The organism is Bifidobacterium samirii, assembly GCF_003952945.1.
Lineage (GTDB): Bacteria > Actinomycetota > Actinomycetes > Actinomycetales > Bifidobacteriaceae > Bifidobacterium > Bifidobacterium samirii.
This window is the reverse complement of record NZ_QXGK01000020.1, coordinates 1-47,849: the sequence shown is the minus strand read 5'-3', so window position 1 is coordinate 47,849 and position 47,849 is coordinate 1. Positions and strand designations below refer to the sequence as shown.

Below are 47,849 nucleotides of genomic sequence, written 5' to 3'. Positions count from 1 at the left end.
GAGGGGTGGCCGTACAGGGGTGGTCGTACAATGGTCCGGGCCCTTTCGGGCGGCGGTCGTGCCGCCGGGGGCCGTATGCAATATGTCAATGGGCGCGCCTCGGGCGCGCATGGCCACGTTGGGAGAACGATGCCGAACGCATATTCCCGCGCCGCGAAGGCGCATCATATCGACGAGAACGAGGGCATCCGCCTGCAGAAGCTGCTGGCGCAGGCCGGTTTCGGTTCGCGTCGCAAGTGCGAGGAGATGATCACGGACGGCCGTGTCGAGATCGACGGCGAGCTGGTGACCGAGCTGGGCACCCGCGTCGATCCGAAGCGCCAGCAGGTGCGTGTGGACGGGTCGCGCGTGCGCGTCGACCCGAATCATGTGACGCTGGCGCTCAACAAGCCGCGTCGCGTGCTCAGCGCGATGGACGATCCGAAGGGCCGTTACACGCTTGCGGACATCGTGGGCGACAAGTATGACCGGATCTTCCACATGGGCCGTCTCGACTACGAGTCGGAGGGCCTGATCCTGATGACGAACGACGGCGAGCTGAGCCAGCACGTCATGCATCCGAAGTACGAGGTGGAGAAGACGTACATCGCGACGGTGCAGGGCAAGATCAGCGGCACGGTGTGCCGTCGTCTGGTGACGACGGGCGTGCAGCTGGACGACGGCTGGATCAAGCTGGACAAGTGCGCGATCATCGACCAGAACCGTGACACGACGCTGGTGAAGGTGGTGCTGCATTCGGGCAAGAACCGCATTGTGCGCCGCATCTTCGGTTCGATCGGCTTCCCGGTGAAGCGTCTGGTGCGCACGCAGATCGGCCCGATCAAGCTGGGCGAGCTGAAGTCGGGCTCGTACCGGGTGCTCTCGCAGGCCGAGGTGCGCTCCCTGTCGAAGGCGGTGGGCCTGTGATCCGGGTTGCCATCGACGGTCCCGCCGGGGTCGGCAAGTCGTCGACCGCCAAGGCGCTGGCGAAGTACTACGGGTTCGCGTATCTGGATACGGGTGCGATGTACCGCGCGTGCGCGTGGTGGTGCCTGAACCGGGGTGTCGACCTGGACGCCGAGCAGGTGGACGAGCGTGTGGTGACCGAGACGGTCGGCGCGTTCTTCACCGACGGCCATTTCGACATCACGGTGGATCCGGACGATCCGCGCGTGCTGTGCGACGGCGAGGACATCAGCGACGCGATCCGTTCGGCCGAGGTGTCGGCGCACGTGTCGAAGGTGTCGAACGTGATCCCGGTGCGTCGTCTGCTGGTCGCCGCGCAGCGTGCGATGATCGCGCGCGAGGCGTCCGCCGACGCGTTCTCGGGCGGTCTGGGCGTCGTCGCGGAGGGCCGCGACATCACGACCGTGGTCGCCCCGGACGCAGAGGTGCGCGTGCTGATGACGGCGCGCGAGGAGGTGCGTCAGGCGCGCCGCAGCGGCCAGTCCGCCGCCGCGGGCGCGGTGGGCGCCGACGACGTGGCCGCGCGCGACCGTGCGGACGCGAAGGTCACGAACTTCATGACCGCCGCGGACGGCGTGACCACGCTCGACAACTCCGACCTGGACTTCGAGGGCACGCTGGACGCGCTGGTCGCCCTGGTCGACGAGGCGATCGAGGAGCAGGAGTACGCGCAGTACCTGGCGAATCTGGAGGACTACGAGCTCGACGAGGCCGACGAGGCGCTCGTGTCGGGCCGCGTGCTCGACGCCTCGACCCGCAACGACGGTCCGAAGGCCGTGGGCGTGCTGGCCGTGGTGGGCCGGCCGAACGTGGGCAAGTCCACGCTCGTCAACCGCATCCTGGGCCGTCGCGCCGCCGTCGTGGAGGACACGCCGGGCGTGACGCGCGACCGCGTCAGCTACGACGCCGAATGGGCCGGCACCGACTTCAAGCTCGTCGACACGGGCGGCTGGGAGGCCGACGTGGAGGGCATCGACTCGGCCATCGCCTCGCAGGCGCAGATCGCCGTGCAGCTGGCCGACGCGGTCGTGTTCGTCGTGGACGCGCAGACCGGCATGACCGACACCGACGAGCGCATCGTGAAGATGCTGCGCGCCGCCGGCAAGCCGGTGACGCTCGCCGTCAACAAGATCGACGATTCGATCAGCGAATACATGGCCGCCGAATTCTGGAAGCTCGGCTTGGGCGAACCGTACGCGATCTCCGCGATGCACGGCCGCGGCGTGGGCGACCTGCTCGACGCCGCCCTCGACTCGCTGCGCCGCGCCGACAAGACGAGCGGCTTCCTCACCCCCACCGACCTGCGCCGCGTCGCCCTCGTGGGCCGACCGAACGTCGGCAAGTCGTCGCTGCTCAACCAGCTCGCGCACGAGGAGCGCGCGGTCGTCAACGACCTCGCCGGCACCACGCGCGACCCGGTCGACCAGATCGTGCGCGTCGACGGCGAGGACTGGCTGTTCATCGACACCGCCGGCATCAAACGCCGCCTGCACAAGCTGTCCGGCGCCGAATACTACTCGTCGCTGCGCACCCAGGCCGCGATCGAACGCTCCGAACTCGCGCTCGTCCTGTTCGACGCATCCCAGCCGATCTCCGACCAGGACCTCAAGGTCATGAGCTCCGCCGTCGACGCCGGCCGCGCCATCGTGCTCGTGTTCAACAAGTGGGACCTGATGGACGAGTTCGACCGCCAGCGCATGGAACGCCTGTGGAAGACCGAGTTCACGCGCGTCACCTGGGCGTCGCGCGTCAACCTGTCCGCCAAGACCGGCTGGCACACGAACCGCCTGTCGCGCGCCATGCACCAGGCCCTCGAATCCTGGGACAAGCGCATCCCCACCGGCAAGCTCAACGCGTTCCTCGGCCAGATCCAGGCCGCCCACCCGCACCCGCTGCGAGGCGGCAAGCAGCCGCGCATCCTGTTCGCCACCCAGGCGTCCACGCGCCCGCCGCGCTTCGTGATCTTCGCCACCGGCTTCCTCGAGCACGGCTACCGCCGCTTCCTCGAACGCTCCCTGCGCGAGGAATTCGGCTTCGAAGGCTCGCCGATCCAGATCTCGGTCAACATCCGCGAAAAGAAGAAGCGCAAGTAACGCGCACAGCATGCGCAATATGCGCAGTGCATATGACGAGGGAGGGGTGCCACGGTTTTCCGAAACCACGGCACCCCGCCCTCGCGCTATCTAGTTGCATCCCACGAACGCCGATACGAATGCCCTGACGACCGATAGCGGATGCTCCGGAAAGGAATCGTCGAATCCGTCATCCTCGGAGAGGTTCATGAGGACGCCGCGCCCGTAGCCGTCATCATACGGGTCCCTCGCCCAGCCGTGGCCGTGTTCATCGACCCACCCATGCTGCCGCGCGAACTCGTATACCTGCGCTTCACGGATCCCCGTCACGCCGACTTCACTCGCGAACGCCTGCACCTGCACCACGAAACCGGCGCAGTCAAGATGCAGCGTCAGACCATATTGAACGCCGTCCTCCTGCGAGACCGTCTTGACGATGCTCCACATGACGCTCCGACCGGAATCAGCGGTGCCGCCGACGACCTCGATCAGCCCCTGATCGCCGGCGAGCGTCCGATGGATCCCGTCGACCACGGCCCGTTCGTCTCCGAACGGCATGGACCGGTCTGGCGGTATCGGCTGCAGGAACACCACACAGGCCGCCTGCCCCGTCTGACCCGCAAACGCCGTCATCTCCGGCGGATCATCCGGCAGCCGATCCAACCTGTCCAGCATCTGCGGGATGAGGATGGACAGACCACGGACGGAAACCCTCTGCATGTTCATACGTGACTCCCATCGTCGTCGTACGGCGTCGTAGCAGTTACCACGAATATACTGTAGGTCACGCCTGACTGGAAATAGGACAAAGGCGCTCGCGGGGAGCGGGCGAACGCTTTTCGGATGGTGGCGACGGGTATTGAGGCCTCGGCAATAGGGTGAAGGGATTGATCGTCGGTTCAGAAGTCGGTATTATCAAAGTTGTCAATAGTTGCTCTCGATATTGCGTTTCGCCTCGATGATTGACCTACTTTATTGTCTTTTCCTGCTGTCCGATGTGGATTTGTGTGGTGGTCTGCAAGAATTTCGACACGCCGGTTTTACAACACCGGACATATATAGTAACTTATCTACTCGGTGCTGATAGCGCCGAGTTCGGACCGTAGCGCAGTTTGGTAGCGCACTTGACTGGGGGTCAAGGGGTCGCGGGTTCAAATCCCGCCGGTCCGACCATTCCACATCATTGGAAAATAGCCGCAATCCCTTACCGCAGTAGGGATTGCGGCTTTTCTGTTTTTCAGGTTTTTACGGTGTTTTTCGGGGTTTTATGACGATGATGTGGGCAAAATGTGGGCAAAATGGCGGAGGTCCGGCCGTGGGAGGAACGCAAAAATGCGCCCGCTCCCCGGTGATGGGAGCGGGCGCATTGATTACTTGGTGGAGCGTCGGGCGTTGAGTGCGCTGGCGCCGATGACGACGCCGACGGCGAGGCCGATCGCGTCTAGCGTGGTCGCGGCCGCGTCGGCCCACGACCAGCCCCACACCGGGCCCAGCGTCTGCACAAGCACGCCCAAGGCGGGCAGCAGCACGAGGCCGCACCATTTGAGCACGTCATACAGCTTGTCCGGGATCAGCCAGTCCGGCACGTCCTGCGTCGTCGTCTCGGCGGCGGGTATGTCGGGTGTCGGGGCGTCGCCGGCGAGACCGCGGGCGATGGCGGACAGTTCCTGTTCATCGGTCATGATGACATCTCTTTTCTCTGAGGTGCCGGCCGCCGGCGATGATGCCGACAGCCGGCCACGGGTTATCGGAGCACCTGCCCCGGGTAGATGACGTACGGGGCCGAGATGCCGTTACGCGCGGCGGCGGCGCTCCATCCGGTCCCGTAGATCGACCACAGGCTCTCGCCCGCGCGCACGACATGACCTGACGTGGCCGGCGCCTGCGACGTCGTGGCGGATCCCGTGTAGACGACCGTCTGACCCGGATAAATCCGGTTGCGGTCGCCCGACGGGACGCTCCACGCACTCAACGGCCACAGGCCCGTGCGGGCGGCGATCGCGCTGAGCGTGTCACCGGCGCGCACGGTCACACGCGTGGCCGCAGTCTGCCCGGTGGTCTGAGACGTCGGCGCGTTGCCGGCGAGGATCTGGTCGACGCGCGCCTGGACCTCGTCGTAGCGGCTGCCGAGCAGCACCCTGCGCTGCGGCATGTTGCCGTAGTCGCCGCGGATCACGGCGCGCGCCAGCGACTCCACGTCACCGGTCGGCGCGCCCTGCTGGGGCGTCTCGGCCGGCGTGCTCGGGGTCGGGTTCGCGTTCGTGCCGTGCTCGGCGCCCGCGTACTTTGCCCATGTGGCCGCGTCGCCGTAGAACCAGTTCACGTCGATGCGGTCGCCCACGCCGGGCACGCGCCCGGAGGACGAGTACTGCCAGGCGGCGGCGAACTTCCACGGACTCACGTCGTACGGGACCGCGCCGGGGTCGCGCAGCCTGTCCTGCGTGTAGCCGGCCGGATAGCCGGCGACCCACAGGCCGTAGTCCGCGTTCGCGACCGCGCGCCAGTCGCCGGCCTTGATGACCGATGCGCTCATGTAGATCAGCGGCTTGACGCCCCACGCGGCCTGCACGCGGTCGAGCCAGCGCTTGGCCCACCACGTCCACGTGTTGTACGAGCCGCCGGGCTCCCAGTCGAGGACCGGGATGACGCCCTTGCCGATGTAGCCGCGCGTCTGGCTGACGAACCAGTCCGCCTCGGCCTCGGGAGTGTTGCCCAGATCGGGGCGCGCGTAGTGGTAGACGCCGCGGCGGATGCCGGCCGACGCGAGCCCCTGCATGGTGCAGTCGGCCACACTGTCGGTGTACCCGTTGCCCTCGCTGACCTTGACGAACGCGAACGCGGCCCCGCCGGCCTTGGCCTGGGCGGCGGCGGACGCGCTGACGCATCCCTGCCATTTGGACACGTCCATGCCCGTGTCCGCCATGGCCACGCCCGACGTGAGCATGACGGTCGCGGCGAGCAGCAGCCCAGTCAGTCGGGTGATGAGCGGCGGATGGCCGCGCGTGCTGGTGGTGATGGTGCTGTGATGGTGCACCTTGTCTCCTCTCTGTGATTATGGAAAAGCCCCGGCCGGGATGGTCGGGGCTTCGGGTAAATCCGTGGACTAGTCGGTCGGGTCGGCGGCGTGGGCGGCGATCATCTCGTCCCTGTAATGCCTGCCGACGCCGTTGCCGCCCAGGGCGGCGTACGCCTCGTACGCGGCGTCCACGCGCGTCTTGACCGGCGTGGGCACCGGACGCCCGCGTTCGACGGTATCCGCGTGCAATCGGGCGATCTTGTCGAAAAGCAAGGCCTTGAGCGCGTCATCGACGAGCCTGGAATGCTCGTCGCGCTTACGGTTCTCCGCGTCGACCCGATCGAGCCGATCCGCCAGACCGCCTAGTCGTGACAGTCGGTCGAGTTGTTTGAGTCCGGCTCCGGCGATGGCGCCGCCGGTGGATGTGATGACGGCGACCAGGATGGTCACCCAGATCGGGGTCAAGTCATGGCTCCTCCCTCGAATCGATGTGATGTGATGGTTGGTCAGGCAATACGGACCAGGGAGACGTCATCGATGCGCGGCCAGTTTCCGCCGAGTCGCACTTGGACGGTCATCGGCGTGGGAATGGTCACGGATAGTGAGCGTCGCTCCCATGTCATAACGGCGGACGCACGCTCCCATGATTGGGATGCGAGCGTGGTTTGGCCGTCGGCGTCGTAGACGGCGAGCATGTGACTGCGGTCAATCGCGCCGGACGCAAAATATGCGGCCAGCTCGTAGGTTCCGGCCTCCGGGATGGCGACCGATTGAGACGCGCAACAGTCGTTTTCGATGAGCCCGGAGAGGAATCGACGTCCGGAATGAGGCAGTAGCGTCTTGTCGGATGTGACGTAGGAGGTGAAGACCCCCAGCGCCCATGCACTGTCATCCTCGAATCCGGGATTGGCGATGAGGTTCCACCGCCCACGCCACACGACCTGCCCGCCCATGATGAGATGCGACACCTGACGCCCCCGCGCGCAGGCTCCGACGAGTCGTCTGCCTTGCAGGATGATGCTCATGGCATCACCCCGCAGGAGGCTAATCCACTTTTTGCAGGATGGGGATGATGTCGTCGTCCAAAACCACTTTGGGCGCGTGGACGAGAGTCACACTCACGGTCTGCTCGTGGTCCACGTCGAAGACGCCGATCTTGGGAGACTCATTGAATGACGTGCCATCCAGACGGCTGACGCGTATCTCCGGATACAGCACGCCATTCCGCCATCCGACGGTGCGAGCCAGCGAATAGCGTCCCGCCTGCAAAGCGATGGGCTTGCTCTTCATACTGCCCCACGCGGTCGGTGTGCCGACGCAGTGGTAGCTGGTCCCGTCGAACGTCCAGCTCACGCCCGACGCGGTGATGGGCGCGAATCGTGGCACGAGATTCGCCCGGTCCCAGACCAGCACCTGTCCGTCGTGGATGACGGTCGCACGCCGCCCATCCATCAGCACGTGCGCGACCTGTTGTCCGTGTGTGATGAGCCGGCTCATGCTGCCAGCTCCCACACAGTCGCCGGAGAAGGCGGGCTAGGAAGCCCCCCCCCCTATTTTGCGGATGCCCTGCGGGCCGAAACACTCGACCCCGCACGCGCGCATCGCCGCATACTCGTCACTGGGAATGACGCCCTGCGCCCAGACGCGCCACACGCCCGGACGCTTGGCTTTATCCCACGCGAACATCGTCGAGAAAGAGACCATCAGGCTGCCTGCGGGATTGTGGATAACGTCGAACTCGCGGGCGGCGACGTAATAGCCGGGCTCGGACAGGTCTATCTCATCCACCGTCTGAGCGGGCGAGGCACTGGTGTTGTTCCACATCATCGACATGACCGGGTGTGCGGCGGTCGGGTCGATCTCCGTCAGGAGTTCGAAAACCGTGAACGCCGTGACCTTGTCCACGCCCTCCCACGCGTCGGCTTTCGACCACTTCGAATTCTGTCTGCACTTCAGCGGATAAGGGGAGTATCCGGCGTCGAACTGGAGGCCGCCCCCATCAAGGAACGTCCTCGTACCGGCGGCCTCCGTCTGAGGTATCGGATAGGTGTCGGGAGAGCTGTTCGATGACAGCAGCGGCCATTGGAGAATCTGCGTGGCGACGTGCCGCCCGCGGTCAAGCAGATCCGCCACGCCATACCCGCGGGTGCTGGGTCGGACGGTCAGCCTGTGAGCTGGCACGACCACGCGACCCTGCGCGCACATGCCCACGGTCCTGCCTTGCAGGCACACGGCGTCCACACGCCTGCCGTCATGCAAAAGCGTCACGATGCCACCTCCTCCAGCACCGCAACGAAATCGTCCGGATGCTCCTTGCTCCACGCGATGCCCTCTTCTAGGGTGTCGGAGATGTGGAGCTGGATGCCGTCCTTACCGGGGTCGCCCTGATCTCCCTTGGCTCCCTGCGGGATGGCGAAGGCGAGGACCGCATCCTGCGCGGTGCCCGTGTTGGACACCGTGGCCGACTCTCCGGGAGCCAGCGTTGTGACGGTGCCGACGTGGACGGTCGCGGCCAGACCGGGCGCGCCCTGCTCTCCCCGCGGGCCGGTCTCGCCCCTGTCGCCTTCCGGGCCTTGGATGCCCTGCGGACCCTGCGGACCTTGGAGACCCGTGGCACCGGACATGTCCGTGATATACGTCCACTCCGTCTGGGATTTGACCCAGAGCGTCGCGTTCTCCGGGTCCTCGATGGAATCAGTCGTGATCATCACAAAAGCGCCGACGGCAATGGCGGGATTGGAATGGTCGGCTTTCATGGCGTCCATCGACGCGTAGACCTTGGCGATGCCGAAGGGCGCGCCCGTCTCTCCGCGCGGTCCCTGCGGGCCTTCCACGCCACGCTCGCCAGACTCTCCCTGCTCTCCCTTGGGTCCGCGGGGAATCACCATGTCGAGCTGTTTGGACGGCCAGTCGCCGTGCAGGCTTGCACCGGCCTCGTCCACGCTGTCGGTGACACGGACCGAGCCGACGGTCAGATCGAAGGATTTCGCCGTCGCCAACGCCTGCTCCGCGCCCGTCGCGGCGCTCTCCGCGCGCTCGACGCTCTCGCCCACGTCACGGATGCCGTCGAGGGCCGCTTGGGCCTGGCGTGTGGTCTGCTCCCACGCGGCCAAAGTGGCGCTGTCCACGTCGAGCGTCGCCGGGTCGATACCCTCCAATGAGGCGTATTCGACCATGCCGACCTCATCAGGCACGGCCACATAGCGGACCAAGCCCTTGGACACCAGCTCGCTCACACGCCACGCCCATTGGGTCGTGGACGGCAATAGCTCCACCGTCGCCTCGCCATCCGTCAGCGGTACCGATACCGGGACCGGCAGACGGATAGCCGACCCGACCGTCACACGCCGCGTCGGCACGCACGCCACCGCACCCGACAGGGGCGCGCCCTGCGGATCCGTCAAATTGAAATGCACGAAAGTCATATGTGTCTCCTTGTCAGATGGGCAGCGGGTCGAGCGTGCCCCAGCTGCCGGTCAGGCTCGTATACGCCCCATTGCTGTTGCCGCGCCCGTACACGGTCCCGTTCTTCTTCACCGAGAAGCACAGCGTGCTCCTCGCGCCGCTGACGATGGTCGCGTCGTCGACCGCGGGCCGATATCCGGCCGGGACTATTTCGTTGTGCTTGGAATCGTTGATCTCGCCGCTGGCCATGAACTTCACCAGACCGGTCGCACACACCATGTTCCCCACCCGGTACAGGCGGATCGACGTCTCCCCGTACGGGGGCTTCCACTGGACACTGCGCACGAACTCGTACTTGTCCGAGGACCGGGCGAGCACCCCGGTGACAATCGACTGGTGGGCATAGGTCTCCACCATGACGCGATCGCCGTTTTCGACTGCGGCGCAGTCGATGGTCATGGGCACGCCGTGGAGCGTCGTCCCGGCCATGTCGAGGTCGGCGGTCAGAATCCCCTCGTCGAGGTGAATCGCGGTTACGGTTGCACGCCGCATGGTCACGGTGTCCCGTTGCCGGAACGTCGCGGCGAGCTGTCCGGCGAGCCGTTGCGCGACCTTGCGCACGATGCGCTCTTCGGTCTGACTGGTCGAGTCCATGGTCTGGTCCTTTCATCGGCTGAAGCTCTTCGCCTCGCATTCGACGGGCAGGCCCGCCGTCAGTGAGATGGTCTGGGTTCGCACGCTGAAATCGCCGTTGACTTGTCCGCTCGGGTAGTCGATGGTGATTACGTCGCCCGGTGATATCGGCGCGTACAGGTGGGTGAAGGTGATGCGGCGGATGACGGCCTGCGCGGTCGCGAGCAGTTCGCTCGCTTTGTCGTCGGCCATGCGTTGCAGTTCGTTGTCGGTCATGTTGGCAGGGACGTCGTTGTAGACGACGGTGTCGCTGATGGTCCGGCCTCGGGAGACGGTGCTGAACATGCTGTCCGGGTCGTCGTCGAGTGCATGGCCCCGGATATCGCGGTCTTGTCCGGTGTAGATCACGATGATCTCGTTCTTGGTGTCGAACCAGTCGCGTTCGTCGGTCATGCTGCGCAGGAACCGCGCGCCTCCGCCTTCGCGGAATGTCCATGCGGGGGCCCGGTCGGCCGGGCGCGTGTAGGGCTGGAGGACGACACTGCCCATGGGGTCGGTTCGCGCCGACTGCCAGCCGATCAGGTCGAGGAGAGTGTTGATCGCGTTGAGTCGGCTGGAGGAGCGCGTGTCATCGTCCATGCCGAACGTCCACTGGTCGCCCATGCGCCATGTGCATTCATCATGAGGGGCGATGCCGAGTCCGCTTTCGCGGATCTGCTCCTCGATGAATGCCATGGGATCGCTTCCCGCCGCGAGGGTGACGGGGGTGGGGAACCCGCTGTCCTGCAGTTCGCGCAGACGCCCGTATAGGTCGAGCGGCTGGGAGTCGGCGCCGCCGTCGATCTCGCGTTTGGCGGCATTGGGCAGGAACGTGCCCAGGGCGATGGATTCCGTGTCGCCGTTCTCATAGTCAAGGTCGGCCCAAATGCGCACCAGGTCGGTGCCGAGGTCGAGGTCGCCGGCGATGGTCAGGCTGGCGGTCTCGCCGATGCTCGTGTCCTGGTTGCGGGTGATGGATCCTCCGCGTTCGATTCCTTGGACGACGCCGGTCTCAAGTCCGGTGAGCCGGTCGACCCGCATGACGCGGATCCGTGTCGTGTACTCCATGGTGTGATGCGACTGGTCCATCAGGACGGTTCCTTCCAGTTGATTTCGGTCAGATCGATGGTCAGGTCGACGAGCGGGCCTTCGGCGGATAGTTTCTGGCTGATGGATGTCTTCGCCCGGATGCGGCTGCCGTCGAGGTTGCGGAACCATGCGTACGCGTACCGGCGGGACAGTCGTCGGATGGTGCGGTACAGGTCTCCGTCCTGCCAGTCGTATCGGCTGGTGACACTGACGGTGTTGTCGAGGTCGTGCAGCTGGTAGCTGTATGGCAGGCCGTCGTCGCCGTTGGCGAAATGGTATTCCTCGGTCGCCGTGACGGGCTTCTCGCTGATCTGCAGTCCGCCTCCGACCGGCAGTGGTTCCGCGGCGTCCGGGCCGAAGTTCAGGCAGCATCGGTCGGTGTCGATGGTCACGGTCTCGACGCTGGAGCTCGTGGCTCCGGATGCTGCGAAGGCGATCGCCTCGACGGTGTATGGCAGGCGCAGGGGCGGGAGCCTGTCGATGGTCTGCTGTCCGGGGGCGAGTGCGTCGGCCATGACGAGGATGTCGTCGTCGATGATGCGGCGTACGAGGATATGGTCCGTCTTGGGCGTCGTGCCCGATGCCTCACCGGTGTCGACGCGGTAGACGGCGCTGAGGTCCGTATGGTCGATGGTGATGGTGATGGATGGAGCGGCGGGCGGCGTGTAGGTGACCGTGCGCAGGATGCTGGCGGTGCCGGTCAGGCCGCTGCCGCCGCGCACGCGCACGCTGATGGTCACCCGTTCGCCGTTGGCGGGCAGGTAGTCGCCCGCCGTGACCGTGACACCGCTCTCCGTTGGCGGGACGGTCAGCGTCGCCTGTCCCCGGTCGCCGCTGATGGTGACGGTCTGCTCGCTCACACCGGTCCGGTCGGACACGCTCCATGACACGTCGAAGGGGCTGGCGGTGATGTCATCGCTGGGTGCGGTGATGACGACGGTCGGCGGATAGTGGATTGTGGCCGCGACCGGGGTGCTCCATGCGCCCCAGTCGGCGTGCAGGCCTTTGGTGCGTACGCGCACGGACCATTGTCCGCTGGTCGCGCACCACAGGTCGTAATGGTCGGCCGATGTCACGTCGCCGGTCCGGGTGCCGCCGTCCGGGTCGGTCGCCTCGACCTGCGCGGCGGTCTGGGCGGACCCGTCCGGGTGATTGGCCGTCCATTGGACGCGTACCGTCGCCGGATTGGCGTATACCGCCCCCGCTTGCGGGGTTGTGACGGTCGGTGCGAGCGGTGGTGTGATCGTCGTGACCGCGTTCGACACGGTGGCCGTGGAGGACACGAGCGTCTGTGTCAGATCATCGATCTTGCCGTCGCCGATGATTCGGCGCCGCACGTAGCACCGGTACTGGATGGTGCCGGCAGGTGCCGCCGTGTCGGTGATGATCGCCTTGCCGTTGGAGGGGATGACCGCGTCGGCGACGGTCTTGGTCAGGGACGTCCATGTCTTGCCGCCGTCCGAGGTGCGCCAGCACGTCACCCACGATGGCGTCGAGTTGGACACGTCCGCCGTGATCGCGACCGTGCCCGTACCGGTCTTGACCGCGGTGACGCTCTTCGGCGCGGCGGGCGTGGTGGAGATGATCTGCGTCTCCACGTGCGCGCTGTCCCCGGCGGTGTTGCGCGCGAGGATGCGGAACTGATAGCGACAGTTCGACTTGAGGGCGGCCTTGTAGTTCGTCGTCGTGCCGCCCAATGTGGCGAGCGTGCCCCACGCGCCCCACGAGCCGCCGCCGGTCAGCGTGCGCTTGTCGATGATGACCTGCGCGTACGGTTTGAGCGCCCCGGCGTCGGGATTGTTCCGCCACGTGAGGTTCGCGGCCGTGTCGTCCACGCGCGTTATCGACAGGTCGGACGGCGTGTTCGGCTTCTTGTAGCGGATGCCGACGATGGCGACGTTCACGCCCGCGTTGCTCGAACCGGCGCCGGTGCCGTTCCACGACACCGACGCGGAGCACCACACGTTGCGAGACGACGAGGTCTTCGAGACCGTGAAATCGCGCGAGTAGCGGGTCGCGTACCCGTTCGTCGGGATCGTCTGGCTCGCGCTGTTGCCGCCGGCCGTCTGGCCGTCGCAGTACACGCTGGCCGACGCCCAGCCGACGAGCGTCCACCCGTTCACGGTCTGCTGGCGCGCCTCGACCCTGATGGTCGCGGTCGTGTCCGTCTCGGACACGACCCATGCGGCGCACCAGCAGCGCCACGCGTTGTTCACGATGTTCCCGTATCCGTCGGCCATGCTGTTCTCCTTTATGCGGTTTATGCGGTCTGGAGGGAGTGTTCGAGTTCGTCGCCGAGCAGTTCCAGCAGTCCGGCCACCCGGTCGGACGGCGTGGACGTCGCGCCGTTGTAGGTCAGGTAGACCACGGTCTGCCGTCCGATGGATGCGGCGTCACGGCCGCCGGCAGCGTCCCCGACGGTCATGTCGACCCGGTAGGAGGCCATCGCGCGGCGGACCGTCGTGGCGAGTCCGCCGTCGTCGAACGCGGGCAGCGGGATCTGGTCGGGCATGGCGGCGGCTGCGAGGCGGTCGCCGGCCTTGCCGACGAGGGTCTCGCTACGGCGGATGCCTTCGGCCAGGCCTCTGCCGATCATGATGCCGACCTCGTCGCGCATGACCCGTGACGGAGAGTGGATGCCGAAGAGCTTCTTGATGCCGCCCACGATCGCGTCCTTGAGTCCGCCGATCTGGGCGACGACCCATCCGACCGCGTCGTTGATGCCGTTCCACAGGCCTCGCAGCAGGTTCCCGCCGGCGTCGACGAGCCAGGACGCGGCGTCGGAGAAGAACCCGGTGATGCGCGAGCGGATGCCGGTGACGACTCGGACGACCGCGTCGACGCCGGCGGATGCGGCGTTCTTCAGCCCGGTCCAGATGCTCGTGAAGAACGAGCCGACGGCGTTCCATCCGGCCGTCCATGCGGCCAGGAGCGTCGCCAGGCCGCCGCGGATGATGGCCTGGATCATGTTCCACGCGCCGGTCAGGAGGCTGGTGAGCTGCTGCCAGACGCCGGAGAAGATCTGCTTGACGCCCTCCCAAGCCTGAGACCAGTCGCCGGTGAACACTCCGGTCACGAAGTTGATGACGCCCTGCAATGTGGTCAGGAGGCCTTGGATGATGCCGGCCATCATGGTCACCGCCGGTGTGACGACGCCCAGGATCGCGGTCACGGCCGTGGAGATGACGGGCAGGAGCGCGGTCACCCCGTTGATGATGCCGGTGATGACGGGCAGGAGCGCGCCGATCAGGTTCGCGGCCAGTGCGGCGACCACCGTCATGACCGACGCGACCGACGCGATGATCTGTCCGATGAGAGGCAGGAGTCCGGCTGTTGCGGCGACGATCGTGGCGATGACGCCGGCGCCGGCGGTGAGGACCGTGGCCAGAGGCCCGGCCAGCTGGGCCACCAGGTCCATGACGAGTCCCGCGATCTGGGCGAGGACTGGGGCGACCGTGGCGGCGAGGTCTCCGAGAGCCGGTGCTATCTGCCCCCATGCCTGGGTGAACGCGTCGGCGAGCTGCCGGAACGCGGGCGTGCACGCCTGCACCGCGCCGGCGATGTCCTGTCCGAGGTCCTGGAACGCCGCGGCGAGGGCCGGGAGGTTCGCGCTGATCGGCGCCAGCAGCGTCACGACGGCGTCCGCGAACGCGGAGAGCATCGGCCCGACGGTCGCGGCCAGCTCGCCGAGAGCCGGGCCGGTCGTGGACGCGATGCCGGAGATCGTGTCGCCGAACGACTGGACGAGGTCCTGCAGGGCCGGCAATGCGGACTGCCAGGCGTCCTGGACGGTCTGCCACAGCGGCTGCAGGAGCTCGACGAGGCCGTCCCATGCGGCGCGGCCCGTTTCGGTCTGTGTGAAGAACGCGGCCAGTGCGCCGGCCACGGTCGCGACGCCTGCGGCGACGAGACCCCACGGTCCGAGTCCGAGCGCCGAGGACAGGCCCTTGAGCCCGCCACCGGCCTTGCCTGCGGCCGCGGCGATGCCTCCCAGCTTCCCGGACATGCCGCCGATGGTTCCGACGAGGCCGGAGGCGACGCCGTCGTACGCCTTGGCGGCGTTCGAGAGCCGGATGAGCGTGTTGGCTCCCTCGGCGGCCGGGTCGACTGCCAGCTGCAGCATGGCGGCCAGGTCACGCGACGACTGCGCGGCGGCGACGATCCCCTGGCTCGTCTTGATGGCCGCCAGCCCTCCGGCGAGCCCGCCCAGCGCCGTGGCGGCGGCCTCCGCATAGTGTCCCAGATCGTCGCAGGCGGCGACCAGCACGCCCACGTGCTCCATGGCGTCCTGCACGGCGGGCAGGGCCTGTTCGAGGCCTGTGCGCAGGCCGTCTCCGACGCGTTCGAGGATGGGCGTCGCCTGCGCGGTGAACCCGTCGATCATGGGGATGGCCTGGTTGAACAGGCCTGTCAGTCCCTGGATGACGGGGGTGGCGACGGTCTCGCCGAGTCGGGAGAACGCCGCCTTGACGTTGCCCATGGCGCCGTCGAAGCTCTCGCCGGCGGACTGGGCCGCGCCGCCGAGATGTTCGCGCATCGCCTCCTCGAACTCCTCGAAGCTGACCTTGCCGGCGGACACCATGTCCTGCGCTTCGGCGCTGGTGACCTTGAAGTGGTCGGCGAGGTACTGCAGGACGGGGATGCCGGACTGCATGAGCTGGAGCATCTCGTCGCCCTGCAGCTTGCCCTTGGCGGCGACCTGCTGGAAGATCAGGCCCATGTCGCTGAAGCTGCGCCCGGACACCTGGGCCACGTCGCCGACGGTGGCGAGCACCGTGGCGAGCTGTTTGCCCTGCTTGACGCCGGACGCGACCATGCCGGCCGCGACGCTGGCCGCGTCGCCCAGGCCGAACGCGGTGCCCTTGACCGAGGCGAGCGCGTCGTTCATGATGCCGTCGACGCTCTTGGTGTCGTGCCCGAGGGCCTTGAGCTTGGTCTGGGCCCGTTCGATGTTCAGGGCGCGGTCGAAGCCGCCCTTGGCCGCCAGCCCGGTGAGCGCACCGGTGACGGTGCCGATGGCGCCCACGCCGATCTTGCCGACCTTGGTGAACGTGCCGGACAGTCTGGTCAGGATCGTCTTGGACGATTTGGCGACGCCTTTGCCGGCGCCGTCTCCGATGCTGCCTTCGATGGCCTTGCCCAGACCCTTGGTGGAGGGGCTGATGATGATGTAGCCGACGCCGAGCTCCTGCGCCATGGTCAATCCTCCTTAGGTCCGGTGTCGATGCCGAGCCGTCGTCTGAGCTTGTCCTGCAGGGCCTTGTCGTGGGGGCGCGCCGGGCCGCTGCCGGGACGGTCGAAGGGGCCGGGTCTGAGCCAGGCCGGCGTGGTCCTGGAGCCGGACTGCCCCTGGTTGGCGGCGTGGACGAGCAGTTCGGCGGTGTCGGGGACGTACGAGTATCGGGCGAGCGCGGCCCATGCGTGGCTGGAGTGGTCCTTGAGGATCTCCTTGAGCATGGGCCATGCCGTGTATGCGGGGGTCCGGCCGGGGTCGAGAGGCCCGCCCCACGCCCGATGCCAGTCGTATTGGAGGGCCGGCCGGTGTTCGGCCCACAGGTGCAGGAGGATCAGGATTTTGGGTCGGCGTCCGACTGCCGGCACCATTCGGCGATGATGCGGCCGATGTCCTTGATCTTGTCTCCGCTTTTGCGGTCGAGTTCGCGTTCGAGCCTGGGGTATTCGCGCAGGAGGTAGGCGAGGAAGACGCTCAGTGCGCCGATCCGCTCCTCCTGGTCGAGGTTGTCCCAGCCGCGTGAGACGACGTTGAGGCCCATGGCGAGGACGGTCATGGGGACGCTGCGTGTGTCGTCGAGGCGGGCAGGTCCATGCGCACGTCGCCGTACTGGATGCGCACGGGCCGCGTGTCGCCCTGGTCGGCGATGAGTTCGGGGGTGATGGAGGCGTATTCGCGTTCGTTCACGTCGGGTCCTTTCAGGCGGCCTTGCCGAAGCCGTAGGCCTTCATGAAGTAGGGGTGCTTGGCGGTCTTGTAGGCGCGCAGGGTCATGCCGAAGTTCATGAGGTTGCTGATGTTCCAGGTCATGTCCTCGCGTTCGTTGACCTTGGCCTTGGGCAGGTGCAGGAGGATGAGGTCCTCGGTCTGGGTGAGGCCGGCGACGACGTACTGGTGGTAGGTGTTGCATTCGGCGGAGCTGATGGTCAGGGATCCGTCCTCGGCCTTGCTGGTGTCGAAGTAGGTCTCGACGACGAGGTCCTTGTCCTCGAGTCCGACGAACTGGATGGTCCAGTAGCCTCCGGAGTTCCAGGTGACGGGTGTGTCGCCGTTGTGGGCGGTGAAGTCGTTGCTGTCGCCCGCTTCGGGGTGGATGGTGATGCCGTCCTCGCTCATGTAGCCGAACGGCAGCTTGTCCTTTCCTGGCGTCCAGGATGCGGAGAAGCTGATGTCCTCGGCCACGTCGTACTGGTAGATCGCGGCCTCCTTGATGAGCTTGACGAGGTCGGCGTTGTTGCCGGCGGCGAAGTCGAGGCCGGTGGCGCCGGCGGCGAGGAGCGCCTTTTCGAGTTTGGCGTCTGCCATGGTTTGTCCTTTCGTTATCGGGCGGCTACGGTCAGGAGGACCGCGCCGTATGCGTAGTCGGTGTGGAGTGCCGTGTCGTGCTGGCGGATGGGGCCGGATTGCACGGCGGCGTCCACGATCGGATATGTTCTGCACGCGGCGAGGAGCCGTCGTACGGCGTCCGCGAACAGCGTGCGGGCGGTCCGCCAGTCGCATGAGCCGTCGGGTTGGGACGCGTAGCAGCTCAGGGTGAGGGTCATGCGTTGGGTGACGGGCGTGGGCATGGCGCCCGGGGAGAGCGTCAGGAACACTCGGGGGCCGCCGCCGGGGGGCATGTCCCAGCCGACTGCGGCGTGAGGCAGTCCCGCCGTGAGCAGGTCGGCGATCATGTCGGAGGGGTCGATGCCGATGAGCGACGGGGTCATATCCGCACCTTGCCGAGCATGTCGCTCATCAGTCCGCGGTGCGCGTCCTCCACCGGCATGGGGATCGTGGCGACCACGTTGCCGCGTTCCCCGTCCTCGTTGCGGTACACCTTGATGCTGTCGTGGGCCTCGGCCATGCCCTCGATCTGGTATTGGACCTCGTCGAGGAGCTGCTTGTTGTGCAGCAGCTGGCGTGACACGTTCCTGCGGTTGAGCACGACCTTGACGTTGCGGCTCACAGGTCCTCCTCCCGTTCGACGTGGTATTGGACGCCGACGCATCGTCCGCCGCGGCGCCATTCCTCCGGCGTGTGCGTGACCGTGAGCGTCTCGTCGCGGATGACGGCCTTGTCCCCGATGCGCACCGCGAACGCGGGGGCGCCCCGTAGGTACAGGTCGTATCCGCTCGTGGCCACGGTCCGCCCGGCCTGCGTCGCACGCTCGTACTGTCCTGGCGCGCACAGCACGCGCATGGATCCGAGCGTGGTGGGCTGGCCGGCGGCGCGCAGACCGTGGCTCAGCGTCGTCTCGCAGCGAAGGAACGCGACGGTTTCGGCGGCGTTCATGCATTGCCTCCTGTCATGCGGATGTGGAAGGCGCGGGCCGTGCCGCCGTTGAGGCGTCGTTTCTCCGTGTCGAGCAGGTAGAGGTTGCCCATGGGGTTGGCGAACGTGTACCCCTCGGTGAACGGTCCGGTGGTGGAGTTCATCTGGCTGACTCCCTCGGGCGCGCCTAGCGTGCCGGCGGTCATGGCGCGTTTGACCATGTCGCAGCAGGTGTCGGCGAACAGGCCGGGCGTGCGTGTCTCGGCACGCCGCCAGCCGGGGCAGTCGGCCTGGATGATGCGCGAGGCGCGTTCGAGCAGTACCTGCGCGCGCACCCGCTCCTCTAGGGAGAGTGCGCGCCATCCGCTTTCGAGCTGGTCGACGGTGACGGACGGCGCGTCCATCACGCCTCCCCGACGGGGGTGACGGTCAGTTCACCGGTGTCCATGTCGCGTTCGATGCGCACGCGTACGCCGTCGGCGTCGTCCTGTTCCCAGGATTCCATGCGCAGCATGGCCGTGGAGGGTGCCGCGTCGGACGCGGTGGCGGGTTTGGCCTTCGCCTTGCCGGTCCTGCGGCCGGGCGCGGCCTTGTCCGGGGGCGTGTCTCCGGTGGCGTCGCCGGTGTCGGTCGGGGCGTCGGGCTGGTCGAGGATGTCGGTGTCGATGTCAGCCATTGATCACTCCCGCCAGTCGGGCCGCGGCCTTGCCGCCGAACACGGCCAGGCCGCAGTACAGTTCGACGCGCGTGCGGTAGGACGGCTTGTCCTGCAGCATGCCGAGGTCGTCGACCATGACGCCGCCGTTGGTCAGGCCGGTGACGGCCTGGTCGCCCTCGTCGCCGCCGAAGCGCACGGCGTACACGCTGGTCGTGGTGGTGGCGGTGCCGACGGTCTCGTTGGCGGCCAGAACCATGGTGCCGTCGGTCTTGGTGCCGGCGTCGAGCACGGGCACGCCGTTCCACATGAGCGTGCGCTTGCCGTTGATGTCCTGCTGGAGGGTGGTGTCGTAGCCGATGTGGCGCAGTGCGCTGCGGAACTTGCCCATGATCTGGCTGTTCATGTAGATCGCGCCGTTGGTGGCGTTGATGCCGGGCACGGCGGCCAGCATGCTGTCGAGCGCGTCGAGGAACGTGTGCACGTCGGTACCGCCGTTGCCGAGGACCTTGATGCCGTTGGCGTTGGGGGTGATGACCTGGTTGCCGGTCAGTCGGGTCTTGAGGCCGTCGAAGCTCTTGGCGTCGGTCTTCACGCTGCCGTTGAAGAACGTGTCCTGGAACTTGTAGGAGATGGCCTTGACCTTCATGGCGGTCTGGGTGGCTCGCTGGTCGTTGAGGTCGCTGCGGGTCTGCTGGATGAACCGGTCCACGTCGGCGTCGCCGCCGAGGATGACGAGCTTCTCGCTCTTCTGGTTGACGGTGCCGGTGGATTCGGTGTACGCCTCGTTGACGTTGCGGAACGCGACGCCGGGCAGGGTGGCCTCCTCGTTGTACGCGTACGCGTTGCCTTCGATATCGAGGAACGGGATGCGGTCGAGGACGGGGCTTTCCTGCACGAACATTTCGAGCACGCCCTTCTGGAGGTCGTCGGTGGAGAGTTTGGCCGCTTCGGCCAGGGTGAGTGCCATGGTGGCTTCCTTTCATTAAGGGGTGGTTAGTTGGCGTAGGCGGCGCGCATGCGGTCCATGGGGCTCATGGATTCGTCCGCGCCGACGGGGTCGGTGCGCGGCGGCTTGGGGCCGCGCGGCTTGGACGCCTTGGCCTTGTCGTACATGAGGGCGAGCAGGCTGGTGGCGGCGTCGGTCAGGGTCTTCTCGTCGTCGCCGTTGAGCATGGCGACGGCGTGCGCGTCCAGTCCGGTGGCCTGGGCGACCTTGTCGACGAGGTCGCGGCGGGCCTGCGTGGCCTTGAGTTCGTCGCGTTCCTTCTCGATCGCGGCGAGACGCTCGTTGAGCTTGTCGATCGCATCGCCGTCCTTGTCGTCGTCGCCGGCGGCTTCGTGGGCGTCCCACTTGTCGGCCTTGGCCTTGACCTGCTCCCAGTCGGCGAGCCTGGCCTCCAATTCGGCCAGTCGCTTGGCCGTGGCCTCGCCGCCGTCCGGATCGGTGCCGCCTTTCGGGTCGGTGCCGCCTTTCGGGTCGGTGCCGCCGGCGGGGTCTCCGCCGTCGATGCGCATGACGTGCCTGAGACGCATGGCGAGATGCCTGTTGCGATACATGGGTTACTCCTTTGGGTTGGCTTGGTTTTGGGTATAAAAAAACCACCCGTATGAGGGTGGTTATTGAGAGGATGTCGCTGCTTGCGCTAAAGCGCAGGTAACGACATCTCTTCCGTGTCGGGCGTCATGTAATGCCAGAAGACATCGGTTCCCGGGGTGAGCTGGTGTATGGACCCGTCCTGCTTATCCACTGCGATCTGTGGGAGTCCGACTTCGGATGGATGGGCTTCGGCCGTCTTGAAATCGAGGCCGAAGATCCACGCGAGATCATTCTGCGCGGCGCCGTACACCCCCATGTTCGGGTAGACGCGATCGGCGAGCCTCATGGCCTCATGGACGTCCATGTCACTCCTCCTTGCAGTATTTGCGCACGAGCGCGGTTGGTGCGGCATTGTCGCATCTCATTATACGGGTGGCTCCGGGCCGGATGATATCGAAATATCTGGAAACGTTCATATTGCCGGTTTGCGGGTCGAGGAATTGCACGCCGTGTTTCAGGTTCTCCACCACGAAGACATGCCGAAAACCGTTTTTCCATGTGATTTCGACGATCGCGCGGCTGCCAACGCCCCATTCGTCCATGCGGCGGAGGACGTCGGTTTTCCCCGAACCCTGACCGCAATCGAACCATTCGGACCGAAACGCGGTCTGCCAACGGTTGGTGTCGGTGTCGTTGGCAGGCGTCCCGTCGGGGTTCATGGGACGGGGCATCGCCCTGACCGCAAACCCTCTGCGGCGCATTTCATAGGCGACTACGCAACGCTGGCAGTTGTTCTCGTATTCGGGCCCCTCCCCGAAGTGCGGATTGGTGCCCGACACCGCCTCGCGCAGCGAACTGCTGCCGAGGAACGAACGGAACGGTCGGTCGGGATCGAAGTTCGGCGGACGGCCCGGACTCTTCTTGAGGCTGTCCGGAACAACCGAATCCGTGCACAGGCCCGGTGTGGAACGGTATGCCTTGAGCAGATCGCCGCCGTACTCCTTGTCGGCGAGCGCCTTCATGGTTTCGTAGGTTTGTTTGAGGTTGGTTTCGTCGTATCCGTGGAGTTGTTGTCGGCCCCAGGTGGGGATGACGGTGCAGCGGCAGTTGGGGTGGTAGTAGTTGCCTCCTTTGGTGTGGCCGGCTGTTTCCTCGCTGGTGTATGCGAAGCCTCGTGAGGCGAGCAGCATGCAGAAGGCGCAGGTCTTGGGTCCTTGGGGGATGCGCGCCCATCGTGGGTGGGTGGGGTCTTGGCGCATGTTTCGTTGGATGGTCAGCCGGTTGGAGGTGTGGATCATGTCGGCGATGAGCTGTTGTGCGTCGTCGATGTTGGTGAGGTCGGGCCAGAGGTCGTCGATGGTCATGCCGGCGCGGGATTGTCCGTTTTTGACTTGGGTGTAGGTCAGGCCGTTGAAGTCGGTGTTGGAGAAGCCTCCTTGGACCTGCCATAGGATGCGGTCGGGGTCGATGGTGGGTGTTTCGTGGTAGGGCAGTTCGGTGTCGGTGTATGTGGACCAGAGTTCCCGGATGGTTTCGTAGTAGTCGTCGGCCAGTTGCGAGGCTTGGCTGGTGTAGTCGTTGACGAGTTCCTTGATGTCGAGGTCGTTTCTGGCGATGGCGGTTTCGATGTCGTCGGTGGCGGCGTCGGTCAGGTTGTCGAGGTCGTCGGTGTAGTTCTTGTAGGCTGCGTCAAGCAGTCGTTGGAGTTCCTCCTGTCGGTTCTGTGGTGGTTGCAGGTTCATTGGGGTCGCCTTCCTGCGTGTGCTGTGCGGTGGCTTTCAGCTGGTCGATGGCTTGTTGTGCGCGTTTGCGTCGTGCTTCGGCGCGTAGGGTGCGGCGCTGCTGGTCGGTCAGGTCGAGCATGTCGTAGGTGACCTCGCTGTCGGCGGGCAGGATGTTGCCTTGGACGAGTTTGAGGGCGAGGTCGGCCGCGGCGGCCTTGGACGGGGTGCTGGGGTTGCGCCATTGGGGGTGGAGGGCCTGCACGTCGCCGTCCGTGCCGGCGAAGCGTTGGGCGCGTTCCAGGATGTGCTCCCATGGGCGGGCGAACCAGGTGTGGCATTCCTCGGCGAGCAGACACAGCTCCTTGTTGGCCTTGTCGATGGCTTCGGCGCTGGAGGGGTTGTCGGTGAGCACGCCCATCGCGTCGGGCGGCAGGCTCGTCGCGGACGCGAACATGGTGGCGGTCTGGCGCAGTTGGGCGATGTGGGGTTCGAACGACGCCTGGCTGAACTGGCCGACGGTCGGGTTCTGCTGGGTCTGGGGGTTGGGAGGCAGGGCGAGCACGTGGTCGAGGGTGATCTTCCACTGCGGGACGGGGTCGCCGTTCTCGTCGGTGAACATGTCCTGGCTCACGCCCATGAAGTAGCGTGCGGGCACGCTGTACAGTTCTGCCTGGATCTCGCCGCGCAGGAACGTGCGTACGGCGCTGTCGGTCAGGCTCATGACGGTGCGGCTGATGCGCGAGCGGCCGAAGGGGCGTTTGCTGTCGGGTTTGAACGCGAACAGTTCGCACGGTATGCGCCCGGACCCGTCGTCCCAGCGGTTGGACGCGTGCCAGCCGCGTTCGTCGTGTTCGATGGTGACGGTGTGTTCGTAGTCCATGAGCGTGGCGCCGGTGACGTGACGGTAGTCGTCGCTGGTGTCGAACAGGAGCGCGGCGGACAGGCGGCGTCGGCGTCGGTCCCAGATGCCGGTGGCGGTGTCGGCGGTGTATTCCTGGATGATCGCGTCCGGGTCGCCCGTCGTGGTGTCGCCGGGGTAGACGGCCACGAAGCTGCACGAGTGGACGAACGCGTCGGTGTGGACGCTCTGGGCGAGGCCGGCCAGGTCGTTGAGGTCGACGATCCGGTCGGCGAGGTCGGTGAGCTGGTTGCCGTCGTCGGCGGCGAACCCGTCGAGGCGCACGCGGTTGGCGAGGCCTTCGACGGCCTTCTCGGGCCAGCCGACCACGACGGACACGTCCTTGGCGATGGCGGGCAGCGCGTAGCCGATGTCCTTGAGCCGGTTGCGTCCGTCGTAGTAGGTCGAGCGCAGCCGGTTGCGCGCGCGCTTGCGGCGCAGGCGGTCCAGGAGGAACCGGTAGAGGCGCTGCTCGCCGTCGGTCAGGCCGGTGACGGTGTCGGGGAAGCTGATCATGGCAGTCGTATCATCCTTCGGGATTGTCCGGGGCGTCGGAGGCTGGTCATGGCGCCGTGCAGGGCGAGGGTCACGGCCACGAGCGGGCTGATGTCCACGTCCGAGCCGAGCTTGTTCCATCCCATCGCGCCGCTCGCGCCGATGGGGCGGGTGGAGCATCCGGCCACGGCCTCGTCGAGCGGGGCCTGCGCGATGTGGGCGAGACGCCGGTCGCGCAGCATGTCCTGGAAACGGCCGACGGCCCGTCCCATGTCGGTGGGGCCGGTGAGCGTGACCTGCACGCCCATGCGTCTGAGGTCGGGCACGAGCACGGTGGCCGGGGATTGGGCGTCGATGACGACGGCCGCCATGCGAGGCCAGCGCTGCGCGATCCAGTCCACGGCCCACTGCGTGCCGTGGTGGCGCGTGTCCTTGAACTTGACGAGCTCTATATGCGCGGGCCCCTCGTCCCATGCGCGGCATGCGCCGATGGCGAGCGAGCCGCGGTCGGGCGGCATGTCCACGCCTATCGCGGTCCAGTGTCCGGGGCGTTCGGAGCGCGCGTCGGTCAGGCCGGCCGTCCACTGGTCGGGGTCGATGGCGGAATGGAACGCGACGTCGTCCCAGATGCCGAGGCATTCGCGGCGGAAGTCGTCGGCGGCGAGCTGCTCGTACAGGTTGAGGATGCTTTCGTCGCTGGTGTGCGATGGGTAGGACGGGTTGGCGCGCATCCACTGGTCGCGGTCGAGCGGGTCGCACCCGCGTTGGGCGGAGTATTCGACGTACAGGCTGCGCTTCGACCGGTGGGCCAGCGCGTTGGCGCGGTGGCGGGCGAACACGGCGCCCTGCTGGTCGGGGCCGGGCGGCGTGCCCATGTACCAGGTCTGCGGGTTGTCGGCGCGGTTCTGGGTCGGCAGCACGCTTGCGAGGGCGCTGTCGGTCAGATGCTGGGCCTCGTCCAGGACGAGCAGCCCGACCTTCTTGAACCCTCGGATGGCGCCGTTCTCGCGGGCCTTGAACGCGATGCGGCTGCCGTTGCGGAAGTAGATGGCCTCCTTGCCGGCGGCGGAGTGGATCCCGTGGTCGGGGTCCACGAACGGTTCCATCTCGTCCATGAGCGCGATGTCGCGCAATGTCTGGAACGTGTCCTGCGTGACGCTGAAATGGTGCGTGGTCCAGATCGCGGTGAACCCGGGGTTGCGGATGCACCGGTGGAACGGCACGAACCCCACGTCGAACGTCTTGCCGGTCTGGCGCGGGACGCTCATGTCCACGTTGCGCGCCGCCCACAGGCCGTCGTCGCGCTTGGCCAAAGCGTACCGGTTGATGGCCCGCTGCCACGGGTCGAGCCGGTAGCCGAGCGCCTCCACGAACGCGTTCAGGCTCGGCTCGCTGGTGGCCGCCATGCCCTCGGGCAGGACGAGCTCACTGGCCCCCGGGATCGGACAGGGGCAGGTCGCGGATTCCGAACGCCTGGACAATGGGGTTCTCCTTCGCGCTGTCCCGCTCGTCGAGCGCGCGGATCTCGTTGTTGATGTCCACCAGACGTTTCGAGAGCGACGCGAGGTCGCGTGGGGGAACGCCCTCGTCGATGGCCGCGGCGATCTGGTTGCGCAACGCGACCAGCAGACGCCGCGGATCGTTGGAACTGGCCGCGTTGAACACGGTACGCCGACCGTCACCGGCTGCTTTGGCCATGCCGGTCTCCTTTCGGCCCGTGTGGAAAAACGCCCGGGTAAAAAACGGCCCTGCACCCGAGGAGGCTCAAAACGGGCCGGCCGGGGTATCCTCCCCATACCATCTCACCAGTCGCCGCTGGTCTCGAACGGCAGCGACGTGGCCGGAGGGCGCGGCCGGCCGGCCAAAAGCATGCGCGCATGCTCGTCGGTTTGGTCGCTCTTGAGCCGGTTGCAGCGCCGATGCGTGAGGCGCACGTTGCGCCAGTCGAGCGGATCGCCGCCGCGTGAGACGGGCACGATCTCGTCGACCTCGGCGCTCAACGGGTGCGGCGTGCGCAGTGTCTTGTCCACGGGCTGGCCGCAGATGGCGCACACGTCGTAGGCGGCGAGCACGCGCTGGCGCAGCTGGTCGCGCCGATACCCGTTGGAACGGCGGGGGTTGGCGCGACTGCGCATGTCCACCTCCGAGGAGTCGTTCTTATGCGTTCGGGTTCGCTCCCCGTTGCTTGCGGGCTTCCTGCCTGCGCCGGATCGCCGCAGGCATCTGGTAGACGTAGTCGAGGAACGTGGCGAGGAACCCGAGCACGTCGTCGGCGTCGTCCATCCCGACCGGCTCCACGAAGTCGCCGTGGGCCATATCGTTGCCGAGGTAGCGTATCTCATGCGCTTCGGCCTGTATCTGCGGACTGATCACGCCATCGTCGGCGAGCGCGTCGATTTTGGACGCGAGGTTTCCCTTGGTCACGCCCTTGTCCTTCGCGCAGGCTTCCAGAACGCTGCGGGCCATGAGTATCGCCGCCCTGTAGGAACGGATGCTGAAGCACGCATACGCCTCGGATGCGGCGTCCGATATATGCTGTGGCACGTCCTTGAACTCCCTTCCCAACGGCTCTTCGGGGAGCCAGTGAATCAGCTTCTCCGAGTCCTCGCCGTTCGCGTCGACGAACCAGTTGGCAGATACCGTGCCGATCGTGACACGGTAAGTTGCAAGGGCGGACTCGTCCGCCATTGCGATATTGGGGTATCCGCAATAATCACAGGTGCAGAACGCGACCCATGCGCCGCCCTTGTCCGTTTTGTAGGAGTCCTTGACGCGCGTCATATGCGCGCTCGCGCCACAATGCCAGCAGATTCTTGAAGCCATATCGGCATTGTAGCGGTCGGATCGGGTGGGAGGCATGCTCGCGCCTCCGATGGTGGGTGAGGTGGCTTGGGCGGGATTCGAATCCGCGGTGGAGTGTCGGTGTTTGCTCCACACCGCGCCTCACGGCGGGGTCCTTTAGTCCTCTCGGGCACGCAAGCCTTGGCGGGCGGACATGATTCGGCGCGGGGTGTGGACTCCTGCGCCGCCCGATCGGGGGCCGCCCATGTGAGTGGATATGCGAAGGCCCGGGGGTGTTTCCCGGGCCTTCGCTTACAGTTATCCACTGGCTATTGTCGGTTACAGTCGTCGGTTTGTCAAGCTGGTGGGTGCGATGACGCGCCGGTAGACGTCGCAGTAGGCGATGTTGCCGTGGGTGTCGGTGGGGATGATGCCTCGGTTTTTCCAGATGTTGATGGTGCCGCGTCTGACGGTGATGCCCGCGTCGGTGAACGCGCGTGCGATTTCGGCTGCGGATCCGCGGCGGGTGTCGTCGAAGCACAGGCGTTCGAGTCGTCGCAGGCGTACGGTCTGGACGCGCTGCACGCGCTCGCATGCGGGGCAGGTGACCCATTGGTCGTGGGGGCCTGCGGTGAGCATGGTGGCGCACGTGTCGCACGGGCCGATCTCGCGCCGGTGTTCGGGCGGGTCGATGATGCGGTCGGTCTGGGCGCTGAGGCGGGCGAACGTGTCGAGCGTGAGGCCGGCGTCGGGGTAGGTGGCGAGGCGTGGGTGTCCGGCGATGCACCAGAGCGTGGTGTGCGTGTCCACGTCGGTGGCGACGCGGTTCCATTGTTGGGCGTCGACGCCGTTGAGGCGGCGCAGCAGTTCGCTGCCGGTCGCGTCGATGGTGTCGAGCAGGTCGAGCACGTCCAGTCGTAGTGGTGTGGGTGCGGTCGGGGTGATGGTGCGGGTGGGCTGGTGGCCGCCGGGGTGCAGGGTCGCGTCGAGCGAGTCGCGCAGCGGTTCGAGGTCCTTGGCGAGTTGCAGGAGCGTGCGGAAGAGCAGGCTCTCGCACGCCTGGCAGAGCGTGTAGGGGCGGGCGACGGATGTGTGGCAGTGCTGACACGCGGGCATGCTGGGATTCCTTCCGCAAGATGGGTATGGTCATGTCCTGGTTGTGACACTTCCTTCAATCACGCCGGCCCCGGGTTCCTGCCTTTACCCCCGGGGCCTTTTCATGCCCGACGGCCGGTCAGCCGCGCCATTCGCCGCCCCACACGCCGATCAGCGGATACCCGCCATACCGCGCATGCTCATCGGCGAACCGTCTGCACTCCACACGTACCGGACACGACGCGCACACACGGATCGCACGCCTCGTCCGCCACGACCGCTCGGTCGAGAACCACATATCCGGATCCATGCCCCGGCACGACGCCCGATCCCTCCAGTCAGCCACGGCCCCCTCCTTCCTCGGGGCAGTTGATCCTGGTCTCGACGAACCGGCCGACCGTGGCCCGGTGCACGCCGTACACGCGGGCTATGGCGGCGTTGCTCATGCCCATGTCGAGCATGTCCCGGATCTCGTCGATATGCGGGCCGAGCTTGGTCTTGCTCAGGTCGCTCATCGCCCCGACCGGCCGCCCCAGCGTCACGCCCTCGGCCCTTCGACGCGCCAGCGCCTCCTTCGTGCGCTGGCTGATGAGGTTGCGTTCGATCTCGGCGGACAGGCCGAACGCGAACGCGAGGACCTTGCTCTGGATGTCGTCGCCCAGCCGGTACCCCTCCTTGACCGTCCAGACCCGCACGCCCCGCTCCATGCAACGGTTGAGCACGTCCATGATCATGAACAGGCTTCGCCCCAGCCGCGACAGCTCGGAGCAGACGATCAGGTCGCCCTCCCGCATCGTCCCGAGCAGCCTCCCCAGCTCACGCTTGTCGACGGCCTTGGTGCCGCTGATGGTCTCCTCGAACCACACGCCGACCTCCATATGCTCACGCCCGCAGAACCGGTCGATCTCGAACCGCTGGTTCTCCACGGTCTGCCGGTCGGTGCTCACCCTGACATACCCATAGATCATCGAAACCATTCCTCCCTCCCGCGAGCGCCGTCATCGATGATGATGAGGGCGCTCGCTGGCTGTTTCGTCGTGGTGGTCAGTCGTCGAAGTGGATGTCCTGGACGTCGTGGGCGATTAGTGCGCACACGTTGCCCAGGATGGGGCGGAGTTTCCTGCCGCGCACGGCGGTGCCGTCGTTCAGCAGGACGGCTGCGGTCCAGCGGTCCCACTGGTTGTGTGATGCGCATGCCATGAGCGCCTGTTGGCCGTCGGGCGCGTGGTAGACGACCGTCACGCTCTCGATCGGCCTGTCCGTCTCGCGCCTGCCGTCGTACGGGTCGGACAGCGGCCCATCCGCGTTGCCCTGCGCCCAGCGGATGCCCTCACGCACGCCCCGATGCCACGCAAGCGATTGGAGACGGCGCTCGCGGGTGGTGGCGGTTTCGGTGTTTTCAGCGTTGGATTCAGTGTTTTCAGCGTTCATTGCATGGTCTTTCAGTCGTATTCGAGGTAGGTGGGCGTGCCGTAGGTGAGCATGAGGTCGGCGAGCGCCTGCGGGTAGTGGTCGGGGTCGATCGGCTTGTATGGGGTGGTGGCGATGAGGCCGAGGTCGTCGATCATGTCGCGGATGGTGTCGATGGTGTGGACGCGTCCGGTGGGCGTGGGGTCGGTCGTGGTGGTGTTGGTCATTGCTCCACTCCTCCTGGTTGGCCGCTGATCCAGCGGGTGCCGTTTTTGCCGATGACGATGGTGACGTTGCGGCCCTTGACGTTCTTGCCCATGTGGGCGCGTCCGTCGCTCTTCTGCTTGCACAGCAGGCAGTCGCGCTCCCAGCCGCGCCCGTGCCGGCCGCCCCTGTCCCTGTACCGCCACCGGGTGGTCTTCGGGGTCCACTTGTGCCCGTTGCCGCAGTATTCGCTCATGCCGCGCGTGCTGATGGGCGGTTCCGTGTCCGTGCGGGTCTCGATCGTGCCGCCCGATACGGCGCCGTCCGTCAGGACCGTGTGATGGCATGTGCGGCACAGGCCATCCCTGCACAGGCGGGGGAAGCGTTTGCGGCAGCGTCCGCACGCGTACGTGACGGCATGCGGCCGGCTGTACCGTGCGACGGGCCCGTCGATGTCGTCGCTGATCTCGTCGCTCATCGTTGCGTCTCCTTCTCCGTGTCGTATTCGTACATATGTTCGATGAGGTCCGCGAGCGCCAGTAGCGCCTCGTGTACGTCTCCGATGGCGAGGTCGCGCCATACGCGGTATTCGGGTTCGTTGCCGTCCCGTTCGGCCTCGCCTCGCAGGCGGATGAGGATGCGCGTCTGGGTGAGCGTCCATCTGACCGGTTCGTTTCGGGCGATGGACTCTCGCAGATACCATTGCGCCTTGCGCAGGTCCTCGACCGGGTGGCCCTTGGATCGGTAGCGCCATAGGTATTTGCAGCAGTTGCCCATGCAGAAGGTGCAGTCGCCGGTCAGCTGGATGCACTCCATGCCCGGATGCGAGCGCGTGTAGTGGGCGGGATGCTCCACCATGTCCGGGGTGGTCGGCGATGTCGGTACGGTGCTCATCGCGGGTCTCCTTCGGTGCGGACGGCGCGCAGTTCGTCGAGGATGACGGCGTATTCGTTGCGGTCGCGTCGGATGCAGTCCATGACGCGGTGGACGGCGCCCTCGTGCGGCCGGCCCGTGGCATGCCGGCCGGCCGCGCCGTCGGCGAGGGCCTGCCGGGCGATGCGGAACGAGCTGAGGTCGAGCTTGCGATGCTGGAGGCGCTCGCGGAGCCATTGGCCGTGTTCGCCGGACGGGGCGAGTTGCCGGGTGATGACGTCGAGGTCCCAGTCCACGTTGGTGCCGGCGGGGATGAGCAGGTGGTGTTCGGCGAGCCGGTCGAGCCATTCGGTCAGGTCGTTGGCGACGGGCTGGTAGGCGTTCTCGTCGGGGTCGGTGTACCACACGTCGTCGAGGAGGCCGTTGTCCAGGTGCATGCGCAGCGCGTCGATGTCGCACTCGTAGACGTCGAGACGGTCGGGGCGGACGATGGAATGGAATTCGTCGATGTCGCCGGACGCGTCCAATGGGGTGGCGACCATGCCGATCTCGAGCAGACGGGCCCGGTCGCGGTCGGCGCCGGTGGTTTCGGTGTCGATCCACAGGAGCAGCGGGGTCCGGCTTGGCGGCAGTGGCGGCGGGGGCGTCGTCGTGGCGTCGGCGCCGGCGGTCGTGGTCGTGCCGTCGGTGGTGGTCGTGGTGTCGGTCATGATTGCTTCCTTTCGTGGTCGTGGGTGATGTCGCCGATCCAGGCGTCCATGCCGTCGGGCGGGACGGTGGGGCGGCGGGTGCCGTCATGGGCGAGCAGTTGCCAGCCGTGGCGGCGGTAGTAGACGGGCGTGTGGGTGGGGTCCTGCCATGAGGGGACGAGGTAGCCGAGCCGGTAGGCGGTGTCGCCGGCCTTGCCGTGGACCCAGCCGTGGCAGCCGTCCGAGCCGCTGCCGCACAGGGGCAGCAGGTTGCCCGGTTCGTGCAGGCCGTCGTATCCGTGGCCCTGGCTGCGTTTGAGCCGGTGGTGGATGCTGAACCCGCTCCACCGGTGGTCGATGTTCCGGCCGCAGATGGCGCATTTCCACCCGTCGCGGGCCAGGACAGTGCGGCGCGTGTCCGGGCTGGGCCCGTCCGGGGTCCTCCGGCCGCTCATTGCGCTGCCTCGCCCTGCATGGTCTCGATGCGCCTGGCGCGTCGGGTGAGTTCGTCGACGATGGCCTGGGAGGCCTCGTCGGGGCTGGTGCCGGTCTTGACGCTGGCCCAGAAGTCGCGCTCGTGGTCGGCGGTGAACGCTCCTGCGGGGACCCGTTGTTCGATGTGCTCGCGGATCCAGTCGCGGGTGACGGTGCCCCATTCGTAGCTGCTGGGCCGGTCGGGCTGCCATCGGCGCCATTGCCCGTCATGGAGCCATTCGGGCAGGGACGGCACGTCGCGGCGCAGCACGCTCCCGGCCTCGACGGCTCTGGAGTAGCGGACCACGCTCGCGTACAGGGTCCGCGCGTCGCAGTCGGCCAGCGTCTCGTCCACGGCCCGGTCGGCGTCCGCCCGCCGGCCGCGGCGTCCGGGGTACGCGTCCCGCACGAGGCGGCGGGTGCGCTCGTCGGCGTGCCGGACAGGATCGTCCGGCGCTGGCCCGGCTTCGGCTGCTTCCGGGGGGTAGGGGGGATTATCGGTATAGGTATCGGTTAGGGTATCCGGTTGCTTCGTTTTGCCGTCAGTTTGCCAGAGCGTTTCCGAAGCATGTGCTTCGTTGTTTGCTTCGTTTTCCCCCGAAGCACGTGCTTCGGCTTTGGTGCGTCGTGAACGTCCCGATGCCTTTCCTCCGGCCTTGCCGGCCTCGGATCGTTTCTTGCGCAGTTGCGGGTTGTTGGAGAACTTGCCGAACGGCGGGGCCTCGACGAGCCGGTACCGGTCCTCTCCCAGATCGCACCACATGCCCGCTTCGGTGAGCTCCGCGATGATGGTACGGAGCTTGCGGGGCGTGGGCGGTCTGCCGAAGATGCGGGTGACGAGTTCGACGCGTTTGATCGTGAAGCATCCGTCGAAGTCGTCGCTGAACATGCGCCTGCCGACGTAGGAGCACATGATGGTGTGCACACCGAGCGCCTCCGCGCTGACCTTTTCCATGCTCGGAGAGTCGTAGAGGGCGTCGTCGACCATCCACCAGGTCATGGTCTGTCCTTTCTAGAATTCGGGTTCGTCGCTCGGTGCGGGCGCGGCCGGCGCGAAGCCGACGGCGGCCCACGGGTCGTCCGGTACGGTCGGGGGCGGGCCGGGCCATGCGCCCGGCTGCGCGCCGTAGACGGGCGCGGACGAGAAGCCGCCCGCCGGCGCCGCTCCGGTGCCGTTGCCGGGCCCGTGGTCGATGCGGGTGACCCGGGCGGTCGCGTAGCGCAGGGACGGGCCGATCTCGTCGACCTGCAGTTCCACCACGGTGCGGTTCGTGCCGTCCTGCGCCTGATAGGAGCGCTGCTGGAGCCGGCCCTGCGCGATCACGCGCATGCCCTTGGCGAGCGTCTGGGCGCAGTGGTCGGCCAGGTCACGCCATGCCGAGCAGCGCATGAACAGCGTCTGCCCGGCCTCGAACTGGCCGGTCTGGCGGTTGTAGTTGCGCGGCGTGGACGCGATGGTGAACCCGGTGACGCTCGTGCCCGTGCCGGTGGTGCGTGGTTCGGGGTCGGCGGTGAGGTTGCCGACGACGGTGATGACGGTCTCGCCGCTCACTGCGCGCCTCCCTCGCCGTCGAGCCGGTAGGCGGGCTTACGCTTCCACATGCAGCGTGCGCTGATGGTGCGCCGGTCGCGGTCCACGACGACGTCGCCGAAGCGCGGCAGCAGGAGCGTGCGGTCCCACTGGCGGCACCGGTTGAGCCGGTGGATCGTCTCGTACAGGCTGTCGAGGAGCTCGCCGGCGCCCATCGTGCGCACCTCGGGCGTCAGGGGCCATTCGAACAGGCTTTCGCCCTCGTCCGCCGGCGATGCCGGCGGCTGCGTGGTTTTGGCGGTCATGCTGTTTCCTTCCTTGATGGTGGTTGGTGTCGTGGGCGCGGCCGGTGTCGGACCGGCCCGGGGCGGCCGCGCGCGCCCGGTTCCCGCCACAGGTGGCGGGGTGTGGTCTAGCCGAGGATGTGCAGGATGAGCAGCGGCGCGCAGACCGCGCCCCACAGGGCGGCGAGCGTGTTGCCGACCGGGTGCATGCACGCGTCGTGGGTGACGAGCCACACGCCGCACGCCAGGACGCTCACGGCCAGCAGCAGGCACGTGGTGTACGGGTACCGGCAGCGGCGGCGGGGTTCAGGCGTGTGCATGGCGCGCCTCCCTGGCGGCCGCATGGCACCATCCGATGATCAGCGCGATGCCGAGCGGGCCGATGAGCGCGTGCGCGGACCCGGGGTCGGCGGGGGTGGGCAGGAGCCGGACCGTGGCCCCGGCGCGGGTCATGTCCACGGCCAGCGCGCACTGCATGCCGATCCAGGTGCGCCGCTCCGTGAGCGCGTCGGCCAGCGCGTCGAGCGCGTCCGGGTCCGGGACGCGCGTCACGTGGCCGATGGACAGGCTTGCCGCCCGCCCGTCCATCCGGGTGCGCAGCGCCTCCATGTACGTGGCGGGCCACGGGTCGGCCGGTGCGAGCGCTACTCCCTGCATGGCGTGTCCTTCCTGAGTGCGAACGCGAGCTGGAGGCGGCTGGGCGCGCCGATCTGGTAGCGGCGGTGTTCGCCCATGAACAGGAGCGTGACGCCTTTTTCGGGGTGTCGTTCGATGCGGGTGACGGTGAACGCGAGGAGTCCGAAGTCGGCGCCGGTGAGGAACGCGACGTCGCCGGGCGCGACCTGGTCGAGGCTGGTGATGGCGTGGCCGGTGTCGAGCAGCTGCTCCCAGACGCCGGCGCTCATCGCCTGCCCTCCTCGTCGATGGTTTCGAGTGCGTGCAGCAGGTAGCGGTCGACGTTGTTCAGGGCGATCGTGTCGGCGATGCCCGCGGCGGCCATGCCGGCGACCGCCGTCCGGTGGAGGCGCATGATCCCGTCGCGCAGCGCGAACAGGGTGGTGTCGTCGCGTACGACGACGCGGCCGTCGCCCTTGTCGTCGTTCTCCTCGTCGGCGTCGTCGCCGGCGGCGGGGTGCGCGTCCTCGCATGCCTGGCGCGTGCACGTGTCGCACCGGCATGCGGGGGTCCCGCCGGACAGGAGCGTGCCGATGCGGGCGATGGCGTCGTCCTCCTGCGGGTCGTCGTCGACGGGGATGACGCGCGCGTGGATGGTGTGGGTGTGCATGATGGTTGGTTTCCTTCCTGATGGTCGGTGGGTATTGGGATGGGGGTGCGCTGGGGGGCCTGTAGCGGCCGGCAGGAGTCGCGGCCGTGCGACGCGTTATGACGTTCGCGTCCGGGCCCGCCCATCGTTCCCGCGGGTGGAGAAGATTGAGGGAAAGCCGCCTGCGGGTGGCGTTGACGCACCCCTGGTGGACCGTGCCGGAGTCGAACCGGGCCCGGGCCTGCCGCACGCCTGGCGTGCGGTCCGCCGGGGTCTGCCTGACCACGGCCCGGAACGGTTTAGATGCCGTTGGGGTAGAGGTATTGGCGGCGGCTGATGCGCTGCGTGCGGTCGGTGGCCTCGATGTCCTCGCGCCGCCATCCGATGAGCCTGCCGTTGTGGCGTACGGGTTCGGGGTAGGGGCTGGGCATGGATCCGTTGGACCATTGGTAGATGGTGCTGATGGACCGGTGGCAGTGGGCGGCGAGCTCCTTGGCGGTCACCAGGTCCGGGAGCGCGGCGTTCATGCGCCCACCCCCGCTTCGACGAGGGCCTGCGCGAGGTCGTTCACGAGGTAGAGCAGGATGAACGCGAAGAGCGGCATGATGGGGATGCATCCGAGGATCGGATGGTCCGTGTCGAGCCCCCACATCAGGGCGGCGGCGGCCAGCACGATGTACAGGATTGCGCCGGCGATGATGAGGATCGCGAGCAGGTAGGCGGTGACGTTCATCGCGTTTCCTCCTTGCCGGTGGTGTGGCGTGCGACAATGAGCAGACCGCCTACGCAAAGAAGGGAGGTGATGGTATGCAGAAGGATCCGATCCAGTCCGCCGAGGATGCCGAGGTCTACGCGCGGTCTGGTAATGAGAGGGAGGCCCTTGTCAGTCTCGCGGACGCGGTACAGGGCATCGCCGAATACCAGCGGTACATTCGCAACGACCAGTTGAGGATCAAGAGGGCGCTCGGCCTGTCCTGACCCCGGTGCGCATCCCCGCTCCTGCATCGCGGGGGTGCGCCCGGCTTCGGCCAGGGTCTCGCGCATCGCGCTCTTCATCATGCCGAAGAGTCTGGCGTGGCGTCGCGTGTATTCGTCCACGCTTTCCGGCCGGTTCGGGTTGTCCTCGATGTATTCAGCCGTCATGGGCAGCGGCTGTTCCTTGATGGTGTTCATTGGTTCTCCTGTTCTGTCTGGCGCATCGCATCCGCGGGCACCGGGGCGGGCTGTGCGGTGGTGGTCATCGTGGGTTCTTTGGTAGGTTGTGGGGTATGTGGGATTGGTTCGCTGAGCATGTGGTCGAGTTGGCCGGGTGGCTGCTGACCGTCGTCGCGACGGTCGTCGGCTGGGTGACGGAGCATCGGGGCTCCCGGCGCCGTGACGCGGAGCGTCGCGAGGACATCGGGACGCTGGAGGGGCAGGTGGCGGCGTTGCGTGACCAGGCGGCCAGCCTGCAGGAGGCGAACGAGCTCGCCGCCAGGGCCCTTCGCCGCGATACCGAGGACAGTCACGTCGAGTGGGCCGTCGGATGGGACGAGGACCGCTGTTCGCTGGTCCTGACCAATACGGGTCGGGACGTGGCGCATGATGTCGCGGTCGTCGTCAATGCGGTGCTTCCCGGTTCGGGCGGGCGTTTCCACCGCGCCGTGACGTCCGTCGGCGACGTTCCGGACGGAGGGTCCGTGGCCGTGCCTGTCCCGGAGGCGGTGGAGGACCGCAAGAGGGTGAACGGCATGCTGGCGGGTAATCCGATGGGCCGGTACATGATGGTCATGCAGGGCGCCCGTTGGAGGTGCCGGTTCGACGTCGACGTGATGTGGAAGACCGATGAGGGGTTCCCGAGGGTCAGGCATCTTGATCATGCAGTCTCCTGAGCATGTTGGCGAGCCTGTCCGCCTTGTGGTATTCGGCCGCGCCGGCCGCCGCGGCGGCGATTGCGACGCCGGCGCATAGGAGGATGGTCCCGATGGACGTCAGGGCGACGATGGTCTTGTGCAGGTTCATGGTTGGTCCTCCTGTTCTGTCTGGCGCATCGCATCGGCGATGATCTTGCTTGGGTCAAGTCCGATAGCCAGCGACGTGCCGATAAAGGCGCTCAGCGGCATATCTCCAGCCCGGAATCGGTGGGCAACCGTATTGCGGTCCACCCCTGTCTTTTTCGCGATCTCCGTCTTCGGCACCTCGTCGAGCAGCGAATGGTCTCGGAGGCTTTTCACGGCCGAAGCTGTCATCTTGCTAACACTTGCGAGCACATAAATAAAGCTAGCACTTGCTAGCATGGATTTGCAAGTGCTAGCGTGTCGCGTGTAAAATCAGGCCATGCCTACAAAGAAATACGAATGGACAGAATGGGATCGATGCTCAACAGACGAGCTCTCCGAGATGATGCGAGTTTCCGGCTTGTCCGATAGGGCGCTGTCTCTGAGGCTGGATGGGTCCATCAGCAACAATCGCGTCCGAGACCTGCGACTTGGGCTCAAGGCGCCGGTGCGCTTGTCCGAGTTCCTCGCGATCTGCGACGTATGCCACGCCGACCCCGTCACCACCCTCAAACGCATCATCGACCGCGCCAACCAGATCCGAGAAGAACAGACAACCACGCCCGCCACCCCATCAATCGACCCCACGGCGCTCGCGGACATGGATCCCGACACCCTCGCCGACCTCATCGCCGCCGACCCGGACGCCTACGACATCGCCGCACTCCGGGATCCGAACAAGGACCTCGAACGCGAAACCCCGCGCGACTGACGCGCGGGGGAAGTATTTCAACAATCACCAATAAAGGAGAGAACCATCATGAAGAAACCCATCGCGCTGCTCGCCACCACGGCTATGCTGTTCGGTCTGACCGCATGCGGCACCACGCCAGCCACGGCCGACGGCAACGACGGCAGCACGTCCACCCAACAGCAGGAGAAGCCGAAGCCGGCCGACCTGACCGGCACGTGGAAGCAGACCAACTCCAACAGCGACGAATCGTGGATGGAGGCGACCATCAGCGGCGACACCATCGAGATCGACTGGGTCGGACAGGACACCAAGAGCCTCTACTGGAAGGGCAGCTACGAGGCGCCCGGCGAGGCCGGCGACTGGAAGTGGACCAGTAAGGGCGACACCGAAACCATGAAGACCGCGCTCATGGCGTCGCAGGATGACACCAAGGACTTCGCATACTCGGCCGACGGGCAGGAACTCACCTACGAGGCGTCCGCGCTCGGCACCACCATGACCATCCGCATGAGCAAGCAATAACCAGGACGCAACAAGAAGCCCAGCCGCTCATCCGCGAGCGCCGGAGCATGAGGCGGCGCCTATTTGTTGGCTTTAACAAAATGGTTCCGAGGAAAGGAAAACGTCATGGACAGGGCCGTACCAGACACGCCCACCGTGCGGGAATCCGGCAACGATGCTATATTGAACGGCAACAGTACCCCGCACGCGAGCGCCCACGGCGCAGCGAACCAGGCGGGGTCGTTCTTTTTCCCCATGAAACCCGCCCTCGACTATGCGTCGCAGGTCGCCCACCTGCGTGAGCGCGGCCTCGTCATCGAGGACGCCGCGGATGCGGCGAGCTGGCTGTCCGACACGAACTACTATCGCCTGCGCGGATACTGGATCACACTCGAACGCGATGGCCGATTCATCCCCGGAACCACGCTGGGCGACATCCGCGGCATCTACCGGTTGGACCAGGAGCTGCGCCTATGGCTATGGCACGCCATCGGGCCAATCGAAATCAAGGCGCGTACGAGCCTGGCCTATCATCTTGCCCGCGCGTGCGGGCCGCTGGCGCACAGGGAATCCGGACTGTTTTCCGACGGCAGGGCGCACGCCAGGTCGATGAGCGGGTACGAGAAGGAGATGGCGAGGGCCGAACGCGGCAACGTGCCCTGCGTGACCCACAACCTGCGTAAATACGGTGACCTGCCGGTATGGGCGGCGGTCGAGATCATGTCGATGGGCACCATGTCCCAGCTATACGGCAACCTGTCCGGCCGGGCCTCGTACCCGGACGGAACCACCGTGTCGCAGGCCGTGTCCAAGGACTTCGACATCAAACCATACCTTCTGAAAAGCTGGCTCAGGCATCTGACCTACGTGCGTAATCTGTGCGGGCACCACAGTCGCATCTACAACCGCTCCATGACCACCCGGGCCACGATGCTCAGGAAGGACTCGCGGCATGAGGGACTGAAGGCGTGGGCCACCATCGTCGTCATCATGCGCATGTACCAGCGGGCATGGCCCGGCCGCTGGGCGGACATGGCCGATTCGCTGACACGGATCATCGACTCGCATCCCGATGTCGACCTGAAACCCATGGGGTTCCCCGACGACTGGCGCAACGTCCTTCGACCGTGAAGTTAGCCCGCTCCCGCCACACGGCGGACAGGCCCGGGAGGCTCACTCATACCCGGCCGCAACAGGACGTCACATCCTTCAACGATCTCCAGAAACGAGGCGACGACGCCATGGGAGAAACCGACCTGCTCGCACAGGCGCTCACGCTCGGCATACACGTACGATACCGGCCGCTCGCACCGGGCCTGTGCGGCTGCTACCTGGACACGGGACGGCTCATCGTCATCGACGACGCCCTGTCCGCCCCGCAACGCCGGTGCACGCTCGCGCACGAACTCGCCCACGCCCGCCACGGCGACCACGGATGCCGAGGCGTCGGCGGCGGCAAGGCCGAACGCCGCGCACGCCGCGAGACCGCCCTGCAGCTGATCGACCCGCGCGCATACGCGAGCGCCGAGATCGTGTATGAGGGCGACGTGTGGTGGATCGCGGCGGAGCTGGACGTGACGGTGCAGGTCGTGGAGGATTACCGTCTGCTGTTGCATGACGGTGGAACGGTGTTGGGAGGTGTGTGGTGATGCTATTTGGAGTTTCGGCCGAAGAGGAATCCGAGTGCGGTGGTGGCGATGAGCTTGAACACGTCGGAGGCCTTGTCCATGGCGTCGCCGTCGTCGGCGCCGGGCCAGATGAACGGGATGACGGCGAACAGGAAGATGAACAGGAGACAGGCGGCGACGATCCGTAGTGCTGCGGTGCTTTTGGGGTCATTGGTCGGTCTCATACGGAACAGGATACCCGACACGGGAAGGCGGGCATGACATGGCGAACATCTCGAAATACACAACGTCGAAGGGCGAGACGCGCTACCGGGTACGCTACAGGAAACCGGACGGATCGCAGACCGACAAGCGCGGGTTCCGACGCAAGACGGACGCTGAGCAGTGGGCGGCGAAGCATGTGACGGTCGCGAAGGCCGAGGGCTCATACATCGACCCGCGGTCGGGGCGGGTGACGGTGGGGGAGCTGGCCGCGGCGTGGCTGGCGAAGAAGGAGATGACGACCAAGCCCAGCTACTACGACGATCTGGAGGGAGCGTGGCGCAAATGGGTGGAACCCGTGTGGGGCGGGGTGCCCGTGTCGTCCGTGACACGCGAGGACGCGCAACGCTGGGTCACGGGCATCCGCCAGGGTGACGGGTCCGGTGAGGGGGCGAAGAGCGCGAGCGTGGTCATCCGCGCGCACGGCGTGCTCGCCGGCATCCTCGACGACGCCGTCGCGGACCGGCGCATCCCGTCCAACCCCGTGCGCGGCGTCGAACTGCCACGGCGCGTCAAGGGGCGGCACGCGTATCTGACCGCCGGGCAGGTCGACCGGCTGGCCTCCGCGTGCGAGGGTCAACGTCGCACGATCGTGCTCACGCTCGCGTTGTGCGGCATGAGGTGGGGCGAATGCGTGGGCCTGACCGTCGGCGACGTGGACTTCGAACGCCGGCGCATCAATATCAGCCGGAGCGCCACGCAGGTGCAGCGCCACATCATCGTGGGCACGCCCAAGACGCACGAGATCCGCAGCATCACGTTCCCCGACCAGCTCGCCCCGCTCCTGCACGCCCGATGCGACGGACGCGCACAGGATGAGCTCGTGTTCCGTGACCCGTCCACGGTCGACGGATACGTGCACCAGCCCCACAGTCCCAAGGCCGACGCGCGCAACTGGTTCGCCCGCGCGTGCGACGAGGCCGGCATCCCCAGGATGACCGTGCACGACCTGCGGCATACGGCAGCGAGCCTCATGGTCCGCAGCGGCGCGAACGTCAAGGCCGTGCAACGCCAGTTGGGGCACGCGAGCGCCGCGATGACATTGGACGTGTACGCCGACCTGTTCGACGACGACCTCGATCGTCTGGGTTTGGACCTGTCCGGGATGCTGGCCCGTGAGGATGTGGGCAAAATGTGGGCAGACGAAAAAACGGACGCCTCGGAACCTAAGCGGCAGTAGGGCTTCCGGGCTCGTGCGTCGCGGGTTCAAATCCCGCCGGTCCGACCATCAAAACCGGAGTCATACGATTCCGGTTTTTCTTTATTTTGCACATGACGGGGGTGGGTTAAGGGTCAAACCTCGGTCACGGTACCCGGAACCGTCCCGTCATTCCCGGCCGGTTCTTTTCCGCCGCCCCTCTTCCAGTGGCCGGGGGGGGGCGACCGACTCCGGGGCGGGATTCGCCGTGAACATGTACACCGTCCATTCGCAGCAGCGCTTCATGTTGGATTCCGACAGTGCTCGGTGGTGGTCGGGCGTGCGTTTGACCACGGCGTTGATCCCGCCCTCCAACCGGTTCGTTGTCGATGTCAACGGGACGATGTCCCCGGCGACGGCGGGATAGCGGAATGCGAACAGCGGACCCGCGCGGTTCAGTTTGGTGAGTCGGAAGTAGGCATGGCGCAATCGTTCGTGCGTCTACTGCCACCTGCACCTTCCTCGCATGCACAGGACCCTGTCCAGCGGTGACGTGTTCCCTAAGATATGCCGTGCTCGCCGTGCCACGTGTTGGGTTCGGCGAGTCGTGAGGCGATCTTGCTGGTGTCCTTCACCTTGGCGAGCCTGCGGACGAGCCCGAAGAATTCCCCCTCCGACAACGTTTCCGGGCCTGCTCGCCAGATCGACGCGGGTGTTGCATGGCACGTGCATGAGGCAGTGTTGCGCAGAAAACGTCCTTCACCGGGTTTAGAAAATGCCGGCTTCCGGACAGGCCGAGGAAACCGGCGGCTTCGCTCGTGAACCGCTTGCCCGTGATCCACGCGAGGAACGCACGGAACTCCGCCGTACGCGCCGAATCCTCCCGTCTCATGGTCGAGCTCAACCAGCACCTGTCCGGTACTCCAACGCTGCGCCCTGGACCTTTGAAACCCTTCTTGCGCATCGGTTCACCGCACAGAGGGCATTTCTTTGCCCTCGAGGACTTGCTCCTGCTCACGGAACAAGCCAACACGAAAAAGTCAAACGCTCGGGCGCCTTAACGCCTGGAACGTTAATCACCCTCCGACACGCAAGATACCAGTAACCCAAAGAGGGATTTAAGACCCACGTTTTGTCTATTAACCCCGATATGGGGCGTGCTGTACGGGTTGATACAGTTGATGCGTGCTAGCGACACCAAACGGCATCGCTGCGCGTGCCGGACTGTGGCGAGTTGCTGCATGGAGCATGCATCCCAGCAACATCCGCCGCATCTAGCCTGGTCAGACCTTTCACCTATCGCGTCAACCGCACTCTGACGATGAACGCCAGTACTGGCACGTGGATTCATGTCGTGTGGAGCGGTGAGACCCTGAACATCATCTTTGGTTCTTCCGACGGGCGGTACGTTACCCGACTTGACAAACTTGACTTACCCAGGACGGCAACCAAGCATCTATCAGACTGACTGGGGCCTTCGGAGCCACACCGGGACCATCTTCCCATATCTAAGTCACCCCAAAAAAGGAGAAATCTTATAGATATTTCTGCAGCGACCGTCCTCGCTGCCGACATTGGAGTCTTCCGTGCTCCCGCGCTCGTGCGAACGTTTAAGAAGTGATCCCCACCAACTATGTGGGGCTGACCAGCCTCGGCTGAACAGCCTGCTCGGTGTCATAGCCATATCTTCCCGGCAGCTTCCACGACTACGGCTGGGGCAACGTCCTTGTCGGCGTCATCGGCGTCGCATAAGCCGTCTATGCCTTGGCGGATCAAGCGTTCATCGGCACGCTCAGCAAGAAGGAAATCAGCTTGTAGCGTAGCAAAAATGGTGCTTTCGCCTTTCTTGGGTGCCATCGAAGCATTCTTGGAAAGTGGAAAGTTCGCGTCTCGTCACGAACCACGCTAGGCTAGGTTCCTATGAAGCAAGATGAGACTAAGCAGAAAGCTGCCACAACGTTTATAGACAACCTTAAGTTGCCAGTACACGGCTGGTACCGTTACACTGCCGGTTTTTCTGCGCAATGGGCAGAATCCGTTATTGAGACTGAACATGTGCGTACTGGAGGGAAGGACGACTTCACAGTTCTAGATCCTTTTGCAGGCAGTGGAACAACAATGCTTGCCGCCGATCAGATCGGCGTGTCTTCTATTGGTTTTGAATCGCATCCATTGGTGAATGAAATTGCTGCAGCTAAGCTTGCCTGGGACACAGATCCAGAAGCATTCGCTCAAAAGGGAAAATCTATCGCTAATATCGCGGCTGGTATCACTGACCCAATGTATGAATATCCGGCCATTGTTGAGAAATGTTATAGCAAAGAGAATCTGCAAGAAATCGATAAACTAAGGAAAGCTCTCGAACGGTCCGCAGATGATACGCCGGAATATAAATTGGCGAAGATTGCTTTTATTTGTGTTCTTCGTTCAGCGTCTCACGCTGGAACAGCGACGTGGCAGTACGTACTGCCTAATAAAACAAAGACTAATGTCTCTGGCGCACTAAAGGCTTATCTACATCAGATTGATGTAATGGCAAGTGACTTGATCTACATGCAAAACAGTGGTGCTGTGAAGCAATCTAATATCTTGGAGCAGGACTCACGCAAATACCGAGAAGGAATGAATGACAAAATCGATCTAGTTCTTACATCGCCACCCTACGCCAATAACTATGACTATGCTGATGCCACCCGACTAGAATTGAGTGTTTTAGGTGAGATTAAAGGATGGGGTGATCTTCAGGACATTATTCGTCCAGGTCTTGTTCGTTCCTGCTCTCAGATGGTATCAAAAGAGAAGAAAAGAACTTTTGAATATTTGGAAGATCCGATTCTCGCTCCAATTCATGATGAAATAATCGATGTTTGTCAAAGGTTGGATGAGGAAAAGGAACATCATGGTGGGAAAAAGAATTACCATACGATGGTAGCGTTGTATTTTCTTGATCTTGCTCATGTTTTCCGTAATCTTCGCGCATATTGTAAAGAAGGTTCGCGTGTCTGCTTTGTAGTAGGAGATTCTGCTCCATACGGAATATATGTGCCCGTTGATGAGTGGCTGGGGCGTTTGGCTCAATCTGTGGGGTTTTATGATTACTCTTTCGATAAAACGCGCGATCGAAACATTAAGTGGAAGAACAGGAAACATCGTGTGCCCTTGAAGGAAGGGTACCTCTGGATCGAGGGTTGATAAAAATGGCAAACTCACCTACGCACCGTTTTGGCCAGATTATTGGCGATCTGCTTGAACAGGCTACAGTTGAGACTGTGCGTCCTATAGCGCAAAAGCATCATATGTATCTAGATTTCATTCATCCGCGTCCTACTCGTGATGGAAAGAGGAAGATACATGTTGAAGACATATTGGGTAATTTTCATGATTTGGATTTGGTCGTAGAGGAAGGTGGCAGTGAGGAAGTAATCGGCCGTCCGCGAGCTTTCATCGAAGTCGCATGGCGTAGATACACGAAGCACTCAAAGAATAAGGCACAAGAGATTTCTTCTGCTGTACTGTCATGCGCGCGCAAATATGCAGACGATGCTCCTTTTACGGGAACAGTACTTGCTGGAGAGTTCACTGAGAACTCATTGCAACAGTTGAGGTCTCAAGGCTTTGTGGTAGTGCACTTCTCCCTTCAATCGATTGTGGATGCATTCAAGACGGTCGGCATTGATGCGTATTGGGAAGAAGATACTCCTGATGAGAAGATTGAGGAACAAGTAAAAAGATTTGATCTTTTGACAGACCTTGAAATAGAAACAATTAAACATTGCCTATTCCAAGAGGAGAAAGAGTCTTTTGAAATTTTTGCAAAGGTATTGGATCAGTCGCTTGATCGCCATGTGAGCAATGTTTCTATCACCTCATTGTGGGGTAGTAATAAATCGTTTGAGACGATTCAAGATGCTCGTGATTATATAGAATCAATGAATCTTGATGCGAGTGATGGATATGATTTTATCCGTTTTGAGATTCGTATCGAATATTCGAATGGGTCGAGAACTACTATGGAATTTACTGATAGATATGATGCCCTAAGGAAACTCGCGCTTATGGATAACGATTAGCTAGTATGCGAATCTATAGTATAGGCTCATCGAAAGATGATGCGAGACGGGTTGTATTAGACAGTAATCTCGTCAATCCACTTGTTGTAGCAGTATCCGGGAAGAAGCCCATCCAGAAGCTCTTCCCGGATAGGCTGATATGGACGCTATCTAATGCTAGTGCATTGTCGGTTGATTGGCGATTTGGAGCATGTGAAGAGTATCGCCAACGGGCGCATGAGAATAAAAGACAAGTAATTTCTTACTGTAACTCGCTTTTTCCATACATAAAAACTTTGAGCTATCAATATCTATTAGAATTTCTGAATAATACTTGTCGCTCTGTTCCTCCCCTAATGTATTCTGGGTCGAACGATACATATGACGAAATCTATGCAACACATTTATTGTCGTATTTTACATTACTTCACCTTTTTTCATTGCAAAAGAAGAAATCATGGACTGATTTCTATCGTTGGATTCTGAATAATGGGTTTCATCTGGATTTGGAAACGCTTAGATTTTGTAAAGCTTTTCTTTCAGATAGGCAGGGTTTCTCGTTTAACCGTTTAACTCATGAGAGTGGGTCTTATGCAGGTGACATGATTGCGAAATCCGCTTGGAATGTCTCATGGGATCTCACTATGTTGGATGCAATATCGATCCGAAATGGATCAATATTGCTTACACAAGATGCTGCACTCTTGGACTATTGGAGATACAGTAGGGATATATATGTCGAGCCCTTAGAGGCTGGTTCAATGAATACCGATATCCCATCTCTCTTGATTGACGAAGAAAATTATCTGAATGTCACTAAGAATTTTAATTCTTCTTTAGCTTATGATGGGGGTGTGCGGGAGCTGTTTTAATTATCGTCTACCAATATACAGTTTTAAATGATATAGATAAGGAATTAGCATGGTTGTAAGGAATTGTTGGCATTGTCATGCATATGCCAACATGAGTCTTCCCGCTCTTCAAGAGCATTTCCTATATGAAACGGGAACCGATTTGATAGATTGTACTTTTCCAAAACCGGACAAGATGCAAGAAGGTGACGATAATTATTTCGTTATCTACCAGTGTGATCGTTGTGGCTATCCGAACATCGCACATTACAAACATAACCGTTGGGATGATGACAACGATGAACCAACTTTGCCAATTGAATGGATTCCGATTTCCGCTATCGGCAAAGAGTACCCCGATGTACCTAAACGAGTCACTTCAGCAGCTTCCGAATGCCACAGGTGTTTCTCTATCGGAGCGTATCGTGCTACCGTCATTATGGCTAGGAGTGTACTCGAAGCCATCATTACAGAGAAGATTCAGGATCCCGCCAATGAACACGGCAAAGACAAGACCCTTAATATGAAGTTGAAGGATGCTGCTGACGAAGGAGTGATCAGCAAACGTCTTGGCGACCTAGCTGACGCAATCAAAGATATTGGCAACGGTTCAACTCATAACATTTTCGAAGACATAAGTAAGGATGAGGCTGATTATGTTCTTGGTTTTATGGACTTGCTAATTGAGGAAACATATCAACAAGATGAACGTCTGGCAAAATTAGCTAAGCTGAATCAGAGACTCGAACAAGTTAAATCTGACAAGCTGTCAGGCATAGTGAAGGAAAACTAACGCAGTGTCAAGAAATAGACGAAAGCGATCTGATCCCGAAGGGAAGAAGCATCCCGAAGGCGGGATGGAACTTTTGATTCATTTTCACGAATCGGTACTTCAGTATGACCTGTATACACAAGAAGTGCTAAAGACCACTAGCGAGATGATGAATCCTGAGAGTGATGATAACTTCATCAAATACTGCTTGCGCGCAGCTTTGTTGAGAAAGTATTGGGCTCCCGAAGATGAACTCGCACTTGATAAAGTCATTGCGACAATTAAATCACGACTTGACAATTCCACTGATTCCAGCCATGAGCGCTTGCAATCACTTGAACATTTGTTGAAGTCTTTTACTTGTGCATATCGAATAAAAAATACCGATTCAAATTCGAATTCCAGATCTGAATCAGCAAAGGACAAGGCCAAGGCTGCTTACAGATCCGTAACTCCACATCAAGCTGCAGTTGATTATGTATATGGAATGCTCCTACACGGTGATTACCAGAAATGGTTGAATGCGCGTAATCCGAATTTTCTGAGTTTGCTTTCAATCGGCAATGAGGTAGCGCGTCTAGAGAAATTCGTCCATTCGGTGCATGACTTCCTTAACGAGATGGTAAATGATGGAACATTAACTCCTGACTTCTCTCGTATCCTCCAAGACTCTCCAACGAAAGGGGTAACAATAAGATTAGAAGCCTTCTAACAATGGCATATTGCTACCCCGTCATCTGGCTTCCTTAGCCGGCGAGACGATGTTTTGCATCGCGCCTGCTGATCAGACGTGATGAGCCCTGAAAACAGCGAATCAACGGCGATCGGCGAATTTCGCAAACGTCACCAAAACGGCGTCATTACCACGAAAATGCGACTGACGAAGTTCTCGGGAATCGGTGAAGCGACTCTTCAAACCAACAAGGAGGCATAGGTTCAATTCTGCAGGCAAGACCAGAAGCCCCGGAATCACTCGATTCCAGGGCTTCTGGTATTTTGTGAAACGTCGTATAACAACTCAGATACAAGTTCAGGGTACCCCCACCCGACATGCCTCTGCGGTGTGTTGTCGCAGGGACGTTCGGTTTGCGTCTATCCAATATCCGGCTCGAACTCTACTCCGAACCCTCTTTACACGGTTTTGTTGAAGAGTGCCGTTCTTACTGCCTGACCGAATAGATGTCCTGATTGTATTAGGGTGTGTTTACGCTAGTTGGTGTTGTGTGATAATCGGTATATGTGTACGCCGAGGTATGACATCACGCTGGACCAGTTCATGAGGATCGCGCATCTGCTGCCGCGTCAGCGCGGCAACGTG

Annotated in this window: 66 protein-coding genes and 1 tRNA gene; 14 read left to right on the top strand and 53 right to left on the bottom strand. The window is 63.9% G+C overall.

Annotated elements, in window-relative coordinates:
• Positions 1–129 precede the first annotated feature (129 nt).
• Together D2E24_RS08810 and der are read left to right on the top strand one after the other, a co-directional pair.
• The gene (locus tag D2E24_RS08810; protein ID WP_125968965.1) at positions 130–906 is read left to right on the top strand and encodes a pseudouridine synthase; all 777 of its coding nucleotides are present in this window, start codon (positions 130–132) and stop codon (positions 904–906) included.
• Positions 903–3,038, top strand: a complete 2,136-nt coding sequence (gene der / locus D2E24_RS08805) for a bifunctional cytidylate kinase/GTPase Der (RefSeq protein WP_125968964.1) — start codon at positions 903–905, stop codon at positions 3,036–3,038. Before D2E24_RS08810 ends, der begins: the two co-directional genes overlap by 4 nt.
• Positions 3,039–3,128: 90 nt before the next feature.
• Here der and D2E24_RS08800 read toward each other — a convergent pair whose 3' ends face one another.
• Entirely contained in the window at positions 3,129–3,743 is a 615-nt protein-coding gene (locus D2E24_RS08800) for a hypothetical protein (RefSeq protein ID WP_125968963.1), read from the bottom strand.
• A 370-nt stretch (positions 3,744–4,113) separates the two neighbouring features.
• On the opposite strand from D2E24_RS08800, the gene D2E24_RS08795 reads away from it, so the two are divergent.
• A tRNA-Pro gene (locus tag D2E24_RS08795) sits at positions 4,114–4,190 on the top strand.
• A 197-nt stretch (positions 4,191–4,387) separates the two neighbouring features.
• Here D2E24_RS08795 and D2E24_RS08790 read toward each other — a convergent pair.
• The 48 genes from D2E24_RS08790 to D2E24_RS08560 form a co-directional block, all read right to left on the bottom strand.
• Positions 4,388–4,699, bottom strand: coding sequence for a phage holin (locus tag D2E24_RS08790; RefSeq protein WP_125968962.1), 312 nt, complete (start codon positions 4,697–4,699; stop codon positions 4,388–4,390).
• Positions 4,700–4,761: 62 nt separating this feature from the next.
• Positions 4,762–6,051, bottom strand: coding sequence for a GH25 family lysozyme (locus tag D2E24_RS08785; protein WP_125968961.1), 1,290 nt, complete (start codon positions 6,049–6,051; stop codon positions 4,762–4,764).
• A 69-nt stretch (positions 6,052–6,120) separates the two neighbouring features.
• Positions 6,121–6,498 carry a hypothetical protein gene (locus D2E24_RS08780; protein ID WP_125968960.1) on the bottom strand — a complete coding sequence of 126 codons (378 nt, stop codon included), beginning with the start codon at positions 6,496–6,498 and terminating at the stop codon, positions 6,121–6,123.
• A 41-nt stretch (positions 6,499–6,539) separates the two neighbouring features.
• Entirely contained in the window at positions 6,540–7,058 is a 519-nt protein-coding gene (locus D2E24_RS08775) for a hypothetical protein (protein ID WP_125968959.1), read from the bottom strand.
• Positions 7,059–7,077: 19 nt separating this feature from the next.
• Entirely contained in the window at positions 7,078–7,530 is a 453-nt protein-coding gene (locus D2E24_RS08770) for a hypothetical protein (protein ID WP_125968958.1), read from the bottom strand.
• A gap of 36 nt (positions 7,531–7,566) precedes the next feature.
• Positions 7,567–8,301: a hypothetical protein gene (locus D2E24_RS08765; RefSeq protein ID WP_125968957.1), complete on the bottom strand. Its 735-nt coding sequence runs from the start codon at positions 8,299–8,301 to the stop codon at positions 7,567–7,569.
• Positions 8,298–9,458, bottom strand: a complete 1,161-nt coding sequence (locus D2E24_RS08760; RefSeq protein ID WP_125968956.1) for a collagen-like domain-containing protein — start codon at positions 9,456–9,458, stop codon at positions 8,298–8,300. Before D2E24_RS08760 ends, D2E24_RS08765 begins: the two co-directional genes overlap by 4 nt.
• A gap of 13 nt (positions 9,459–9,471) precedes the next feature.
• Complete coding sequence (locus D2E24_RS08755; RefSeq protein WP_125968955.1) at positions 9,472–10,092, bottom strand: hypothetical protein; 621 nt, start codon at positions 10,090–10,092, stop codon at positions 9,472–9,474.
• Positions 10,093–10,104: 12 nt separating this feature from the next.
• On the bottom strand, positions 10,105–11,199 hold the full coding sequence (locus D2E24_RS08750; RefSeq protein WP_125968954.1) for a hypothetical protein: 1,095 nt from the start codon (positions 11,197–11,199) through the stop codon (positions 10,105–10,107).
• Positions 11,199–13,439, bottom strand: coding sequence for a fibronectin type III domain-containing protein (locus D2E24_RS08745; protein ID WP_125968953.1), 2,241 nt, complete (start codon positions 13,437–13,439; stop codon positions 11,199–11,201). The genes D2E24_RS08750 and D2E24_RS08745 overlap by 1 nt, the downstream gene beginning before the upstream one ends.
• A gap of 20 nt (positions 13,440–13,459) precedes the next feature.
• Positions 13,460–16,396 carry a tape measure protein gene (locus tag D2E24_RS08740; RefSeq protein ID WP_125968952.1) on the bottom strand — a complete coding sequence of 979 codons (2,937 nt, stop codon included), beginning with the start codon at positions 16,394–16,396 and terminating at the stop codon, positions 13,460–13,462.
• A 2-nt stretch (positions 16,397–16,398) separates the two neighbouring features.
• The gene (locus tag D2E24_RS08735; protein WP_125968951.1) at positions 16,399–16,803 is read right to left on the bottom strand and encodes a hypothetical protein; all 405 of its coding nucleotides are present in this window, start codon (positions 16,801–16,803) and stop codon (positions 16,399–16,401) included.
• Positions 16,767–16,988, bottom strand: coding sequence for a hypothetical protein (locus tag D2E24_RS08730; RefSeq protein WP_125968950.1), 222 nt, complete (start codon positions 16,986–16,988; stop codon positions 16,767–16,769). Before D2E24_RS08730 ends, D2E24_RS08735 begins: the two co-directional genes overlap by 37 nt.
• Positions 16,985–17,119, bottom strand: coding sequence for a hypothetical protein (locus tag D2E24_RS10730; protein WP_277594840.1), 135 nt, complete (start codon positions 17,117–17,119; stop codon positions 16,985–16,987). The genes D2E24_RS08730 and D2E24_RS10730 overlap by 4 nt, the downstream gene beginning before the upstream one ends.
• An 11-nt stretch (positions 17,120–17,130) precedes the next feature.
• The gene (locus tag D2E24_RS08725) at positions 17,131–17,736 is read right to left on the bottom strand and encodes a hypothetical protein (protein WP_125968949.1); all 606 of its coding nucleotides are present in this window, start codon (positions 17,734–17,736) and stop codon (positions 17,131–17,133) included.
• Positions 17,737–17,750: 14 nt separating this feature from the next.
• Entirely contained in the window at positions 17,751–18,140 is a 390-nt protein-coding gene (locus D2E24_RS08720) for a hypothetical protein (RefSeq protein WP_125968948.1), read from the bottom strand.
• Positions 18,137–18,379 carry a hypothetical protein gene (locus D2E24_RS08715; protein WP_125968947.1) on the bottom strand — a complete coding sequence of 81 codons (243 nt, stop codon included), beginning with the start codon at positions 18,377–18,379 and terminating at the stop codon, positions 18,137–18,139. Before D2E24_RS08715 ends, D2E24_RS08720 begins: the two co-directional genes overlap by 4 nt.
• Positions 18,376–18,705, bottom strand: coding sequence for a hypothetical protein (locus D2E24_RS08710; RefSeq protein ID WP_125968946.1), 330 nt, complete (start codon positions 18,703–18,705; stop codon positions 18,376–18,378). The genes D2E24_RS08715 and D2E24_RS08710 overlap by 4 nt, the downstream gene beginning before the upstream one ends.
• Positions 18,702–19,088: a Gp19/Gp15/Gp42 family protein gene (locus tag D2E24_RS08705; RefSeq protein ID WP_125968945.1), complete on the bottom strand. Its 387-nt coding sequence runs from the start codon at positions 19,086–19,088 to the stop codon at positions 18,702–18,704. The genes D2E24_RS08710 and D2E24_RS08705 overlap by 4 nt, the downstream gene beginning before the upstream one ends.
• Positions 19,088–19,360 (bottom strand): hypothetical protein, encoded by a 273-nt coding sequence (locus D2E24_RS08700; protein ID WP_125968944.1) that lies wholly within the window; start codon positions 19,358–19,360, stop codon positions 19,088–19,090. The genes D2E24_RS08705 and D2E24_RS08700 overlap by 1 nt, the downstream gene beginning before the upstream one ends.
• On the bottom strand, positions 19,353–20,309 hold the full coding sequence (locus tag D2E24_RS08695) for a major capsid protein (protein ID WP_125968943.1): 957 nt from the start codon (positions 20,307–20,309) through the stop codon (positions 19,353–19,355). The genes D2E24_RS08700 and D2E24_RS08695 overlap by 8 nt, the downstream gene beginning before the upstream one ends.
• 26 nt (positions 20,310–20,335) lie before the next feature.
• The gene (locus D2E24_RS08690; protein WP_125968942.1) at positions 20,336–20,899 is read right to left on the bottom strand and encodes a hypothetical protein; all 564 of its coding nucleotides are present in this window, start codon (positions 20,897–20,899) and stop codon (positions 20,336–20,338) included.
• Between the two features lie 86 nt (positions 20,900–20,985).
• Entirely contained in the window at positions 20,986–21,243 is a 258-nt protein-coding gene (locus D2E24_RS08685) for a hypothetical protein (protein ID WP_125968941.1), read from the bottom strand.
• Position 21,244: 1 nt separating this feature from the next.
• Positions 21,245–22,621: a VG15 protein gene (locus D2E24_RS08680; RefSeq protein ID WP_125968940.1), complete on the bottom strand. Its 1,377-nt coding sequence runs from the start codon at positions 22,619–22,621 to the stop codon at positions 21,245–21,247.
• Entirely contained in the window at positions 22,569–24,017 is a 1,449-nt protein-coding gene (locus D2E24_RS08675; protein WP_125968939.1) for a phage portal protein, read from the bottom strand. Before D2E24_RS08675 ends, D2E24_RS08680 begins: the two co-directional genes overlap by 53 nt.
• Positions 24,014–25,477: a phage terminase family protein gene (locus tag D2E24_RS08670; protein ID WP_241222941.1), complete on the bottom strand. Its 1,464-nt coding sequence runs from the start codon at positions 25,475–25,477 to the stop codon at positions 24,014–24,016. Before D2E24_RS08670 ends, D2E24_RS08675 begins: the two co-directional genes overlap by 4 nt.
• On the bottom strand, positions 25,422–25,694 hold the full coding sequence (locus D2E24_RS08665; RefSeq protein ID WP_241222940.1) for a hypothetical protein: 273 nt from the start codon (positions 25,692–25,694) through the stop codon (positions 25,422–25,424). The genes D2E24_RS08670 and D2E24_RS08665 overlap by 56 nt, the downstream gene beginning before the upstream one ends.
• A 104-nt stretch (positions 25,695–25,798) precedes the next feature.
• Entirely contained in the window at positions 25,799–26,131 is a 333-nt protein-coding gene (locus tag D2E24_RS08660) for an HNH endonuclease signature motif containing protein (protein WP_125968938.1), read from the bottom strand.
• Between the two features lie 22 nt (positions 26,132–26,153).
• On the bottom strand, positions 26,154–26,777 hold the full coding sequence (locus tag D2E24_RS08655) for a DUF4145 domain-containing protein (protein WP_206430958.1): 624 nt from the start codon (positions 26,775–26,777) through the stop codon (positions 26,154–26,156).
• A 339-nt stretch (positions 26,778–27,116) separates the two neighbouring features.
• Positions 27,117–27,893 carry a hypothetical protein gene (locus D2E24_RS08650; RefSeq protein WP_241222939.1) on the bottom strand — a complete coding sequence of 259 codons (777 nt, stop codon included), beginning with the start codon at positions 27,891–27,893 and terminating at the stop codon, positions 27,117–27,119.
• 118 nt (positions 27,894–28,011) lie between these two features.
• The gene (locus tag D2E24_RS08645; protein ID WP_125968937.1) at positions 28,012–28,218 is read right to left on the bottom strand and encodes a WhiB family transcriptional regulator; all 207 of its coding nucleotides are present in this window, start codon (positions 28,216–28,218) and stop codon (positions 28,012–28,014) included.
• Positions 28,211–28,840, bottom strand: a complete 630-nt coding sequence (locus tag D2E24_RS08640) for a master DNA invertase Mpi family serine-type recombinase (RefSeq protein ID WP_125968936.1) — start codon at positions 28,838–28,840, stop codon at positions 28,211–28,213. The genes D2E24_RS08645 and D2E24_RS08640 overlap by 8 nt, the downstream gene beginning before the upstream one ends.
• Before the next feature lie 76 nt (positions 28,841–28,916).
• The gene (locus D2E24_RS08635) at positions 28,917–29,303 is read right to left on the bottom strand and encodes a hypothetical protein (RefSeq protein ID WP_125968935.1); all 387 of its coding nucleotides are present in this window, start codon (positions 29,301–29,303) and stop codon (positions 28,917–28,919) included.
• A gap of 11 nt (positions 29,304–29,314) precedes the next feature.
• The gene (locus D2E24_RS08630; protein WP_125968934.1) at positions 29,315–29,509 is read right to left on the bottom strand and encodes a hypothetical protein; all 195 of its coding nucleotides are present in this window, start codon (positions 29,507–29,509) and stop codon (positions 29,315–29,317) included.
• Positions 29,506–29,964: a hypothetical protein gene (locus D2E24_RS08625; RefSeq protein ID WP_125968933.1), complete on the bottom strand. Its 459-nt coding sequence runs from the start codon at positions 29,962–29,964 to the stop codon at positions 29,506–29,508. Before D2E24_RS08625 ends, D2E24_RS08630 begins: the two co-directional genes overlap by 4 nt.
• The gene (locus tag D2E24_RS08620) at positions 29,961–30,380 is read right to left on the bottom strand and encodes a DUF3310 domain-containing protein (RefSeq protein WP_241222937.1); all 420 of its coding nucleotides are present in this window, start codon (positions 30,378–30,380) and stop codon (positions 29,961–29,963) included. Before D2E24_RS08620 ends, D2E24_RS08625 begins: the two co-directional genes overlap by 4 nt.
• Positions 30,377–31,069: an exonuclease domain-containing protein gene (locus D2E24_RS08615; RefSeq protein WP_125968932.1), complete on the bottom strand. Its 693-nt coding sequence runs from the start codon at positions 31,067–31,069 to the stop codon at positions 30,377–30,379. The genes D2E24_RS08620 and D2E24_RS08615 overlap by 4 nt, the downstream gene beginning before the upstream one ends.
• Positions 31,066–31,503, bottom strand: a complete 438-nt coding sequence (locus tag D2E24_RS08610) for an HNH endonuclease (protein WP_125968931.1) — start codon at positions 31,501–31,503, stop codon at positions 31,066–31,068. The genes D2E24_RS08615 and D2E24_RS08610 overlap by 4 nt, the downstream gene beginning before the upstream one ends.
• The gene (locus D2E24_RS08605) at positions 31,500–32,522 is read right to left on the bottom strand and encodes a con-10 family general stress protein (RefSeq protein WP_125968930.1); all 1,023 of its coding nucleotides are present in this window, start codon (positions 32,520–32,522) and stop codon (positions 31,500–31,502) included. Before D2E24_RS08605 ends, D2E24_RS08610 begins: the two co-directional genes overlap by 4 nt.
• Before the next feature lie 12 nt (positions 32,523–32,534).
• Positions 32,535–33,074, bottom strand: coding sequence for a single-stranded DNA-binding protein (locus tag D2E24_RS08600; RefSeq protein ID WP_125968929.1), 540 nt, complete (start codon positions 33,072–33,074; stop codon positions 32,535–32,537).
• Positions 33,071–33,358: a hypothetical protein gene (locus D2E24_RS08595; RefSeq protein WP_125968928.1), complete on the bottom strand. Its 288-nt coding sequence runs from the start codon at positions 33,356–33,358 to the stop codon at positions 33,071–33,073. Before D2E24_RS08595 ends, D2E24_RS08600 begins: the two co-directional genes overlap by 4 nt.
• Before the next feature lie 107 nt (positions 33,359–33,465).
• Positions 33,466–33,657 carry a hypothetical protein gene (locus D2E24_RS08590; RefSeq protein ID WP_125968927.1) on the bottom strand — a complete coding sequence of 64 codons (192 nt, stop codon included), beginning with the start codon at positions 33,655–33,657 and terminating at the stop codon, positions 33,466–33,468.
• Positions 33,644–33,994: a hypothetical protein gene (locus D2E24_RS08585; protein ID WP_125968926.1), complete on the bottom strand. Its 351-nt coding sequence runs from the start codon at positions 33,992–33,994 to the stop codon at positions 33,644–33,646. The genes D2E24_RS08590 and D2E24_RS08585 overlap by 14 nt, the downstream gene beginning before the upstream one ends.
• Positions 33,982–34,242 (bottom strand): sortase family protein, encoded by a 261-nt coding sequence (locus tag D2E24_RS08580; protein ID WP_125968925.1) that lies wholly within the window; start codon positions 34,240–34,242, stop codon positions 33,982–33,984. The genes D2E24_RS08585 and D2E24_RS08580 overlap by 13 nt, the downstream gene beginning before the upstream one ends.
• A complete protein-coding gene (locus D2E24_RS08575) occupies positions 34,239–34,622 on the bottom strand; it encodes a hypothetical protein (RefSeq protein WP_125968924.1) in 384 nt (127 codons plus the stop codon). The genes D2E24_RS08580 and D2E24_RS08575 overlap by 4 nt, the downstream gene beginning before the upstream one ends.
• Positions 34,623–34,900: 278 nt before the next feature.
• The gene (locus D2E24_RS08570) at positions 34,901–35,128 is read right to left on the bottom strand and encodes a helix-turn-helix transcriptional regulator (RefSeq protein WP_125968923.1); all 228 of its coding nucleotides are present in this window, start codon (positions 35,126–35,128) and stop codon (positions 34,901–34,903) included.
• Positions 35,125–35,334 carry a hypothetical protein gene (locus D2E24_RS08565; protein ID WP_125968922.1) on the bottom strand — a complete coding sequence of 70 codons (210 nt, stop codon included), beginning with the start codon at positions 35,332–35,334 and terminating at the stop codon, positions 35,125–35,127. Before D2E24_RS08565 ends, D2E24_RS08570 begins: the two co-directional genes overlap by 4 nt.
• Positions 35,331–35,774: a hypothetical protein gene (locus D2E24_RS08560; protein ID WP_125968921.1), complete on the bottom strand. Its 444-nt coding sequence runs from the start codon at positions 35,772–35,774 to the stop codon at positions 35,331–35,333. The genes D2E24_RS08565 and D2E24_RS08560 overlap by 4 nt, the downstream gene beginning before the upstream one ends.
• Before the next feature lie 95 nt (positions 35,775–35,869).
• On the opposite strand from D2E24_RS08560, the gene D2E24_RS08555 reads away from it, so the two are divergent.
• A complete protein-coding gene (locus D2E24_RS08555) occupies positions 35,870–36,472 on the top strand; it encodes a hypothetical protein (RefSeq protein WP_125968920.1) in 603 nt (200 codons plus the stop codon).
• Here the strand turns inward: D2E24_RS08555 and D2E24_RS10350 are convergent.
• A complete protein-coding gene (locus D2E24_RS10350) occupies positions 36,444–36,602 on the bottom strand; it encodes a hypothetical protein (protein WP_164521071.1) in 159 nt (52 codons plus the stop codon). The genes D2E24_RS08555 and D2E24_RS10350 overlap by 29 nt on opposite strands.
• Complete coding sequence (locus tag D2E24_RS08550) at positions 36,599–36,829, bottom strand: hypothetical protein (RefSeq protein ID WP_125968919.1); 231 nt, start codon at positions 36,827–36,829, stop codon at positions 36,599–36,601. The genes D2E24_RS10350 and D2E24_RS08550 overlap by 4 nt, the downstream gene beginning before the upstream one ends.
• A 262-nt stretch (positions 36,830–37,091) precedes the next feature.
• Between D2E24_RS08550 and D2E24_RS08545 the strand changes: the two genes are divergently transcribed.
• From D2E24_RS08545 to D2E24_RS10345, 4 genes are all read left to right on the top strand, one after another.
• Entirely contained in the window at positions 37,092–37,349 is a 258-nt protein-coding gene (locus tag D2E24_RS08545) for a hypothetical protein (protein ID WP_241222936.1), read from the top strand.
• Between the two features lie 48 nt (positions 37,350–37,397).
• On the top strand, positions 37,398–37,853 hold the full coding sequence (locus D2E24_RS08540; RefSeq protein WP_125968918.1) for a hypothetical protein: 456 nt from the start codon (positions 37,398–37,400) through the stop codon (positions 37,851–37,853).
• A gap of 162 nt (positions 37,854–38,015) precedes the next feature.
• Positions 38,016–38,963: an Abi family protein gene (locus tag D2E24_RS08535; protein WP_164521070.1), complete on the top strand. Its 948-nt coding sequence runs from the start codon at positions 38,016–38,018 to the stop codon at positions 38,961–38,963.
• 110 nt (positions 38,964–39,073) lie between these two features.
• The gene (locus tag D2E24_RS10345; RefSeq protein WP_164521069.1) at positions 39,074–39,481 is read left to right on the top strand and encodes an ImmA/IrrE family metallo-endopeptidase; all 408 of its coding nucleotides are present in this window, start codon (positions 39,074–39,076) and stop codon (positions 39,479–39,481) included.
• 2 nt (positions 39,482–39,483) lie between these two features.
• Here D2E24_RS10345 and D2E24_RS08525 read toward each other — a convergent pair whose 3' ends face one another.
• A complete protein-coding gene (locus D2E24_RS08525) occupies positions 39,484–39,684 on the bottom strand; it encodes a hypothetical protein (protein WP_125968915.1) in 201 nt (66 codons plus the stop codon).
• Between the two features lie 38 nt (positions 39,685–39,722).
• Here D2E24_RS08525 and D2E24_RS08520 point away from each other — a divergent pair, with 38 nt between their 5' ends.
• Complete coding sequence (locus tag D2E24_RS08520; RefSeq protein WP_125968914.1) at positions 39,723–40,901, top strand: tyrosine-type recombinase/integrase; 1,179 nt, start codon at positions 39,723–39,725, stop codon at positions 40,899–40,901.
• Positions 40,902–42,533: 1,632 nt separating this feature from the next.
• Here D2E24_RS08520 and D2E24_RS10340 read toward each other — a convergent pair.
• Positions 42,534–42,716 carry a hypothetical protein gene (locus tag D2E24_RS10340; RefSeq protein ID WP_164521068.1) on the bottom strand — a complete coding sequence of 61 codons (183 nt, stop codon included), beginning with the start codon at positions 42,714–42,716 and terminating at the stop codon, positions 42,534–42,536.
• Positions 42,717–42,779: 63 nt separating this feature from the next.
• Between D2E24_RS10340 and D2E24_RS08510 the strand changes: the two genes are divergently transcribed.
• From D2E24_RS08510 to D2E24_RS08490, 5 genes are read left to right on the top strand one after another with little or no spacing between them, the layout of a single operon-like run.
• Entirely contained in the window at positions 42,780–44,051 is a 1,272-nt protein-coding gene (locus tag D2E24_RS08510) for a DNA methyltransferase (RefSeq protein ID WP_125968913.1), read from the top strand.
• Positions 43,991–44,929, top strand: a complete 939-nt coding sequence (locus D2E24_RS08505) for a DNA methylase (RefSeq protein WP_125968912.1) — start codon at positions 43,991–43,993, stop codon at positions 44,927–44,929. The genes D2E24_RS08510 and D2E24_RS08505 overlap by 61 nt, the downstream gene beginning before the upstream one ends.
• Positions 44,930–44,934: 5 nt before the next feature.
• Entirely contained in the window at positions 44,935–45,780 is an 846-nt protein-coding gene (locus tag D2E24_RS08500; protein WP_125968911.1) for a hypothetical protein, read from the top strand.
• Between the two features lie 49 nt (positions 45,781–45,829).
• Positions 45,830–46,552 (top strand): DUF4145 domain-containing protein, encoded by a 723-nt coding sequence (locus D2E24_RS08495; protein ID WP_125968910.1) that lies wholly within the window; start codon positions 45,830–45,832, stop codon positions 46,550–46,552.
• 4 nt (positions 46,553–46,556) lie between these two features.
• On the top strand, positions 46,557–47,243 hold the full coding sequence (locus tag D2E24_RS08490) for a hypothetical protein (RefSeq protein WP_125968909.1): 687 nt from the start codon (positions 46,557–46,559) through the stop codon (positions 47,241–47,243).
• The last annotated feature ends 606 nt before the right edge of the window (positions 47,244–47,849 follow it).

Excerpts from the sequence above, each read along its gene's own strand:
- D2E24_RS08750 (WP_125968954.1), bottom strand. The coding sequence starts at position 11,199 with ATGGACCAGTCGCATCACACCATGGAGTACACGACACGGATCCGCGTC.
- D2E24_RS08570 (WP_125968923.1), bottom strand. The coding sequence starts at position 35,128 with ATGAACGCCGCGCTCCCGGACCTGGTGACCGCCAAGGAGCTCGCCGCC.
- D2E24_RS08590 (WP_125968927.1), bottom strand. The coding sequence starts at position 33,657 with ATGCACACGCCTGAACCCCGCCGCCGCTGCCGGTACCCGTACACCACG.
- D2E24_RS08650 (WP_241222939.1), bottom strand. The coding sequence starts at position 27,893 with ATGCCCGCGTGTCAGCACTGCCACACATCCGTCGCCCGCCCCTACACG.
- D2E24_RS08735 (WP_125968951.1), bottom strand. The coding sequence starts at position 16,803 with ATGGTGCCGGCAGTCGGACGCCGACCCAAAATCCTGATCCTCCTGCAC.
- D2E24_RS08620 (WP_241222937.1), bottom strand. The coding sequence starts at position 30,380 with ATGAGCACCGTACCGACATCGCCGACCACCCCGGACATGGTGGAGCAT.
- D2E24_RS08740 (WP_125968952.1), bottom strand. The coding sequence starts at position 16,396 with ATGGCGCAGGAGCTCGGCGTCGGCTACATCATCATCAGCCCCTCCACC.
- D2E24_RS08595 (WP_125968928.1), bottom strand. The coding sequence starts at position 33,358 with ATGACCGCCAAAACCACGCAGCCGCCGGCATCGCCGGCGGACGAGGGC.
- D2E24_RS08665 (WP_241222940.1), bottom strand. The coding sequence starts at position 25,694 with ATGGCCAAAGCAGCCGGTGACGGTCGGCGTACCGTGTTCAACGCGGCC.
- D2E24_RS08640 (WP_125968936.1), bottom strand. The coding sequence starts at position 28,840 with ATGATCTATGGGTATGTCAGGGTGAGCACCGACCGGCAGACCGTGGAG.
- D2E24_RS08625 (WP_125968933.1), bottom strand. The coding sequence starts at position 29,964 with ATGAGCGACGAGATCAGCGACGACATCGACGGGCCCGTCGCACGGTAC.
- D2E24_RS08605 (WP_125968930.1), bottom strand. The coding sequence starts at position 32,522 with ATGACCTGGTGGATGGTCGACGACGCCCTCTACGACTCTCCGAGCATG.
- D2E24_RS08495 (WP_125968910.1), top strand. The coding sequence starts at position 45,830 with ATGGTTGTAAGGAATTGTTGGCATTGTCATGCATATGCCAACATGAGT.
- D2E24_RS08700 (WP_125968944.1), bottom strand. The coding sequence starts at position 19,360 with ATGGCTGACATCGACACCGACATCCTCGACCAGCCCGACGCCCCGACC.
- D2E24_RS08510 (WP_125968913.1), top strand. The coding sequence starts at position 42,780 with ATGAAGCAAGATGAGACTAAGCAGAAAGCTGCCACAACGTTTATAGAC.
- D2E24_RS08540 (WP_125968918.1), top strand. The coding sequence starts at position 37,398 with ATGAAGAAACCCATCGCGCTGCTCGCCACCACGGCTATGCTGTTCGGT.
- D2E24_RS08575 (WP_125968924.1), bottom strand. The coding sequence starts at position 34,622 with ATGCACACCCACACCATCCACGCGCGCGTCATCCCCGTCGACGACGAC.
- D2E24_RS08550 (WP_125968919.1), bottom strand. The coding sequence starts at position 36,829 with ATGACAGCTTCGGCCGTGAAAAGCCTCCGAGACCATTCGCTGCTCGAC.
- D2E24_RS08615 (WP_125968932.1), bottom strand. The coding sequence starts at position 31,069 with ATGACCGACACCACGACCACCACCGACGGCACGACCACGACCGCCGGC.
- D2E24_RS08525 (WP_125968915.1), bottom strand. The coding sequence starts at position 39,684 with ATGAGACCGACCAATGACCCCAAAAGCACCGCAGCACTACGGATCGTC.
- D2E24_RS08710 (WP_125968946.1), bottom strand. The coding sequence starts at position 18,705 with ATGAACGCCGCCGAAACCGTCGCGTTCCTTCGCTGCGAGACGACGCTG.
- D2E24_RS08655 (WP_206430958.1), bottom strand. The coding sequence starts at position 26,777 with ATGACGCGCGTCAAGGACTCCTACAAAACGGACAAGGGCGGCGCATGG.
- D2E24_RS08675 (WP_125968939.1), bottom strand. The coding sequence starts at position 24,017 with ATGATCAGCTTCCCCGACACCGTCACCGGCCTGACCGACGGCGAGCAG.
- D2E24_RS08770 (WP_125968958.1), bottom strand. The coding sequence starts at position 7,530 with ATGAGCCGGCTCATCACACACGGACAACAGGTCGCGCACGTGCTGATG.
- D2E24_RS10345 (WP_164521069.1), top strand. The coding sequence starts at position 39,074 with ATGGGAGAAACCGACCTGCTCGCACAGGCGCTCACGCTCGGCATACAC.
- D2E24_RS08745 (WP_125968953.1), bottom strand. The coding sequence starts at position 13,439 with ATGGCCGACGGATACGGGAACATCGTGAACAACGCGTGGCGCTGCTGG.
- D2E24_RS10350 (WP_164521071.1), bottom strand. The coding sequence starts at position 36,602 with ATGAACCTGCACAAGACCATCGTCGCCCTGACGTCCATCGGGACCATC.
- D2E24_RS08580 (WP_125968925.1), bottom strand. The coding sequence starts at position 34,242 with ATGAGCGCCGGCGTCTGGGAGCAGCTGCTCGACACCGGCCACGCCATC.
- D2E24_RS08555 (WP_125968920.1), top strand. The coding sequence starts at position 35,870 with ATGTGGGATTGGTTCGCTGAGCATGTGGTCGAGTTGGCCGGGTGGCTG.
- D2E24_RS08635 (WP_125968935.1), bottom strand. The coding sequence starts at position 29,303 with ATGAACGCTGAAAACACTGAATCCAACGCTGAAAACACCGAAACCGCC.
- D2E24_RS08760 (WP_125968956.1), bottom strand. The coding sequence starts at position 9,458 with ATGACTTTCGTGCATTTCAATTTGACGGATCCGCAGGGCGCGCCCCTG.
- D2E24_RS08725 (WP_125968949.1), bottom strand. The coding sequence starts at position 17,736 with ATGGCAGACGCCAAACTCGAAAAGGCGCTCCTCGCCGCCGGCGCCACC.
- D2E24_RS08720 (WP_125968948.1), bottom strand. The coding sequence starts at position 18,140 with ATGACCCCGTCGCTCATCGGCATCGACCCCTCCGACATGATCGCCGAC.
- D2E24_RS08610 (WP_125968931.1), bottom strand. The coding sequence starts at position 31,503 with ATGAGCGGCCGGAGGACCCCGGACGGGCCCAGCCCGGACACGCGCCGC.
- D2E24_RS08630 (WP_125968934.1), bottom strand. The coding sequence starts at position 29,509 with ATGACCAACACCACCACGACCGACCCCACGCCCACCGGACGCGTCCAC.
- D2E24_RS08560 (WP_125968921.1), bottom strand. The coding sequence starts at position 35,774 with ATGAACACCATCAAGGAACAGCCGCTGCCCATGACGGCTGAATACATC.
- D2E24_RS10340 (WP_164521068.1), bottom strand. The coding sequence starts at position 42,716 with ATGGCACCCAAGAAAGGCGAAAGCACCATTTTTGCTACGCTACAAGCT.
- D2E24_RS08790 (WP_125968962.1), bottom strand. The coding sequence starts at position 4,699 with ATGACCGATGAACAGGAACTGTCCGCCATCGCCCGCGGTCTCGCCGGC.
- D2E24_RS08810 (WP_125968965.1), top strand. The coding sequence starts at position 130 with ATGCCGAACGCATATTCCCGCGCCGCGAAGGCGCATCATATCGACGAG.
- D2E24_RS08730 (WP_125968950.1), bottom strand. The coding sequence starts at position 16,988 with ATGACCGTCCTCGCCATGGGCCTCAACGTCGTCTCACGCGGCTGGGAC.
- D2E24_RS08690 (WP_125968942.1), bottom strand. The coding sequence starts at position 20,899 with ATGTATCGCAACAGGCATCTCGCCATGCGTCTCAGGCACGTCATGCGC.
- D2E24_RS08775 (WP_125968959.1), bottom strand. The coding sequence starts at position 7,058 with ATGAGCATCATCCTGCAAGGCAGACGACTCGTCGGAGCCTGCGCGCGG.
- D2E24_RS08680 (WP_125968940.1), bottom strand. The coding sequence starts at position 22,621 with ATGAACCTGCAACCACCACAGAACCGACAGGAGGAACTCCAACGACTG.
- D2E24_RS08565 (WP_125968922.1), bottom strand. The coding sequence starts at position 35,334 with ATGAACGTCACCGCCTACCTGCTCGCGATCCTCATCATCGCCGGCGCA.
- D2E24_RS08685 (WP_125968941.1), bottom strand. The coding sequence starts at position 21,243 with ATGGACGTCCATGAGGCCATGAGGCTCGCCGATCGCGTCTACCCGAAC.
- D2E24_RS08585 (WP_125968926.1), bottom strand. The coding sequence starts at position 33,994 with ATGCAGGGAGTAGCGCTCGCACCGGCCGACCCGTGGCCCGCCACGTAC.
- D2E24_RS08695 (WP_125968943.1), bottom strand. The coding sequence starts at position 20,309 with ATGGCACTCACCCTGGCCGAAGCGGCCAAACTCTCCACCGACGACCTC.
- D2E24_RS08705 (WP_125968945.1), bottom strand. The coding sequence starts at position 19,088 with ATGGACGCGCCGTCCGTCACCGTCGACCAGCTCGAAAGCGGATGGCGC.
- D2E24_RS08520 (WP_125968914.1), top strand. The coding sequence starts at position 39,723 with ATGGCGAACATCTCGAAATACACAACGTCGAAGGGCGAGACGCGCTAC.
- D2E24_RS08800 (WP_125968963.1), bottom strand. The coding sequence starts at position 3,743 with ATGAACATGCAGAGGGTTTCCGTCCGTGGTCTGTCCATCCTCATCCCG.
- D2E24_RS08660 (WP_125968938.1), bottom strand. The coding sequence starts at position 26,131 with ATGCGCAGTCGCGCCAACCCCCGCCGTTCCAACGGGTATCGGCGCGAC.
- D2E24_RS08755 (WP_125968955.1), bottom strand. The coding sequence starts at position 10,092 with ATGGACTCGACCAGTCAGACCGAAGAGCGCATCGTGCGCAAGGTCGCG.
- D2E24_RS08500 (WP_125968911.1), top strand. The coding sequence starts at position 44,935 with ATGCGAATCTATAGTATAGGCTCATCGAAAGATGATGCGAGACGGGTT.